Raw genomic sequence first — 56172 nt, 5'->3', positions numbered from 1 at the left:
GGCCGAGGGACACCGCAAGATCGCCTTTATCGGCGATTCCCGCACCCGCCTCGCCTACAGCCGCCGCCGGCAGGGTTATGACGCCGGCCTCGACGCAGCCGGTGTCCCCAAGGACATGCGTATCGTGCTGGAGGGCGACGGCACAATCGAGAGCGGCCGCCATGCTGTGGAGCAGCTCTTCATGCGCGACACGCTGCCGACCGCCTTCATGTGCGTCAACGACCAGACTGCAATCGGCGTCATGATCGGCCTCAACGCCCGCGGCTACAACATCCCGCAGGATTTCTCCGTCACCGGCTTCGATGACGTGCCGCAAGCCGTCTTCATGAGCCCGTCGCTGACGACCATTCGCCAGCCGCGCACCGCAATCGGCAAGCAGGCCATGGCGCTGCTTCTGGAGCTCCTCTCCGATGGCCGTCCTGCCGAGACGGAAATCCTGCTGCGGCCGGATCTTGTGGTGCGCAATTCGGTCTCCGCACCGCCGCGTAACTGGCAGAAGCGGTAGCCTCGAAACCTCGACCAACCATCTGCCATTGCCTGATCTCCGCCCCGTTCTAGTTTGCCGACAGACTCCTTTGCGAAGACGAGGCGACCGAAATGACACAGCTGGCCGATAGATACCGAGGCTACATCGCTTGCTTGAACGAACAGGACTGGGCAAACCTGGGAAATTTCGTCCACGAAGAGGTTCGCTACAATGGCAAGCACATCGGCCTGTCCGGCTATCGGGAAATGCTGGAAGGTGATTTTCGCGCCATCCCCGATCTCTTCTTCGACATCCAGCTCCTGATCTGCGAGCCGCCACGTGTGGCGAGCCGTTTGCAGTTCGACTGCATACCGAAGGGCGAACTTTTCGGTCTTCCCGTCAACGGCAGGAGAGTGCAGTTCGCCGAAAACGTATTCTACGAGTTTCTGGATGGAAAGATCGAGAGCGTCTGGTCGGTCATAGACAGGGCAGCCATCGAAGCCCAGCTTTGAAACACGGAGCTTCCCCTCCGATTACGCGATCCGCTTGAACGTACTGAACTGAAACCTCTGCACGCTACCCCAGGGTGTCGAATGATCGTGGCGGCGGCTGTCGATCAGCTCGAAACCTGGTCCGATTAGCTCTCCCAGACTCTCGGAACTATGACGCGCCACAGGCAGGCCGCTGCACTTTTCCGGCCCATCGAGGGCAAAAGTCCCCATGACTAGATGTCCGCCCATTTTCAACGCGCGTTTCAGCCGCTCGATATAGGCTGCTTGCTGGGCCGCATCGGTCAAGAAATGAAAGGCTGCTCGGTCGTGCCAGATATCATAGGTCCGCGGCGGCTCCCAAAGGGTCGCGTCAACGGCAATCCACATCACCTCGTTGCCTTTGGCACCAAGGCGCTTTCGCACCGTATCGAGGGCTGCCGCCGAGAGATCGAGCACCGTCACATCGCCGAACCCATCGACGAGAAGGCTGTCGACCAGCCTTGAAGCTCCGCCGCCCACATCGACAATGGCGTCCGATTGTTTTGCTTGCGCGAGATGGATCAGTTCGAGGGAAGGTGCTGGATTTTCCTGAAACCAGCTGACATCATTCTCGCCCTTGGTCGAATAGACATTTTCCCAGTGCAGCTTGCGATCGTCAGTCATGAAACGCTCCAAACGTTTCTCCACCGCCACTGATGGCATGCCAGATTTCCGTCTGCCCGACCAGCACAACTGGCCATCTCCCGTCTCCGTAAACGAAAAAGCCGGGAAGCTTCGCTCCCCGGCTCTTCCAGTAAAATCCAACCGGCAATCAAACGTAGCGGTTGACGATGTTTTCGAGCAGTTCCTGCTTACCGGATTTCGGCTGCGGGTTGACGTCCTTGCTCTCGACCCAATGGGTGATCTCTTCCAGCGAATATTCGCCGCGGAAGAGCTTCTGTCCCTCAGCCGAATTCCAGCCGGCATAGCGGTCTGCGAGCGGCTGGGAGAGCGCCTTGTCCTCGATCATCTTGGCAGCGGCCTTCAGGCCGCGGGCGCAGCAATCCATGCCGCCGATATGGCCGATCAGCAGGTCTGCCGGGTCGAGCGACTGACGGCGCAGCTTCGAATCGAAATTGGTGCCGCCGGTCTTGAAGCCGCCGCCTGCCAGAACGTGGTAATAGGCAAGCGCCATTTCCGGAACATTGTTCGGGAACTGGTCGGTATCCCAGCCGGACTGGTAGTCGTTGCGGTTCATGTCGATCGAGCCGAAGATGCCGAGCGCGTTGGCGAGTGCCAGCTCGTGCTCGAAGGAGTGGCCGGCGAGGATCGCGTGGCCTTGCTCGATATTGAGCTTCACTTCGTTTTCGAGGCCATGCTTCTTCAGGAAGCCATAGACGGTCGCGACGTCGTAGTCGTACTGGTGCTTGGTCGGCTCCTGCGGCTTCGGCTCGATGAGGATCGTGCCCTTGAAGCCGATCTTGTGCTTGTACTCGACAACAAGGTTGAGGAAGCGGCCGAGCTGGTCGAGCTCGCGGCCGATATCGGTGTTGAGCAGGGTTTCATAGCCTTCGCGGCCACCCCACAGAACATAGTTTTCTCCGCCGAGCTTCTGCGTGGCGTCTATGCAGGTCTTGACCGTCGCAGCGGCGAAAGCGAAGACATCCGGATCCGGGTTGGTTGCAGCACCCGACATGTAGCGGCGGTTCGAGAAAAGGTTCGCCGTGCCCCAGAGCAGTTTCGTGCCGGAAGCAGCCTGCTTTTCGGCGAAGTAGTCGACGATCTCGTTCAGGTTCTTGGTGTTTTCGGCAAAGTTCTTGCCTTCCGGGCGCACGTCGGCGTCGTGGAAGCAGTAATAGGGCGCGCCGAGCAGAGAGAAGAATTCGAAGGCTACGTCAGCCTTGAGCTTGGCAGCCTTCATCGTGTCTTCAAACCACGGACGCAGGAAGGTCTGACCGCCGAAGGGGTCGCCGCCAGGCCAGGTAAACGTGTGCCAGTAGGCGACTGCGAAGCGCAGATGATCTTCCATCCGCTTGCCGAGAACGATTTCGTCCGGCTGGTAGTAACGGAAGGCCAGCGGGTTGGTGCTGTCAGGGCCTTCGTACTTCACTTTCTGGATGTCGCCGAAAAATCCGGTGCTCATTTGGGTTCTCCTTGGGTTCAGTTCTTATGGATGGATCAATGGGCCAGCGACTTGATCGCCGGGTAGACGGAGCGGTAGCGCTTGTAGGCATCTTCATAGGCGCCGCTGAGCGCGGCGACCGGCTCGATCGTGCCGGCCGTGACCGGCGGTGTGCAGACGGCAACCGGATCGGCGCCCGTTGCCGCAATCAGGCCGAGGCGGGCAGCACCGAAGGCAGCACCGAAATCGCCGTCCGCAGGCAAGTCGACGGGAACGCCGAGCGCGGTGGCGATAGAGGCCAGCCAGTAGCGTGAACGCGAGCCACCGCCGATCGCCGTGACACGGGAAATATCCGTGCCGGCAGAACGCAGCGCTTCCAGATTGTCTCGGATCGCGAAGGAGACGCCTTCGAGCACTGCCTGCGTCAGCACGACGCGGCTGCTTTCATGTTCGAGGCCGATGAAGGCGCCGCGGATGACCGCATCATTATGCGGCGTGCGCTCGCCCGAGAGATAAGGAAGGAAGGTGACGCCGGTCGGCGCCTTCAGGCTTTCGCCGAGTTCGCCGGTGAGATCAGCGGCCGACTTGCCGGTAACCGACGAATGCCAGTTCAGGGCATCGGTCGCCGAGAGGATGACGCCCATCTGGTGCCAGGTATTCGGCAGCGCATGGCAGAAGGCATGAACAGCGCTTTCGGGCTTCGGCAGATAGGCAGCGTTGGCGGCAAAGAGAACGCCCGACGTGCCGAGCGAAACGAAAGCAGCCCCATCGCTGACCGTACCCATGCCGCAGGCGGAAGCCGCATTGTCGCCAGCGCCGCCGGCAACGACGACGTCGCCGGAAATGCCCCAGGCCGAAGCGAGCTCACCGCGTAGCTTGCCGCCTTGCTCGGTGCCTTCGACAAGCGTCGGCATCTGCTTCTCGTCGAGATTGGTCGCAGCCAGCAGTTCGGGCGACCAGGCGCGCTTGCCGGTATCGAGCCAGGACGTACCGGCCGAGTCGGACATCTCAGAGATATGTTCGCCAGTCAGCCAGAGGCGCAAATAGTCCTTCGGTAACAGAACCTTAGCAACCTTGGCGAAGATCTCGGGCTCGTTCTTGGCGACCCAGGCAAGCTTCGGTGCGGTGAAGCCTGGAAAAACGATATTGCCGGTCAGCTTGCGGAAACGCGGATCGGCGTCGAGGGCCGCAGCCTCGATATAGGAACGCGTATCGTTCCAGAGGATGCAGGGACGCAGCACCTTATCGGAAGCGTCGAGCAGAGTAGCGCCGTGCATCTGGCCGGAGAGGCCGATACCCTTGACGGCTGCAAGCTCCTTCGGATGTTTGGCCTTGAGGCCGGCAACAGCCTCTTCCGTGGCGCGTACCCAATGGGCCGGCTCCTGTTCGGACCAGCCGGAATGCGGACGCGAGACGTCGAGCGAACCATTGGCGGAGCCGATGATCTTCTGATCGTCGTCGATCAGCATCGCCTTGACGCCCGAAGTTCCGAGATCGAGACCCAGATACATGTGGTATTTCTCCCTTTGCCGTTACGGCAGATTGTCTTTCAGGAATATGTCGAGGCGAATGCGCTCCTGCGCGTCGATGACCGAAAGCCCGTCCGCCTTTGCCTTGAGAACACGGATCGCGCTGCGCACCTCATGGCCGGCATCCTGATTGAGGATTGCGTCGATAGTGCCGTCGAGAAGGGCAGCGCGCGTATGTGCCGTCAATTCATGCGCAATCACCGTCAGCGACCTGTCTGCTGCCTTTTCCTTGAGCGCTCGGATCAGACCACGATTACCGGCACCGAGACTGTAAATGCCGATGATGCCGTCGTTCTTCCCAAGCGCATCGGCAATCAGCATGTGGGCAACTTCAGGGTCGTCCCGGCCTTCGAGAACCGATAATAGATGCAGCGCCGGAAACTCCTGAGCCATGACGGCGGCGAAGCCCTCTAGGCGTTCGCGATGGTCGCGTACCAGCATGGAGCCGGCCAGAATGGCAATCTCGCCCTTGGCGCCGCCAAGGAAACGTCCGAGCAGACGCGCAGCGGTGCGCCCTGCGGCAATATTGTCGACGCCGGCATAGTGGTGGCGCAGCGAACCCGTCAGATCGGAAACGAGCGTGACGACCGGAATGCCATCTTTCACCAGCCGGTCGACAGCGGCGCGCACATCGGGTGCGTCGGTGGCCACGAGCGCGACGCCGGAGGGCTTTTCGGCCGCGAGCATTTCCAACTCACGCACCAGCGCCTGCGGATCGAAGGCGGGCACCTCGACGATGCGGATATCCGTACGCTCGGCGACCGAGCGCGCGATCGCTGTGCGGATTTCGGCATTCAGGCCATGCATGAAGGAGTTGTCGCTGGCGGGCAAGATGAAGGTCAGCGGATAGACGCGACCTTTGGCAAGGTTTGCAGCGGCCACGTCGCGCACATAGCCGAGATCTCGGATCGCGGTTTCGACCTTCTCCCGCGTCACATGGCGCACGCCCGGACGCTGGTTCAGAACCCGGTCCACGGTCGCAAGACTGACGCCCGCCGCAGCGGCGATATCATGAACGGTTGGCCTCATCACTCCTCCTGGACGAGACCATTAGCGCCAAATTTGATGTACGTAAATCAAAAAGTGCGCGAGGTGGCAAACACCCTGTTGAAGGGGAACTGAAGCGACCCGTGCAGAAAAACAAAAAGGCCCTCCGAAGAGGGCCTTTCTCGCAATGACGGCCGGAGGTCAGTGGCCGCCACCGCCTCCCCCGCCGCCTTGCGGCGCGGGTTTCTTGATCATGAAGACGCCAAGGACCATCGCCAGGAAAAGCACAGTCAGCATCAGGAAAATGTCGCCGAACGAAAGGATCATCGCCTGTTTGGTGGCCAAACCGACCATCTGCTTGACTGCAACATTCGCACCATCCAGACCCCAATTATTGAAGTTGTTGGTCATGTTGTTCATCTGGTCGATCGCAGCGGTGTTGCCCCAGTGCACGTTTTCACGCAGGCGTTCGTAGTGCACGTCCTGTCGGGTGGTCAGCACCGTGTTGATAACAGCAAGGCCAACGGCGCCGCCGAGGTTACGCGTCAGGTTGAAGAGGCCGGATGCGCCACGGATACGCTGCGGCGGCAGGGTGCCGAGCGCAATGTTGTTGATCGGCACCATGCACATCATCAGGCCGAAACCGCGCAGGATCTGCGGGATGAAGAGCTCGTAGAAGTCCCAGTCCTGCGTCAAATGCGTCATGATATACGTGCCGGCCGCAAAGCTCACGAAACCGATCGCCATCATGAAACGCAGGTCGAGTTTCGTCGAGAGCCGGCCAGCAATCGGCGCGGTGAAGAACATCGCAAGGCCCGACACGAACATCGTCTCGCCGATCATCTGCGAATCGTAACCGCGGATGCGGCCGAGATAGACCGGATAGATATAAGTGAGCCCGTAAAGGCCGATGCCCATGACGAAGGAGAACACCGAACCAAAGGAGAAATTGCGGTTGGCAAAGGCCGTGAGATCGACGACCGGAAATTCCACCGTGAAGGCCCGGTAGAAAAAGACGACACAGGCGACGGCGGAGGCAACGGCGCCGATGACGATGTAGCTGTCGTTGAACCAGTCGTTCGAATTGCCTTCTTCCAGCACATATTCCAGTGCGCCAAGGAAAACACCCATAGACAGCAGGCCGTACCAGTCGAACTTCTTGAAGAGCGACAGTTCCGGCTTGTCGAAATCGATGAAATTCCAGGTGACGATCGTGACGATGATACCGGGCACGATATTGACCAGGAACAGCCAGTGCCAGGAGAAGGCATGGCTCAGGTAACCGCCGACCGTCGGGCCTATGGTCGGCGCCAGCGTCGCGATGAGGCCAATGATCGGCGAGACAATCGCACGCTTCGACGGCGGGAAGATCGTGAAGGCGGCCGCGAAGACCGAGGGGATCATGCCGCCGCCGATGAAGCCCTGAATGACACGGTAGACGATCATCTGGTCGATATTCGTCGCCGTTGCGGCCAGGGCGCTCGCCATGGTGAAACCGGCAGCCGAGATTGCGAAGAGATACCGTGTCGAGATGATACGAGCCAGCGTGCCCGACAGCGGGATCATGATGACTTCGGCGATCAGATAAGCAGTTTGCACCCAGCCGATTTCGTCCGTGCCGGCAGATAGGCCTGCCTGGATTTCGGCGAGCGAAGCGGAGACGATCTGAATGTCGAGGATCGACATGAACATGCCAAGCACCATCGCGAAGAAAGCGATGAGCCTTTTGGGATCCATGCGATCGGCGGCAAGCGCAGGCGCTGCCGGGATCGAACCTGCCGTTGCTGTCGCGCTCCCGGCCATGGGATTACCTCCGCCCTGGCGCTTACTTCACCGGCGCCGTGCGGGTATCGACGTCGACGACGACGCTGAGACCGGCGCGCAGGCGGCCGCTATCAAGCGCATCCTGCGGCAAGGCGATGCGAACCGGCACGCGCTGGATGATCTTGGTGAAATTACCAGTCGCATTTTCCGGCGGTAGCATCGAGAAGACCGAGCCGGAGGCCGGCGCGATCGATTCAACGGTGCCGACAACAGGATAATCGCTATAGGCATCGACATGCACGTTCACCTTCGAGCCGGCAACGAGATGTTGGATCTGCGTTTCCTTGAAGTTGGCGTCGATATAGAGCTGGCGGGTCGGCACGAGCGCCATCAGCCGCTGGCCGGGCGAGACGAGATCGCCTTCCTGAACCGCACGATTGCCGACGACGCCATCATAGGGTGCCTTCAGCACCGTGAAGGAAAGGTCGCGGGCGGCTTTGTCGCGCTGGATTTCCAGCGTACGGACGGAACCCTCCGCTTCCTTGCGCTGGGCTTCGAGGATGGCAATATTGGCCTGGGCAGCAACGATATTGGCATCGCCGCCGGCAAGATTTGCCTTCGCCTGATCAAGAGCCGTATTCGCATCATCGAGATCTGCGGTGGTGCCGACCGACTTCGCCTGCAGGTCGCTCTGACGCTTCTGCTTGATCTCCGCGCCGCGCACGGTGGCCTCGAGGGCAGTCTTCTGGGCCTGGGCTTGCACGAGGCTCGCCTTGGCGCCTTCGATCTGCGCATCGATGCGGCTGAGCGACAGCTGCTCGGTTTCGATCTGAGCGTTGGCCTGGTCGAGGGCGTTCTGGTAGTCGCCGTTATCAAGGGTAGCGAGAACGTCGCCTGCCTTGACTTCCTGGTTGGCGACAACATTCACCTTCGCGACATAGCCGGTGACCTTCGGCGATATCGTCGCGATATCGCCCTCGATGTATGCGTCGTCGGTCGACACCATGAAGCGGCCATTGGTCCACCAGTCGTAGCCATACCAGCCGGCACCGGCGAGAAAAGCGAGCACGATGACGGGCAGTACGAGGCTACGGCGCTTCTTCGGGGCAGACGGAGCCGGTGCGACAGCAGGCGCGGACTGCGCGGGAGCCGTCTGCGGTGCCTCGGCCTTCGGGGCTTCAACGGGAACTGCGGTTTCCGCTTTTGCCTCTTCGGCGTCGGCATTTTCGCTGACGATGCGCGCGACGTTGCTTTTCTGGTTTGTCGACATAGACAGGCTACCGATCTGGAGTAAAATAATCGAACTGAACGGTTCGGTTCAGTTGACATAAATGGTTTTTGACTTCATATCAAGATGCATAGAACCAATCGGTTCGATTTCTTTAAAAGAAAACACGAATTCGCCAAGACGGTTAAGGAGACATGACACTGAAGCCCGAGGAGACCGCCGTATTCAGCCCACCCGTTCCGGGAGGCCGCTTTGCTGCGGGTGAGGATCCTGCCAAGCGCCAGCAGATCCTTGATGGTGCCAGGCGCGTATTCCTGAAGATGGGCTTCGACGCGGCCAGCATGAATGACGTGACCCGCGAGGCCGGCGTTTCCAAAGGAACGCTTTATGTCTACTTCGCCAACAAGGAAGAACTCTTCCACGCCATGGTCGAGACCGAGCGCGCCGCCTTCGTCGCAGCCGTGCGCATGGTCCTTGCGGAGCACGACGATGTCGAGGCCGGTCTACACGAATTCGGGATAACCTTCGTCACCCATATGACCGAAGACAAGGTCATCGACGCCATGCGCACCGTGCTCGGTGTGCGTGAGCGCATGCCCCTTCTCTGTCAGCGCTTCTTCAAGGGGCCGCAGAACCTGCGCACCATCATGCACGACTTCCTGGAGCGGCATGTGCAAGCCGGCACCCTGAAGATCGACGATATCGATCTCGCCGCCGGCCAGTTTCTCGACCTTGCAAGCGGCAGCTTCTTCAAGCTGCGCCTCTTCGGCAACATGGAAGGCCCGCCGCCGCGCAACGAGATTGAGCGCGTCATCCGCGGCGCGATCTTTGTCTTCATGGCCGCCTATGGCGTGCGCAAATACGAGCCCGCCTGATCCCCATCCCGACCCTGATTGGTTTTCTGCCGGATTTGCGCAATAGCGATCAAATCCGGCCGCCGCATTTCATCTAGGAATGAAGCGGCAACCAGGGGAGAAGAGATGAGCGCCATCGGACGGGCGATATGGTTCATCGAGAGCCATTTCGAAACCGATATAAGCCTCGATGAGATCGCAGAAGCCGCCGGATTGTCGCGCTACCATCTTTCGCGCGTCTTTGGTCTGGTAACCGGCCATTCGATCAGCGGCTATATCCGCGCACGGCGTCTGAGCGGCGCCGCGCTGTCTCTCATCTCAGGCTCATCCAGCATTCTCGAGGTTGCCCTCGACGCAGGCTACGGCTCGCACGAGGCTTTCACCCGTGCCTTCCGCGACCAATTCGGCATGACACCGGAAGCGGTGCGCCGACAGGGGCACATTCGCAATCTCGCTTTGATGGAGCCTATCAGGATGAAAACCGCAAGCCTTACCGATCTGGAACCGCCGCGTTTCGAAACCCTTCAGCCGATGCTTTTTGCCGGCCTGCAGGAAACCTACGCCTATGGCGGTAATGCCGCGATCCCCTCGCTCTGGCAGAAGTTCAACCAGCATTTCGGCCATATCCCCAACCAGAAGGGTAATGTCGCCTACGGGATCTGCACCCATATCGATGGAGAAGTAGAGAAATTCCGTTACATGGCGGCCGTCGAGGTATCCGATGCGGACGATCTGCCGGATGGCTTTGCCACACTGAAGCTGCCGACCCAGCGCTACGCCGTCTTCTCTCACCGCGGTCATGTTTCCGGTATACCGGCCACGATGGACCTGATCTTCGGCAACTGGTGGCCGACTTCAGGCCTCGAACACGGCAGCATGCCCGACATGTTCGAACGCTACGATGAGCGCTTCGATCCCCACACGGGGATGGGCGGAACGGAAATCTGGCTGCCGATCAAGGAATAAAAGCCTGACCGTTTTCGTATACCCCCTTGCGGCGCTTGCCCGGCAGGGCCGCAACGATACATTGTCCGCGTCCATATGCGACGCAAGGGGGAAATACGCCGATGCAGGATATCATGACGCTCATTCAGGACCCGGCTGCCTGGGTGGCGCTTGTCACGCTCGTGGTGATGGAAGTGGTTCTCGGGATCGACAACCTCATCTTCATCTCCATCCTCACCAACAAACTGCCGCCCGAGCATCGGGAAAGAGCCCGCAAGACTGGTATCGCCCTTGCTCTCGTCATGCGTCTTGCCCTGCTCGGCACCATCGCCTGGATCGTCCAGCTCACCGAACCTCTTTTCGAGCTTTTCGGCCACGGCTTCTCCTGGAAGGATCTCATCCTGATCGCCGGCGGTCTCTTCCTCGTCTGGAAGGCCACCAAGGAAATCCATCACAATGTCGATCCGGAGGATCAGCACGAGAATTTCATTGCAGGCGCGACAGGTACAAGCTTCGCCTCGGCGATCGGCCAGATCCTGCTGCTCGATCTCGTCTTCTCAGTGGACAGCATCATCACCGCCGTCGGCATGACCCCGCATCTGCCGATCATGATCATCGCCGTCATCGCTGCCGTCACGGTCATGCTCGTCGCCGCAACGCCGCTGGCCAATTTCATCGAGCGCAATCCGACGATCGTCATGCTGGCGCTCGCCTTCCTGCTGATGATCGGCACGACGCTGATTGCCGATGGCATGGGCTTCCACGTGCCGAAGGGCTACGTCTACGCCGCCATGGCCTTCTCGGCCCTCGTGGAGATGCTGAACATGCTGGCGAGGAACGCGCGCCGGCGAAAGCGTGAGGGCGGCCACTAAGGCGGTCCATCCATCTGAGACCCAATTGTTGCCTCCGCCTTACTCGGTAAGGCGGAGGTTCCTCTGTGCATGGTGGCCGTGGTGAAAAGCACAGACATCGCCTGTTTCATGTCGTCGCCGGGTTTCACTTCGAAGAACAGATCATTCGAAACGGTCGCCCGGAGGGGCCGGAAGAGGCCCGCTGGAAGCGGTTTTTCTTGACGCGCCCTTTTGAATATGGCCTAAGCGCAGCCACACGGATAATCGGCGGATTATGCGGGCAGACGCCTTGCTCCAGCCGATTTCTGGTTGATATCTGCATTCTCCAGGCCGGACGTCGCTTTCAGTGAAAAGCCGCTCGGCATTCATTGACGGGCACATAAAATGACAGCTTCCGGCGTCCGCGTCCGCATCGCTCCCTCGCCGACCGGCGAGCCGCATGTCGGCACCGCTTACATCGCTCTCTTCAACTATCTCTTTGCCAAGAAGCACGGCGGCGAGTTCATCTTGCGCATCGAGGATACCGATGCGACGCGCTCGACCCCGGAATTCGAGACCAAAGTGCTGGATGCGCTGAGATGGTGCGGGCTGGAATGGAAGGAAGGCCCCGATATCGGCGGCCCCTACGGCCCCTATCGCCAGTCCGACCGCAAGGACATGTATCAGCCCTACGCCCAGGAACTGCTCGACAAGGGCCATGCCTTCCGCTGTTTCTGCACGCCCGAGCGGCTGGAGCAGATGCGCGAAAGCCAGCGCGCCGCCGGCAAGCCACCGAAATATGATGGTCTCTGCCTGACGCTCAAGGCCGAGGAAGTCACCTCGCGCATGGCAGCCGGCGAAACCACCGTCATCCGCATGAAGATCCCGACCGAAGGCTCGTGCGACTTCACCGACGGCGTCTATGGCGATGTGTCGATCCCGTGGGATTCCGTCGACATGCAGGTGTTGATCAAGGCCGACGGCATGCCGACCTATCATATGGCAAACGTCATCGACGACCATCTGATGAAGATCACCCACGTCGCGCGTGGCGAAGAGTGGCTGGCATCCGTGCCAAAGCACATTCTGCTCTATCGCTATTTCGGCTGGGACCAGCCAGTGTTCATGCATCTGTCGTTGATGCGCAACGCCGACAAGTCGAAGCTGTCGAAGCGCAAGAACCCGACCTCGATCTCCTATTATTCCGCCCTCGGCTACATCCCCGAAGCGCTGATGAACTTCCTCGGCCTGTTCTTCATCCAGATTTCCGAAGGCGAAGAACTTCTGACCATGGAAGAGCTGTCCGAAAAGTTCGATCCGGAAAACCTCTCCAAGGCCGGCGCGATCTTCGACATCCAGAAGCTCGACTGGCTGAATGGACGCTGGATCCGCGAAAAGCTGTCCGAAGAGGACTTCCGCGACCGCGTGCTCAACTGGGCGATGGAAAACGATCGCCTGATGGCGGGCATGCGCCTGTCGCAGACGCGCATCTCCAAGCTCGGCGAACTGCCCGATCTCGCAGGCTTTCTGCTGAAGTCCGATCTCGGCCTGCAGCCGTCCGACTTCGCCAAGATCAAGTCGCCGCCGGAAGAGATCCTGGAAATCCTCAACACCGTCCAGCCCGATCTCGAAAAGATCCTGGAATGGAATGTCGAGACGATCGAAGCCGAACTGCGTGCCATCGCCGACCGCATGGGCAAGAAACTGAAGGTCGTGGTAGCGCCGCTCTTCGTTGCCGTTTCCGGCTCGTCGCGCTCGCTTCCGCTCTTCGATTCCATGGCGATCCTCGGCCGCTCGGTCGTTCGCCAGCGCCTGAAGCTCGCATCGCAGGCCGTCGCCGCCCTCGTTGGCTCGAAGTAAGAACAGTCAGAGGATTTCGACAATGGCTGACAACAAGACCGAAAACACCCTTTCTTCCGACGCAACGGAAGTGCGCGCCCAGAAGCTGAAGCTGCTGCGCGAGCAGATCGGCGACGTCTATCCGGCGCATTTCCACCGCACGCTGACCAATGCCGAATTGGCCGCGAAATACGAGGGCCTGGAACCTGACGTCGAGACACAGGATGTCGTGACCGTCGCTGGCCGCGTTTACTCGTCGCGCAACTCCGGCATGTTCATGGATATCCACGACGCCGGCGGCAAGATCCAGATTTTCAGTCACAAGGACACGACCCCGGAAGAAGCTCGTGCGCTTCTGCCGATGATCGACATCGGCGACATCATCGGCGTCACCGGTGTCGTGCGCCGCACCAAGCGCGGCGAGCTGACGATCAACGCTCAGAAGATCGAGATGCTCACCAAGTCGCTGCTTCCGATGCCCGAAAAGTGGCACGGCCTCTCCGACATCGAGCTGCGTTACCGCAAGCGCCATCTCGACATCATGACCAATGAGGAATCGAAGCTGCGCTTCCAGCAGCGCTCGAAGATCCTCTCCGGCATCCGCCGCTTCATGGAAAATGACGGCTTTATGGAAGTCGAAACGCCGATGCTGCATTCGGTCTATGGCGGCGCCACCGCCGAGCCGTTCAAGACGCATCACAACACGCTGAAGCTCGACATGTACCTGCGCATCGCGCCGGAACTGTTCCTGAAGCGCACGCTGGTGTCGGGCCTCACCGACAAGGTCTTCGAGATCAACCGCAATTTCCGCAACGAAGGCGTCTCCACCCGGCACAATCCGGAATTCACCATGATGGAGTGCTACTGGGCCTATGCAGATTACGAGGACATCATGGACCTCGTCGAGCGGCTGTTCGAGAGCCTGGCGCTCGCCATCCACGACACGACGGAATTCCCCTTCGGCGACAAGACCATGTCCTTCAAGGGGCCGTTCAAGCGCGTCCCAATGCCTGATGCCGTCAAGGAAGCGACCGGTATCGACTTCCTGGCGATCAAGACCGACGAGGAAGCCCGCGCTGCCGCCAAGGCAGCCGGCTTCGAGGTTGAGAAGGACTGGACCTGGGGCGAATGCCTCGCCTTCATCTTCGAAGAGAAGGTCGAGCAAACGCTGATCCAGCCTTCGCACGTTACCCATTTCCCGAAGGACATATCACCCTTCGCCAAGGAAGTGCCGGGCGAACCGCGCCTCGTAGAACGTTTCGAGACCTATTGCAACGCCTGGGAACTCGGCAACGCCTTCTCCGAACTCAACGATCCGGAAGAGCAGCGCCGCCGCATGGTCGAGCAGCTCGAGCAGGCCCATGCCCGCGGTGAAAAGGAAAAGCAGCTCGACGAGGAATTCCTCGATGCGATCGACCAGGGCATGCCGCCCGCAGGTGGTCTCGGCATCGGCGTCGACCGCCTGATCATGCTGCTCACCAACGCGCCGTCGATCCGCGACGTGATCCTCTTCCCGGCCCGCCGCAACAAGGCCGACTAAGAAACGGATTGTTTGAATGAAAAACGGAGCGCCCGAAAGGACGCTCCGTTTTCTTTTGTCCGAGAGACCATGCCTCAGATCATGTAACCGCCGGCGACCTCGATCGTCTGCGCATTGATCCAGGCGCCGTCCTCAGAGGCGAGCATGGCGATGACACGGCCGACATCCTCGGCTTCGCCGATGCGGCCAAGCGCTGTTTGTGAAGCAAGCAGTGCGGCAAATTCCGGGTTCTTATCCAGCGCAGCATCGGCAAGATTGGTGCGGATGGGACCCGGCGAGATGGCATTTGCGCGGATCTTACGATTGCCGAATTCCTTCGCCTGATAGCGGGTCAAGGTCTCAAGTCCGGACTTGAGAGCCGCGTAAGGCGCAACGCCGGCCGTTGCGACACGCACCGAGGCGCTCGTCACATTGAGGATCACACCACCATCCGCCATCAGCGGCAACAGCGCCTGTGTCAGGAAGAACGGGCCCTTCAGGTGCACGTTCATGAGCGCGTCGAACTGGTCCATCGTTACCGTTTCCATCAGATTGAACATGCCGAACCCGGCATTATTGACCAGGCAATCGAAATCGCTACGGCCCCAATAGGTAGAGAGCAACCGCTTGACCTCGTCCACGAAGGACGGAAAACCTGCGGCATCGCCGACATCAAGAGCGAGCGCAACCGCGTGACCGCCTGCCGCTTTGATCTCAGCCACGGCTTCATCGGCGCCTGGCTTATGGCTGTTGTAGGTGATGATGACTCCCATGCCCCGCCTTGCGCATTCCTGTGCGGCCGATTGACCAATGCCCCGGCTGCCACCAGTAATGATTGCGATTTTCATTTCTGTCTCCTTGCTTTCGATGGCCGGAAGCTATGGGAAACAGCGGGCCGCTACTCCGCCGGAAACTGCCTCGTTCTTGCCTATTCCTGCTTTTGTCTTGCGCGCGATGACGAGCTGGGTCAGGATTTCCTTATGCAGACAATGCTCGAAGAAATGCGCCGCCTGACGGCCCACGCAGAAAACCGCCCGACGGAAACCGGCATACCCGGCATATTGATGGTCAAGGGAGAGATTCCCGAACACAGGCTCGGGGCCGTCTACGAACCCATGATCAACCTGATCCTCGATGGCAGCAAGACGCTGACGATCGCCGGTCAGGACTACTATTACGATCCCACGACCTATTTCGTAATCTCCATCGACATACCCGCAACCGGAATGGTCCAGCAGGCCGGTCCCGACAGACCCTATATCGGTGTCAGCCTGTCACTCGATCCGGCAAGGGTCGCAGCCTTGCTCATGGACCTTCCGCCACAGGCCTATCAGGAAGGGCAAGGCAGTGGCTATTCGGTCTGCCGCATGACACCGGAGCTTCTGAGCGCCTGGTTAAGAATGCTGCAGCTCATGGAGAGGCCTCAGGATATCCCTGCCCTTGCCCCGGCCTATGAGCGCGAAATTCTCTATCGCGTGCTGCAGGGGCCACAGGGCTGGATATTACGCGACATTGCAGCACCCGACAGTGCCCTGTCGCGGATAAGGCTCGCCATTCGCTGGGTGCGTGAACACTATGCCGAGGCGATCGAGGTCGAGAAATTAGCCGGTCTCGCCTCCATGAGCCTGTCAGCATTTCATCGGCATTTCAAGGCCGTGACGGCGATGAGCCCAATCCAGTTCCAGAAGCATATCAGGCTGCTGCAGGCCCGCCAGCTTCTGATTGCCCGATCCGGAAATGCATCCTCGGTCGCCTATGCCGTGGGCTATGAAAGCGCCTCGCAATTCACCAGGGAATATGCGCGCTTCTTCGGTCAGCCGCCAGCGCGCGACGTCTCATTGATAAGGGAAATTATCAAGCCCGCCGCCTGATCATTTTCGGAATTAGTGCCCGCTCTTGACAGGCGGCTCCTCTGCGGGAGCGTCTCCTGCAGGGGTGGCAGCATCCTTGGCAGCCTGCTCTTCAGCAGACGGTTCCTCGGCATCCTTGGGCGCGGCGCCCTTTTCGCCGGTTGCCGGCTTGCTCTCCTTCTTGGTGGAGGCAACAGCAACGGGATCGATGCAATCGGCAGGATCCTTGAGGCTCGCATTCAGCACCGCGATCCGATCGTCCGGCAATTCGATGCGTTCGCCATAAAAGAGGCCCTGCTCGCTCGCCTTGCCGTCATAATAACGGGCCGTATAGGGCTTGTCGTCGAGCCCTTCGACCATCTTGTCGGGATGCGCAATATAGACCACATCGGCACCGATCGCCCGGCCGCGAATATCCGAGCGCAAGGTCGGACCATTCTCGTCGAGGACGACGACCTGCACGAGGTCGGGCTTCTGTGCTTCATAGACCGCCTGAGCGACACGCAATGCCGTCTTGATGCGCGTCATGCCGTCAACAGGTTCGGTCTTGATGTATTTGCGTACCCAGACGTGATCCTGCTTCTTGATCGTCACCAGATTGACGTCGGTGCAGGCCACGCCATCGGCCGATTCCTCATCACCGAGCAGCCTGTCTTTACCGACATAAACCGCAGCACCGCCGGAAACGCCCGCTAACAGGGCGCTACCACCGATGATCAAAGCCAATTTCCGGGAAGGCCGGAATATGCGCAGTAAGGCCTTCACGCCAACTGCTCCGCCATCTGAAAACTCCAACGCAATACAAGTGACTGTGAAGCTAAGGAAATGACGTTTCCGAATCTTTAAGTGGACCGTCCGACTTTGTCTCGAATTGAATAAATACCAAAAAAGGTCCAGCCATTCGCAAGCTTGCCAGATCGCTCAAGCACGTGCTCTAAAATGCCATGGCCTTCACGCTTCGCCAGATTCAATATTTCGTCGCCGTTGCCGAACAGGGTTCGGTCACGCGCGCCGCGCAGAACCTGTCGATCTCCCAATCCTCGATAACGGAGGCGCTGAAGGAACTCGAAAACGACCTTGGCGTCGTGCTGTTCGAGCGTCACCCGCGCGGGCTGTCAGTCACCCACAACGGCCATCAGTTCCTGCGGCACGCCACGAAGATCCTGGCAACGGTCTCCGACGCCCGCACCAGCTTTTCCGGCCAGGAGAACATACCCTCCGGCACGCTCAATATCGGCGTCACCTCGCTCGTTGCGGGCTATGTGCTCTCGGACCTGCTGGCACGCTATCGCCGCGCCTGTCCAGGTGTGGAGGTCAGCGCCATCGAGGACAATGGCAGCTACGTTGAGCATCTGCTGGTCGGTGGCGAACTGGATGTCGCCGTCATGGTGATTTCAAATCTGCGTGATCGCATGGCCCTGCAGGCGGAAATCCTTGAAACCTCACCCTATCGCCTCTGGTTGCCGATGGGGCATCCGCTGGTTTCGGCGGATATAATTTCCATCGCCGATATCGCCCGCGAGCCTCTGATCATGCTGACGGTGGATGAAATCGAGGAGAATACCGGCAAGCTGCTGACCGCACTCGGCGCCCGCCCGCATGTCGCCTTCCGCACCCGCTCGGTCGAAGCCGTGCGCAGCCTGGTTGCGACCGGCGCCGGGGTCGCGCTGCTGCCCGATCTCGTCTACCGCCCCTGGTCGCTGGAAGGCGACCGTATCGAGAGCCGCGATGTCTCCGGCGCTCTGCCCGTTGTGCAGGTCGGCATGGTCTGGCGCAAGGGCTCCAGCCTACCGCAGGCCGCACGCGATTTCGTGGCCATCGCCGAGAACATGCGATCGGGAAGATCCCGCTAGATATCGGAATTTCCGATATCGCCTTTCTGATAAATGAATTTGCGAAACCGGCCTTTCCGCGTCACCCTTTCTTCTGGGAACAAAACGCCGCAAAAGCGGCACCGAACCGGGAGACAGACGATGAATCTTCTGAAATCGTGCACTGCTGCGCTCGCGAGCCTGAGTTTCGCGACACAGGTTGTCGCTGCCGAACCGCTGAAGACACTGGGCAAGGGGGAAGGCGCCGTCAGCATCGTCGCCTGGGCCGGTTATATCGAGCGCGGCGAGACCGACAAGAATTACGACTGGGTCACCGACTTCGAGAAGGAAACCGGCTGCAAGGTTTCCGTAAAGACCGCCGCCACCTCGGATGAGATGGTGGCGCTGATGAACGAAGGCGGCTTCGACCTCGTCACCGCATCAGGCGATGCGTCATTGCGCCTCGTCGCCGGAAAACGCGTCCAGCCGATCAACACCGATCTCATCCCGAGCTTCAAGACTGTCGATGAGCGCCTGCAGAATGCGCCCTGGAATACGGTGGGCGACGTCCACTATGGCGTGCCCTATCTCTGGGGGCCGAACGTGCTGATGTACAATACCGACGCCTTCAAGGATAAGGCGCCGACGAGCTGGAATATCGTCTTCGACGAACAGAAGCTGCCGGATGGTAAGTCCAATAAGGGCCGCGTGCAGGCCTATGACGGCCCGATCTACATCGCCGATGCCGCTCTATATCTGATGGCGCACAAGCCCGATCTCGGCATCAAGGACCCCTATGAGCTCAACGAGGACCAGTACAAGGCTGCTCTCGACCTGCTGCGCGGCCAGCGCAAGATCGTCTCGCGCTACTGGCACGATGCGATGATCCAGGTCGACGACTTCAAGAATGAAGGTGTTGTCGCCTCCGGTTCCTGGCCGTTCCAGGTCAACCTGCTGCAGGCCGACAAACAGAAGATCGCCTCCACCTTCCCTGAGGAGGGTGTGACCGGTTGGGCCGACACGACCATGCTGCACGCCGACAGCGAACATCCAAACTGCGCATATATGTGGATGGAACATTCGCTGAAGGCCAAGGTCCAGGGTGATGCCGCCGCCTGGTTCGGCGCCGTGCCATCCGTTCCGGCTGCCTGCAAGGGCAATGAACTTCTGACCGATGCCGGCTGCAACACCAACGGCTATGATCACTTCGACAAGATCAAGTTCTGGAAGACGCCGGTCGCCAAATGCGCAAGCGAGAGCGAATGCGTACCCTATCATCGCTGGGTATCGGATTATATCGGTGTGATCGGCGGGCGGTAACGCCAAGCCGGTTCACGTAAACGAAGTCCCCTTCCCAACCCCTCCCCGCAAGGGAGGGCCCAGAGTGGCGCCGCCGCATTCCTGCCGAAACGCCGAAAGGTTTGAGCGTGGGCGCGGCAGATTAAGCCCCTCCCCCTCGTGGGGAGGGGTTTGGGGCGGGGTCTTTTGAAGATCAAAGCCTCTCTCAGATAATACAGCTCCGGAGCCCCCATGACGTCCGCCGTCCGTTTCCAGAAGGTCTCTCGCCATTTCGGCGCGGTGCGCGCCGTCGATGGCGTCGATCTCGAAATCGTACCCGGCGAGTTCTTCGCCATGCTCGGCCCGTCCGGTTCCGGCAAGACCACCTGCCTGCGGCTGGTTGCAGGCTTCGAACAGCCTACATCGGGACATATCGAAATCTTCGGCGAAACCGCCGAAGGCATCCCGCCCTATCGCCGAAACGTGAACACCGTCTTTCAGGATTACGCGCTCTTTCCGCATCTCGATATCCTCGACAACGTCGCCTACGGACTGATGGTCAAAGGCGTCGGCAAGGCGGAGCGGATCAAAGAGGCTGAAAAGACGCTGGAACTGGTGAAACTGCCGGGCTATGGCAGCCGCCGCCCCGGCCAGCTTTCCGGCGGCCAGCGGCAGCGCGTAGCGCTCGCCCGCGCACTCGTCAACAAGCCCCAGGTGCTCCTGCTCGATGAGCCCCTAGGCGCTCTGGATCTGAAGCTGCGCGAGCAGATGCAGGAAGAGCTGAAGAGCCTGCAGCGCGCCCTCGGCATCACCTTCATCTTCGTCACCCACGATCAGGGGGAGGCGCTCTCCATGGCTGACCGTGTTGCGGTCTTCAACAATGGCGGCATCGTCCAGCAGGGCACGCCGCAGGATATCTACCGCCGTCCGAAGACCCGCTTCGTCGCCGATTTCGTCGGCTCGTCGAATGTCATTTCCCCTAACGTCATGACGGCTCTTGGCGGCGAGAAGCGCTGGGCGAGCCTGCGTCCCGAGGCAATTCACCTCGCCACTGACGGCGTCGAAGCCAGGGTCGAGAATGCCAGCTTCCTCGGCGCGGCGACCCGGCTTACCGTCGATATCAGGGGAACGTGCCTGCATGTCATGCTGCCGGCCGGCAGCGACATCCCCGATATCGGCACCGCCATCCGCCTCGTGTGGCAGCAGGGCGACGTGCATTACATGGATGATGCGGCATGACTGCTCTGGCGATGATCAAGGCGGAAACCTCGATCCTGCCGCGCCGCGGCGGTTTCTTCGGCGGCCTGTCGGATAGCTTCTGGCGTCACCCGAAACTGCTTCTCTTCCTGATGCTGACGCCGCCGTTGCTCTGGCTCGGCATCATCTATATCGGCTCGTTGATCGCGCTGCTGCTGCAGAGTTTCTTCTCGATCGATGATTTCTCGGGGATGGTGAACCACGAATTCACCCTCGATACCTATGCCCAGCTCCTGAACCCCGGCAATTTCGACATCATCGTCAGAACCATCCTGATGGCGGCGCTGGTGACGGTGGCCTCCGCCGTCATCGCCTTCCCGATCGCCTATTACGCCGCCCGCTATGCGCAAGGAAAATGGAAGGCCCTGTTTTACCTTGGTGTCATGCTGCCGCTCTGGTCGAGCTATCTCGTCAAGATCTACGCCTGGAAGCTGATCCTCGCCAAGGAAGGCATCCTCACCTGGCTCTTCGACAAGCTCTATCTCTCCTGGCTGCTCGACGGCGTCCTCGCTTTGCCTGTTGTCGGCGGTAATTCGCTCTCCGTCAGCTATCTCGGCACTTTCATCGTCTTCGTCTATATCTGGCTGCCCTATATGATACTGCCGACGCAGGCAGCACTCGAACGTGTGCCCGGCAATCTGATCGAAGCGTCCGCCGATCTCGGCGCCACCCCGCGCCAGACATTCCGCACTGTGCTTTTCCCGCTGGCGCTGCCCGGCATCGTCGCCGGTTCGATCTTCACATTCTCGCTGACCCTGGGTGACTACATCATCCCGCAGATCATCGGCTCCTCACGCCTCTTCATCGGTCAGGCCGTCTATACGCAGCAGGGAACGGCCGGCAACGTCCCGCTCGCCGCCGCCTTCTCCGTCGTACCCATCGTCATCATGGCGATCTATCTCTGGCTCGCTAAACGCATGGGGGCCTTCGATGCGCTCTGACCGCGGACAGAAATCACCCCTCGTCCTGAAGATCGCCGCGGCCGGCGGCCTGCTCTTCCTGCATCTGCCGATCCTGCTCATCTTCGTCTATGCCTTCACGACCGAGGAGAAGAGCTATCAGTGGCCGCCACCCGGCCTGACGCTGCAATGGTTCGGCATCGCCTGGAACCGGCCGGATGTCTGGTCGGCACTTGGCCTCTCCCTGCAGGTTGCCTGCATTGCAACGGCAATCGCGCTGGTCCTCGGTACGCTTTGCGCGGCCGCCGTCAGCCAGACGAAATTCTTCGGCCGCGAGGCGATCTCACTGCTCGTCATCCTGCCGATCGCCCTTCCCGGCATCATCACCGGCATCGCGCTGCGCTCCGCCTTCAGCCTGTTCGACATACCCTTCTCGGTTTGGACGATCGTGCTTGGCCATGCCACCTTCTGCGTGGTTGTCGTCTACAACAACGCCGTCGCCCGCTTCCGGCGCACGTCAGGCTCGCTGATCGAAGCCTCCATGGATCTCGGCGCCGACGGCTTCCAGACCTTCCGCCATGTCATCCTGCCGAATATCGGCACGGCGCTTCTGGCCGGCGGCATGCTCGCCTTTGCTCTGTCCTTCGACGAAGTCATCGTCACCACCTTCACCGGTGGCCAGCAATCCACCCTGCCGATCTGGATGCTCGAAGAGCTGATCCGCCCGCGCCAGCGCCCGGTCACCAATGTGGTCGCGATGGTCGTCGTGCTGGTCACCTTCCTGCCGATCCTGGCAGCCTATTACCTTACGCGCGACGGCGACCAGATCGCCGGCGCCGGCAAATAACCGGAATGGGACGCGGAGCCCCTTCCGCATTCCACTCGATCAACCACAAGGGAGAACGCCCATGGACACTCAAATGCTGATCGGTTCCCGCTTCGAGACCGGCACGGAAACGGAAGAGCACATCCTGAACCCGAAGACGGGCGAAACCGTGCTGAACCTTGCCGAAGCCTCGCTCGGCCAGATCGATGCCGCCGTGGATGCGGCGGAGAAGGCCTTTGTCGCCTGGTCGCAGACGACACCATCCGAACGCTCCGCCTATCTATTGAAAATCGCCGATGCCATCGAAAAGGACGCGCAGGGCTTTGCCACGCTCGAAGCGCTGAACTGCGGCAAACCGATCAATGCCGTGCTGAATGACGAGATCCCAGCCATTGTCGATTGCTACCGCTTCTTTGCCGGTGCGGTGCGTAATCTGCACGGACCGGTCGCCGGCGAATATCTTCCCGGACACACCTCGATGATCCGCCGTGACCCGATCGGCATCGTCGGCTCGATTGCGCCGTGGAACTATCCATTGATGATGATGGCCTGGAAGTTGGCGCCCGCAATCGCCGGCGGCAACACCGTCGTCTTCAAGCCGTCTGAACAAACACCGCTGACGGCGCTCAAGATGGCAAAGCTGCTTTCCGATATTCTCCCCGAGGGCGTGGTCAATGTCATCCTCGGGCGCGGCGAGAGCGTCGGCAACACGCTGATCAACCATCCGAAAATCAACATGGTGTCGATCACCGGCGACATCGCGACCGGCAAGAAAGTGCTGCAGGCTGCCGCCAAGACCGTCAAGCGCACCCATCTGGAACTTGGCGGCAAGGCGCCGGTCATTGTCTTCGACGACGCCGATATCGATGCCGTCGTCGCGGGTATCCGCACCTTCGGCTACTACAATGCCGGCCAGGACTGCACGGCCGCCTGCCGCATTTATGCCGACGCGAAGGTCTACGACAATTTCGTCGCCGACCTGACATCTGCCGTCTCCAGCATCCGCTTCAACCAGGCCGACGACACCGAGAACGAAATCGGCCCGCTGATTTCCAAGCGCCAGCGTGATCGCGTCGAAAGCTTCGTCACCCGCGCCTCCGAACACAAGCACATGGAAATTACCACCGGCGGCAAGGTCTCTGGCGACAAGGGCTTCTTCTTCGCGCCGACGGTCGTTGCAGGCGCCACGCAGGAAGATGAAATCGTCCGCCGAGAAGTTTTCGGCCCCGTCGTCTCGGTCACCCGCTTCACCAATGTCGACGATGCGGTGAGCTGGGCAAACGACAGCGATTACGGCCTCGCCTCCTCCGTCTGGACTAAGGATATCGGCCGCGGCATGAAGACGGCCGCCCGCCTGCAATATGGCTGCACCTGGATCAACACGCATTTCATGCTGGTCAATGAGATGCCGCACGGTGGCCTGAAACAATCAGGCTATGGCAAAGACATGTCTGTCTACGCCCTGGAAGACTATACGGCTGTCCGCCATGTGATGATCAATCACGGATAGTTGAACAAAAGCTTCTTGATCTCTTTCAAAAGTCACTGCCGCCGTCAGTGACTTTTGTCACTTTGTCATAATACAACTGCAGATACTATTTCTAAACGCGGAATTGCCGGTTCACCCCATATGGCGCTTCGCGATAAGTGTGATTCTTCATCGGATCAAAGAAATCGGTTGGGCATTACTTACTCATGGCGACGCGCATCGATATCTCCGAGCTCGAAACGGCCCTGGACGGATTGATGGAATCCGCTCTGGTGCCGGCAAGCTGGGAGCGCACGCTGGAACAGATCAGCCGCGCCACCGGTTCTACCGGTACGCATATCATGCCGGTGCGCGGTAAATTCCCCTCCGGCTTCCTGAGCACACCGAATCTGCTGGAGGCCTTCCAGGTCTATTTTGACGAAGAATGGTACAAGCGCGACTTCCGCGAACGCGGCCTGGCGGTTGCGATGGCCAAGGGGGTCATCATCGAACACGACATCGCCGGCGATGAGGAGTTCAACCATCATATCTTCTATACGGAGTTCCTGGCCCGCTTCAGCTTCCGTTATTCCGCCATGGTGGGCTTCACCTCCGGCGATACGATGCTGAGCCTCAACCTGCAGCGCCGCATTCAAGACCAGCCTTTCGATCGCGATGACGAGCGCTTGCTCGTAAAGATGCAGTCGAAACTGACCGCCGCAGCCGAGATCATACGCGCGCTGCATGTCGCCAAGATCGACAGCATGAGCGAGGCATTTGAGCTCGCCGGCACTGCCGTGGTCTTCTTCGATCGTTTTGGCCGCATCACCCGGCTGAACCAGCGCGCGGAGATGCTGCTCGATGGCAATATCCGGGTTCTCGATCGGGAGCTCGTTGCTCTCAGTCAGGAGGAGACGGGGCTCCTGCGCCGCCATCTGCAGGCAATCCTTTCGAAGGAGCCTTTCACCAATCCGGCCGTCTCCACGCCGGTTCTGTTTTCCCGCCCGGGAAAGGCGCCGCTGATAATCCGTGCCCAGCGGCTGAACGGAGTACCGGCCGAACTCTTCTCGCATTCCGCCGCCGTCGCCATCATCACGGATCTCTCCGAACGCGCGGCCCCGAGCCGCGATCTGCTGCGCCGGCTCTTTTCGCTCACTCCTCAGGAAACGACGGTAGCGCGCCTGCTGATGGATGGTTCGTCGCCGCGCCAGATCGCCGAAATATCCGGCCTGACTTATGAGACAACGCGCGGCTACGTGAAGAAGGTTCTCGCCAAGACTGGCACACAGCGCCAGTCCCAGCTTATCTCCCTGCTCTCAAGCCTGAAAATCTAGACCCGGTTATTAGGCCTGACCGTAGAGCGCAAGCAGCTCAATGCCGCCTTCCCATATCATGTCGAACGCCACATAGACGATGATGGCAAGGCCGATCCAGCCGATCCAGCGGAAGCGGTTGAGCAGCTTTGCCACGAAATTGGATGCGACACCCATGAGGATGACGGAAAGGATGAGGCCGAAGATCAAGGCATTCATGTTCGACTTCGTAGCACCGGCAACGGCCAGGACGTTGTCGAGCGACATGGAAAGATCCGCAAAAATGATCTGGCCGATCGCCTGTCGGAAAAGTTTCGGCTTGTGAGCGTGGTGACCGGCTTCCTGCCCGGCCTCCTCTTCATCCGCCTCACGCAACTCCCTAAACATCGTCCAGCAGATCCACAGAAGTAGCAGACCGCCGACGAGATTGATGCCTTTGATGACGAGCAACTGCGCGGCGATGACGGCGAAAACGATGCGGATGACGGCGGCTGCGGCAATGCCGGTGACGATCGCCTTGCCGCGCAGCTCGGTGGAAAGGCCTGCAGCTGCCATACCGATAACGACCACATTATCCCCTGACAGGATGATGTTGATCATGATGACTTCGAGGTAGGCGGAAATGACCTGGGGGTCCAGAAAAGCGCGCATGGAGGGTGGCTTTCGTCGATGGGGCAAATCGATGATGATCCCTTCAAACAGATCGAGACACCTTTGAAAAGCCCTTGCAGGCCGGAGCAGCACGCCTTTAAGGAATGCCGTTCCATTCTAACCGATCTGGAACAAAATCAGTTTTGGCGCGTCTTCTTCCGGCAATCACGGAAGGAAGATATCCATGTTAAAATGGGCTCTTATATTTCTGGTAATTTCTATAGTCGCCGGCTTTTTCGGCTTCTCCGGCATCTCCGCGGCGACCGCGACGATCGCCCGCGTGCTCTTCGGCATATTCCTCGTCGTCTTCCTGATCTTCCTCATCCTGGCCTTGATGGCAGGACAGGCGATCTTCTAGCCACGGGGCTATGAACGACGACAACGACGGCAGCAGCTTCAAGACAAGTTCGCTACAGCACCGCCGTCAGCCAGGGATGCATTCCCTTCATCCGCCTTTTCATGAAATTGTCGATAGACACCGATCCTGCACCCGAAACCGCAAGCACGAACATGCCGCCGGCAATAGCGAGATCCTTCTCGAAATGCAGCAGCTCGTTCTGGTTCGCGAAGTTGGTGTGGAACATAAAAGCCGTCGCGAGGCAGAACAGCCCCAGGGCCACCGCACCGAGCCGGCTAAGGAAACCGGCAGCAATAGAAAGGCCGGCACCGAGCTGCAGAGCAATGACGGCAAACGTCACCAGCGCCGGCAGGCCAAGCTTTTCGAAGGTAGCAAGCGTCGCGGTGATGTCGGCGATGAGCGACGAACCCTCATGCAGGAAGATCAGGGATAAGAGAAGCCTACCCAGAAGAAGAATGAGATCGGCCAGCCGAGGCCGGCTTGCAACGTTTTCCATCATATCCTCCACTTTATCAGGAGCAGGCGGCGAACCACCTGCTCCTGCCGTTGATGTGTCGGTCACTTATCGCCCTTTGCGGAGATGGCTTCCTGAAGGTCTTCGAGTTCCTCGCAGCCAACGGGGCAAAGCTGTTTAAGGACCGACACCTGCTCCTCAGCCTTCGCCATATCGCCGGTCTCGACGTAGAGTTCACCGAGATATTCGCGTGCCGCCTTATGATCGGGCTGAAGCTCCAGCGCCTTGGTATAATAGGTCAGCGACGTCAGGTAATCGCCTGTCTTGCGCAGCGTGAACCCCATCAGATTGTAAACGTCCGCCTGCTGATTGTCTTCGGCAAGATCGCGAAGCTCTGCAAGCGCGCCGGCATAGTCCTTCGCGTCGATCTTGGCCCGCACCGAAGTCAGGTCCGGAGCGTCAGTCGATTCCATGTTGTCGACGGCAAAGGCTGGAAATGCGGTAACCGCGGAAAAGCCGGCGGAAATGGCGCAAACCCAGATGAATCCCAGAATTGCATATTTCATCATTGTAACGTCCTTCGGCCTTTCAGGCCTGTATTGTTGGGGTGAAGGCATAGGCGCTTCCGTCCTTGAGGAAGGTGCCTGAGCCGGGGAACGGGAAGTGCGAGCCGCAGATCGCGATATTGTCGGCAATGACGCGATCGATGAGACGGCGGCGTGTGTCGATTGCCGTCGGCCCGTCCTGGTCATAGCTGCCCTGCCATTCGGGATGCGGGGCGAGCAGCGCCGGCACATACATGATGTCGGCGGAAACGAGCAGTTGCTTGTTGCCCGAGGTCACGAGATAGGTTGAATGACCGGGCGTATGGCCAGGCGCTGAAAGCAGCCTGATGCCGGGTGCAACTTCGGCCCCGTCATCCACCAGCTTCCAGTTCTTCCATGTCGGGAAAACGGCGGCGATGCGCTTGCCGGCCGGCTTGCGGCCTTCGGCAAGCTTCTCGACACGACCCGGTGCCGTCCACCAGTTATATTCGGCAGCATTAACGATGAGCTCGGCATTCGGGAAGACCGGGTTATTTGTCCCCTTTTCCATCAGACCCCAAACGTGGTCCGGATGGAAATGCGAGATCATGATCGTATCGATCTTCTTATAATCGATACCGGCTGCCGCCATATTCGCCGGCAGATGCGTGGCATTTTCCTGCCATTGACCGACGCCGGAACCTGCGTCCATCATGATCAGCCGACTGCCGACTTTCAAAACGACCACCGTCAGCGGGATCGGCATGAATTCGGTCGTCAGCCCTGCCTTGGAAAGCGCCTCTTTGGTATCCTCGATCGAAGCGTTCTTGATGAAGGTGGGATCATGCGGCTTCTTCCAGATGCCGTCATAGATCGCCGTAACCTCGATATCGCCGACCTTGTATTTATAAAAGCCGACCGTCGGCTCCAACGGCGTCGCGGCAAGTGCCGGCATGACGAATTCGAGCTTCGATGACAGGCCGAATGCAGCCGCAGCAGTGGCCGATCCCAGGACAGCGCGACGTGACATGGTAAACATGAATATGCCTCCTCTTGTTGATGGCATTTCGACTGGCGAAGGCCGCAATTCATCTGAAGCCCTCGCTGACGAACTAGATCGTCGGCGGCACGCCGTTATTCCCAGCTCGAACGAGATTTTCGACAAGCCATTGAAAATGATTGATTATTTTAACGGCACTCATCTTTCGTACCACTGCGCGCAAATAAACCGGCGCTATTTGGAATAAAATCGTGCGCCGATCGGTCTAGACTGCAGGAGACCGCATCTGATGCCCGCGGATCTCACGTCCAAATCGGCTGCTGTTGAGGCAGGGAGGATGATGACAAACGCTCAGATCACCTATCCGGTCGGATCGATCGACTGGATGCTGCTGCTCGTCGGGCAAGCGCCGCGAGCCCGTATTCGACCATCACCGCTGATGATGCTTCTCGCCGGAGCGAGGCGGCTGTTCCATCTTATGGTCAAGAAATCCGGCAGCGAACGGATCGCCCCAACGACCGACGCCGCGCAGCATGAGTTCATGCAGCATTTTCAGGACGTGATTATTCCGCACCTGGATGCGGCCTATAATTTTGCCCGCTTCCTCAGCCGCGACGCCGAGGCTGCGCAGGATATCGTCCAGGAAGCATTCCTGCGCGCCTACCGCAATTTCGAAACCTATCGCGGTGGCGATCCGCGCTCCTGGCTCTTTGCCATCGTCAGGAACTGCTGCCACGTCTGGCGCCAGCAGGATCGCCGAAAGGCACATTTCGAGCGGCATCTGGACGATAACGGCAGCACCGATCCCGATGAAGATGAGGGCTACCAGATCGCCTCGGAGGAGGATTCTCCTGAGACGGCGATAATCCGGGCAAGCGAGCAACAGCGCGTGCGATCCGTCATCAACAAACTTCCGGAAACGATGCGGGAAATCCTCGTCCTTCGTGAACTCGAAGACCTCTCCTACCGGCAGATCGCCGAAATCATCGATGCACCGATCGGCACCGTCATGTCACGCCTTGCGAGAGCACGGCGCGAATTCGCCGACATCTGGGATGCATGCAGTAAAAGCGAGGCGGCAGGATGAGTGACGCCCATCAGAAAGGCTGCCCCGAATGGCGCATCATGCTGCACGGTTTTGTCGACCGCGAACTCGACTCCGTCCATGCAGCGCAGTTCGAGGATCATCTGGCGACCTGCGAAAATTGCCGGGCGGAGATGGAAAGGGTCGCTGCTGTGAGAAAGATCATCGATCAGGATGGCGTGCGATGGAGGCCGCCGGAGGCTCTGCGTTCACAGGTACTTTCCATGCTGTCTTTCGAACAGACGGCGGCGAGCTCCAGCCTGCCGGTGCCACGCCAAGCGCCTTTCTGGCGCCGCACTTTCGACTTCATCCGGCAATGGAGCTTCGTACCGTCCTTGGCGGTGCTCGCGGCAAGTGCTTTTCTGTTCGTCAATGCGCCGTCGCAGACCCTGATCCTGCAGGACGAGATCATGGCAAGCCATGTTCGATCCATGATGGCGGATCATCTGACCGACGTCCTGACCTCGGATCAGCACACGGTAAAGCCCTGGTTCAATGGCAGGATCGATTTTTCGCCGCCCGTCAGCGATCTCGCCAAGGATGGTTTCCCGCTGGTCGGCGGACGTGTCGATTATATCGGCGGCCGTGCCGTCGCCGCTCTCGTGTACAGACGCCATGGCCATGTCATCAACCTGTTCATTTGGCCCGCGGCTTCAGGTGCCCAAACGACAACGGAGCACGACGGCTACAACATGGTGCAATGGTCGGATGGCGGACTGACGTTCTGGGCGATTTCGGATGTCGCCTCTGGTGACCTTGCGGAGTTCGAGAGCTTCTTCCGGTCTGCAGCAAGGCTCTAAAGCAGGCTTGCGCCAACATTGATCGCAAGTGCCAGAATGGTGGTGTTGAACAGGAACGACAGAAGCGCATGCAGCAGGGTGAACTTGCGCATCCTCGTCGAGGTCACTGCTACATCGGCCGTCTGCGCCGCGACACCGATTGTGAAGGAGAAATAGAGGAAGTCCCAATAAGCGGGCTCCTCGATTCCATCAGGGAATTTAAGCCCTTCGCACTTATCCGAGCCGCCATAGAAATAATGGGCATAATGGATCGTGAAAAGCGTGTGCAGGAAAAACCAGGAGATCAGGATAGTCAGGATCGCCGCAGCCGCACGCCACAGCGCGACATCTGCCGGTGCATCCTTGATCGAATGGAGCTCGATACCGATTCCGGCAATACTGGCGAGAGCCGCTGCGATTGATAGGAAGAGCAGGAAAGTATCGGAAAAATCGAGATCTTCCGATCGCTTCTTGATGCTCTCAACGGTCGCGCGAAGCATCTTGCGCCAGCTCAGCCCGATGAAGAAGATCGCCGAGGCATTCCAGCCGAACAGGATGTTGCTGGCGCTGACCTCCCGCGAGGTCAGCAGTAGAAACACGATGAAACCGCCGAGCACCGAAAGGAAGAAGCTTGCATGCTTGTAGACAATCGAGACCAGCGAATTTCCGTCATCCTCGTCAGCCACCACGATACCCCTGCCTCTATGCCCTTGATATCAAAATGAAAAAGGCGCGGATGCCAGCGGCACCCGCGCCTTTCATCAAAGTGCGGCTTGCGCGGCCTTACGCAGCAGCGAGCTGCAGTTCCTTGCGGACCTGACTGCGCAGCGTGCCGAGATCCTTTGCGAATGCGCGAATGCCTTCTGCGAGCTTTTCGGTCGCCATGGCATCTTCGTTCATCATCCAGCGGAAGGTCTTCTCGTCGACCGTGATCTTTGGCTCGGCCTTCTTGGTTTCCGGCGACAGCTTGCGCTCAAGCTTGCCCTGATCGTTGGAGAGTTCGTCGAGCAGGTTCGGAGCGATCGTCAGGCGATCGCAACCGGCCAGCGCTTCGATTTCGCCGGTGTTGCGGAAAGAGGCGCCCATGACGACCGTCTTGATGTCATTGGCCTTGTAGTAGTTGTAGATGTCGCGGACGGACAGAACGCCCGGATCTTCCTCGGCGGTGAAATCCTTGCCGGTCGACTTCTTGTACCAGTCGAGGATACGGCCGACGAAGGGCGAGATCAGGAATACGCCGGCGTCAGCGCAGGCAATTGCCTGAGCCTTCGAGAAGAGCAGCGTCAGATTGCAATCAATGCCTTCCTTCTGCAGGACTTCCGCTGCGCGAATGCCTTCCCAGGTGGAAGCGAGCTTGATGAGGATGCGGTCCTTCTCGATACCGCGCTCCTTGTAGGCCGCGATGATGCTGCGTGCCTTCTTCAGCGACGCTTCCGTATCGAAGGAGAGATCGGCATCGACTTCGGTCGAAACGCGACCGGGGACGAGCTTTACGAGGGCTGCGCCAACGGAGATCGCGAGGCGATCGGCAACGGCTGCGGCCGCAGCATCGGCATTACCGCCGAGCTTCTTGCCCCAGGCGATCGCTTCCTTCATGTCGTCGGCAAACATGTCGGTGCCGAGCGCCTTGAGAACGATGGAAGGGTTGGTCGTGCAATCAACCGGCTTCAGGCGAGCGACAGCCTGGATATCGCCGGTGTCGGCGACGACGGTTGTGATCTCGCGGAGTTGGTCAAGCTTGGATGTCATGGTCAAATTCCTTTGTGAACTTGGGCTGCGGACCGGCGCGAGTTCCGCCCGGCAAAGAGGTGATCTAAGGACAGATGGTTTGCATACAGCAGGCGAATAGTCGCGCGTCCGTCACGGGTGAGTCGTAAACGTGAGAGACACTGGCGGTGTTCCCGGGGGCGGGGCTCCCAACGCCGGAATACGACGAGCACATCGCAAGCGATGCCGCCTGCGGCTTAAAGGCCGGTCGAGACTTTCCGCATGCCCGCACATTGTCCTCCTCGGACGGACAAGAACGATGTTGTCGACCCTGACTATCGCCGCTCCGGCAACGAAAAGTCAAGGACATTTGTGCATTTCAATTGACATAAGTGTCACACCCGGCATTATCGCGGGAACAAAGCCGATGCCACAACCTTATGCTATCGATAGCAAAGATCTAGGGCGAAATCGGCGCGGGAGGAGATGTGGTCAAGCTGAAACGCGGCACGCATACTGCTTATTCCGAAGCCTCCTCGCTTCGGCTGCGGGCTGCATGGCTCTATTACAATGAAGGCCTGACCCAGAAAGATGTTGCCGAACAGCTCGGCATCAGCCGCACGACCGTCATCCGCCTACTCGACGAGGCGATGAAGCGCAGCGAAGTTCAGATATGGATCAACGACTCGATCGGCGACTGCGTGGAGCTTTCGGTCAAGCTGGAACGCGCCTATGGCCTCGATGAGGCGATCGTCGTGCCGGAACCCGCCAATTGTGACGTGAATTCACTGGCAAAGAATGTCGGTCTGGCGCTCGGCCAGTTCCTGTCGGAAGCCATTCCGGACGATTATACGATCGGCGTCGGCTGGGGCCGCACCATGACGGCCTCTCTCGCAAGCTTCCGGCCGCCACGACGCGACAATTGCAAGATCGTCTCCCTGCTCGGCGGCATCGTCGCCGTCCACCAGACAAACCCAATCGACTACACCTGGCGCCTTGCCAATCAGCTCGGAGCGGAATGTTACATGTTCCTGGCCCCGCTGCTCGTCGATTCCACCGAGACCAAGCGCAACCTCATCGAAAAATGCGGGCTCGATACGATCTATCGGCTGGCGGAAAACCTTGATCTCGCGATCGTCAGCTGCGGCGATATCGGCCCGCATTCGACGTCGCTGTCCGAGGGATGGATTTCGAAGGCCGAACTGCAGCAGCTGATCGATGCCGGCTGTGTCTGCGACACCATGTTCAACTTTCTGGACAAGGACGGCAATTCCGTCGACCACTCGATCAATCAGCGGGTGATGTCGGTGGATCTCGATACGCTGAAGGAGGCGAAACACATCGTACTGTCCTCCGGCGGCGCGCATCGTGCGGTCGCGATCCGCGCAACGATAAAGCGCATCGGCTGTAATACGTTGATCACCGACGAGAGCGCGGCAAAGGCATTGCTGGAACTCGCCGAAGCCGCCTGAACGGTTTCGGCTGATCCCAATCGCTCAGGCGTGCGCCGATTCCCAGCCAAGCATGGCCCGTTTGCGGGTCAGACCCCAATGGTAACCGGTCAATGCTCCGTTTTTCCCGAGCGCGCGGTGGCAGGGCACGACGAAGGAAATCGGATTGGCTCCGACTGCCGCACCGACCGCGCGCATGGCAGTCGGCCGGCCGATGTCCTTGGCAATATCGCTGTAGGTCACGGCTTTGCCGAAGGGGATTTTCAGAAGGCTCTGCCAGACACTGACCTGGAAATCCGTTCCGATCAGCACGACCCGCAACGGCTGGTCCGACGTCCAACGGCCCGGCTGGAAGATACGCTCGGCATAAGGCGCCGTCGCTTGACGGTCTTCCACATATTCCGCATTCGGCCAACGGCAGGTCATATCCTCAAGGCAGGCCTTCTCATCACCGGAATCGCTGAAGGCGAGGCCTGCGAGGCCGCGGTCTGTCACCATGACGAGGGCCGTCCCGAAGGGGCAGGTGTGGAACCCGTAGCGGATCGTCAGCCCGCCGCCCTTCGCCTTCCATTCGCCCGGAGACATTGCCTCATGTGTCACGAACAGGTCGTGCAGGCGGCTGGGACCGGAAAGACCCACCTCGATGGAGGTTTCGAGCAGCGGCATTTCTTCCTTGCGCAGCAGCCGCTTGGCGTGGTCGAGCGTCACGGCTTGCAGGAAGGCTTTCGGCGAAAGGCCGGCCCAGCGGGTAAAGGTCTTCTGGAGCTGCGTCGGCGACTGGTGCAGCCGAGCGGCAATCGCTTCCAGCGACGGCTGATCGCGATATTCCTCGCTGATGAGTTCGATGACCTGACGGACGATATCGTAATCAGGGCCATCAGGAGTGATATCTGTGTCGAGCTTCGCGATCATGTTCATCGTCTTTCTCCTTTACAAAGGAGATAATCAAGGGCGGGCAGCCAAACCACCCGTTTCTTGCGCCCCGATTCTTACGCAATGCCTCAGATACGCTGTTTTACCGTTGCCAGCGCGCGCTTGAAAGCCTTGGCGAAGCTCTCCCGATCGTCGGGATTGAGGAAGGAGCCGACATCCGTACGTTTGCCCTCCCCGAAAATATGCATGGAGAGAATGCCGATTTCCTGATGCCGCCGCACGAGGAAGCGCGTCCAGAATGGATTGAAGTGGTGCTCGATCATACGGCCGGACGGAGAGAACTTGCGCACGGACACATCTGTGCGCGAAACCGTCACCTCTTCCCGCACCCTGCCGGATCGGTAGCTCAGCCAGAAGGCGCCGTAGAGCAGCAGGAAATCCAGCCCGAAAAAGAAGCCGATCGGCCAAGCACCGGTGACGATGAAAAACATGCTGTACACGAAGCAGATGGCGCCGGAAACACTGAGCAACACCTTGAAGCCCTTCCGGCCGAGCGAGCGGTAGGGAAAGAGTTCGGCTGCGAAAACAGGCTGATCGTTACGGCTGTCGGCGTTGCTTTCCATCATGGCCAGTGAGTATAGATTTTCCATGGCGAATCCGAAACTCAAATCCGTTACCAAATCGTCGCAAAACTCGAATGTGATCGTCCGCCGCAAGCCAGCGGCGGCGGTGAAAACCGCCTATTCATTGGCCGAGCGCGAGGAAATCTTCCGGCGTTTCTCCATCCAGCGTCCCGAGCCGCGAGGTGAGCTGGAACACACCAATCCCTTCACCCTCGTCGTGGCAGTGGCACTCTCTGCGCAAGCGACGGATGCCGGCGTCAACAAGGCGACTCGCGCGCTCTTCAAGATCGCCGATACGCCGCAGAAAATGCTCGATCTTGGCGAGGAGAAGGTTCGCGAATACATCAAGACGATCGGCCTATACCGCAACAAGGCGAAGAACGTCATCGCGCTTTCGCAGATGCTGGTCGATGAATTCGGCGGCAAGGTGCCGGAGACGCGCGAGGAACTGGTTCGCCTGCCGGGCGTCGGCCGCAAGACCGCCAATGTCGTGCTCTCCATGGCCTTCGGCCAGGCGACGATGGCGGTTGACACCCATATCTTTCGCATCGCCAACCGCATCAGGCTGGCACCCGGCAAAACGCCGGACGAGGTTGAAGATCGGCTGATGAAGGTGGTGCCGAAGCAATACCTCTATCACGCCCATCACTGGCTCATCCTGCATGGCCGCTATACCTGCAAGGCCCGTCGCCCGGAATGCGAACGCTGCGTGATCGCCGATATCTGCAAGTCGCCGGAGAAGAGCGGCGATATCCCCGCACCGCTGGTCGAGCTACCGCCGCAGGTGATCGGCGAGGCCGTCGAGTAGGGCAGCGATCCCCCGCTCGTAATCCTCACGACTGCCGCCTGCTTCGATGGCGATCGCCGCGCGATCGAAAGCCGCTGACAGCATCGTCGTCAGTGGTCCGAGCAAAGCACTGGCCTGCGGCAGCAAGGCTTCGAGCCCTACCCGCAATGTCGCCTCTGCATTCTCGCCATCGATCTGCGCAGTCGCGGGCAAGCCGATGACCGCCGGCGCCTCGAGCAGAAGCAGCCGCGTCCGCCCTTCCACTTCCATTGCATCGAAATAGGCGGCCGCGCCTTCAAGCAGCGCGTCACGCGGTTCGGTTTGCCGCTTTGTGCGCCGCTCGATCTCGTCGGCGACATCAGTCGCCTCCCTTTCAATCACGGCCCGGAAGAGCGCTTTCTTGTCTTCGAAGTGATGATAGAGCGCACCGCGCGTGACACCGGCCTGTGCCACGATATCGAGCGTGGCCGTCTCTGCATATCCCTTCTCGACGAAAAGCCGGCGCGCGGCATCCATCAGGGCCTGCCTGGTCTGTTCGGTTCTTTCGCGATTGCTGCGGCTCATCACTCCTCTTTACATACAATCTGCCTGTATGTTAAATACAAAAACATACAGAGTGTACGTAAAATCAAAGGAGGAAAGACGATGAAATCGACGAGCTATTATCCCGTCATCATGACGGACGATGTTGCCGGCACTGCGGCCTTCTATTGCTGTCATTTCCGCTTTCAGCCGCTGTTCGAAAGCGACTGGTATGTCCATCTGCAATCGACGGAGGATGAGCATGTGACGCTTGCCGTGCTCGACGGCAGCCACGAAACCATCCCAGCCGCCGGCCGCGGCAAGGTTTCCGGCCTTCTCCTGAATTTCGAGGTTGAGGATGTGGACGCGATCTACGCCGTCTGCACAGAGGCGGGGTTGCCGATCCTGCGCGAGATCCGCGACGAGGATTTCGGCCAGCGCCACTTCATTACCGCCGATCCCAACGGCGTCTTGATCGACATTATCAAGCCGATCCCGCCGAGCGCCGAATATGCGGCTATGTATGAGACGACAGCGCTGCCCGGCTAAAGCAATTCCAGCAAAAGTGTCGCGCGGTTTTGCGTTCGGAATTGCGTGAAAAACTAAGCTCGGAAATCGGGATCACGCGCCGAGATCAGCTTATGCAGATGCACCATCATGCCGGCGGCAAAGAGCGGCGTGAGCAGATTGACGATCGGGATCGCCAGGAAAAGCGCAATCACCAGACCGCCAAGAAAGACGGTCGGGCCATGCTTGGCGCGAAACAGCCGCGCCTCCGGCGGCGAACGGAAGCGCATCGCCGCGAATTCGAAGAATTCCCGCCCGAGCAGATAGCCGTTCACCAGGAAGAAGGCCACGATATTGACGCCGGGAATGAAGAGCAGGAAGAGCGCGATAATATTGCCGATGATCACGACGCCGAGGAATTTGATCGAGCTCGCCATCGCAGGGCCGAGCGGCATGGCCTTGCCCAGCGCATCCTGTGGATAGTCCCTTTTTTCGATCACCTCGGCGACATCGTCGAGAAAGAGGCCGGCAATCAGCGCCGTGACCGGCGACAACAGCAGCGCCAGCCCGAGCGCAAGGCCGATCCCGGCGGCAATCAGGAAAACGAAGCTGAGCCAGCCGGCCCAGTCGGGCATCTCGGGAAAGAACCCGACCACCCAGGGAAATATAAAACTGATGAACAGGCCGCGCAGCGCAAACCACAAGCCGATCAACACCAGCACCGTCAGTCCCAGAACCTTCCAGAAAGCCGACCGGGTCTCCGACGCAAACAGGTTGGCAAGCGAAAGGCGAGCGGCGTCAAGGATCATTCTCTGGCGTCTCCGTTACGCAGCGTGATGTAGGGAGCCGGTGCCCTCCCGGCAAGTCAGTTGAAAATTACATGCTTGAATAGAAAACTTGTCGAAAATTACATGCTAATATATAGTTCGTAATGTTGGAAATACGTGTGGGCCTAAGAAGAGCTTCCGGAAAATATTAAGAAACAAGGATTCGGCTCTGCATGAATCCGCGGAAGGCCTCTGAGGAAATGGGGGAGGCTGCGACGTGGAAGACTTTGTAGAGAAGCTTAGGCAATACGCGAAATCCGGCACGCCTGCCGAACGACGCATCGCGAAATATTTCACCGAACATTTGAACGATCTGCCGTTCGAAACCGCTGCGTCGGTTGCCGACCGGCTTGATCTTTCGCCGATGACGGTCGGCCGTTTCCTGCGAGCGCTCGGCTACCAGGGGCTGGACAGCGTCAAGGTGGAGATCCGCGAGACGGCAACGACCTCACCCGTCCAGTTCCAGAGCGCGATGACCGAGCTGCAGACGGATGCATCGGAAGGCAAGCCGCTCGCCGTTCTCGTGGCGGAGCAGATACAAGCGCTGCATCACATCTATCATCTGACCGCACAGCCGCATTGGGGTGAAGCCGTCGCGATGATCGGCGCCTCCAGAGAGGTTTTCGTCGCCACCCATGCCAGACTTGCCGGCTTCTCCAATCATTTCTGCCAGCGACTGACGCTGGCCCGCGACAGCGTGCGTGCGATCGACGGCGCGGGTAACCGCTTTACGGAGCTTTTCGCCCGTTCCTTCGTCGAGGACGCCGTGCTCGTCATCATCGATTGCCGGCGCTTCGCCAGGTCACGACTGCTTGCGCGCACTGCCCGGCGTTACGGCTACAAGGTGATCCTGATTTCCGCTCAGCATGCGGACTGGCTGCCAGAACAATCAAACGTCGTCCTGCCTTTGCCGCCTGCCCGTGCGCCCGACATGGATAACCTGCCGCCGCTGATCGCCTTGCTCGACTGTCTGTCCGAGGCGGTCATTTTGGGCGCCGGCGAAGAGGCGAGCCAGCGGCGCCGACGCATGGTGGAATTTGCAGCCATCCTCGGCGAAACGGCAAATCGCTGAACTATTCCACCGCTTCCAGTTCCGCCCGATGGCGATACATGGCAAGAAACCGGCGATAGTCGCGGTCGTAAAGCGCCTGCTTGCTCCTGTCGGGAAGCCGCACAGAGCCGCCAGGATACATCGCCTTGCCAGCCGTCGCCAAATCCTTGTGTAAGCCGCAGGCAACCGATGAGGCGATCGCGGTGCCGAGCAGTACCGCCTCGTTCATGTCAGGTACGATGACCTTGCAGCCCGTCACATCCGAATAGAGCTCCATCAGAACGGGGTTCTTCACATGCCCGCCGGCCACATGCAGCGTATCCGGCACGTAGCCGTGATCTCTCATCTTTTCGAGGATGTGGCGGATGCCGAGCGCAATCCCGACCGCGGTTCGCCAATAGAGCGCGCAGAGCCCGTCAAAGGACGTGTCAAGCGTCAGGCCGCTGATGACGCCGACAGCATGCGGGTCGGCCAGTGGTGACCGATTGCCGTGAAAATCCGGGAGAACGAAGATCCGCGCACCAAGCGCGTCACCCTCTTCTGTTCTGAGTTCAGCGATGCGGGCGACGATCCTTTGATGCAGCGCAGCGGTCGGCTCACCGCCGGCCGCGTGCATGCGCACGATATGATCGAGCAGCGCACCGGCGGCCGATTGGCCAGCCTCGACGAGCCACGATTGCGGAAAAACCGCCTCGTAATAGGGCCCCCACATTCCCTCGCTCGGCTTTCGCTCGAGGGAAAAGGCGACGATGCAGCTCGATGTTCCTGCAATCAATGCAAGCTGCTGCTCGAGCTTCGCCGGATTGCCAGCATAGCCGCTGAGTGTACCAAGGGCGCCGGCATAGGCATCGATCATCCCGGCCGAAACATGGCAATCGGTGGTCAGGCCCAACGCCTCGGCGGCCTGCGGCGTCAGTTTAGCGATGCTCTCCCCAACTGCCACCGTCTCCTCCGGCAGCCTGCCGCGCGGCAATAAATCCTCAAGACCGATCTGCTGCAGGAAATCCTCCTGCCAGCCCCTCTCCTGATGAGCTAGGTAATTCCATTTGGCCGTCAGCGTGCAGCGGGATCGGGCAGGCGAACCAGTTGCCTTCCAGGTCAGGAAATCGGCAAGGTCGAAGAAGTATCCGGCTTTCTCCCAGGTCGCCGGCAGCTTCTTCTTCAGCCAGATCAGCTTGGGCATTTCCATTTCCGGCGACATGACATTGCCGGAATGTTCCAGCACTTCATGCTTCGTCGCCGTACAGAAATCGGCTTCCTTCAGCGCCCGATGATCGAGCCAGACGATCGTATCGAACCGCGTTTCGCCGCCGGTGGAAACGCTGATCTGTCTTCCTTCGGTATCGCGCACCACAAGCGAACAGGTGGCGTCGAAACCGATCGCGCCGATAGCGGCAGCACCGATGCCGGACTGGCCCATAGCCCTACGCACGGCAGTGCAAACGGCCGACCATATATCCTCGGAATCATGTTCGGCATGGTTCTCGCGCGGCCGGTTCATGACGATCGGATGTTCAGCCTTGGCAAGCAGGCGGCCATGCGTATCGAAGACACCGGCGCGTGCGCTGCTCGTGCCGATATCCACCGCAACCACATGATCACGCATCAATGCTGAGTCCCGTCCAGCTTTTGTTTGCGGACAAGGTGTATCAATTCCGGCATGGCGTCAAACACGACTTCCGGTGAAAGACGGTCGAGTTCTTCACGGTAGCCGGCAAAGTTTGCATGCGAGCCGCCGGTAAAGGCAAAGACCGTCATGCCCGCCGCTTTGGCTGCAGCAATACCCGCCGGACTGTCCTCGATGACGATGCAGTCACGAGGCTCCACATGCATCTGGTCGGCCGCATAGAGGAAGAGATCAGGCGCTGGCTTGCCGCGCTTGACCATGCTGGCGCTGAAGATGTTCGGCAGCTTCGGCAGCAGCCCGGTGACAGAGAGCGACAATTTGATCCGCTCGACCTGGCTGGACGAGGCAACACAACAGGGAAGGCCAAGCGCATCGATCGCATCGCCAATACCTGGCATGGCCTTCAGCTCGGTGCGGAAACGGGCATAGAGATTGGTGCGGATGCTTTCCAGGAATTCCTCGTTGGCATGCACGTTGAATTCCGTCTCCAATATGGAGATGAGGGTTGCGAGGCTCTTGCCGAGGAAGCGTTCATAGGCCTGGTCCTCGGTAATCGTCACGCCGAGATCGGCCATCGCCTTGACGAGAACGCTGATCGAAATCGGTTCGCTGTCGACGAGCACGCCGTCGCAATCGAAGATGACCAGCCGTGGTTCAGCATCAGCCATGAAAGACCCAACCTGAGTTCAGTTCGGACGCAACCGTCCTGCTTTGTCCGCAAGGCCGGGATGGCGGCAGAAATGCCGCCATCGTAATTCCTTACACTGCGAGCTTGCCGTCGAGATAGAGCTGCAAGGTTTCCTTCGTGCCCTTTTCCCACAAGGTTTTCAGCGCATGGGCGAAACGCTTGCGGAAAAGATCTGATTTCGCCACGTCGCCGAAAATATCGTCAAAGACGAGGAAGGCCGCCGGATCGTCCTTTGCCTTCACCGCTGCCTCATGCAGACGGTCGGCGCTGGCATCGTTGAAGACGATCTCCTTGCCGCTGTCACTCTTGCCGAAGAAGTAGCGGCACCACAGCGCCGAGACGAGCGCGAGGCCGACGACATCCCTGCCCTGACGAAGATTATCGAGCGTCGAGGGCAGGATGAATTTCGGCTGGCGGTTGGAACCGTCCTGCGCCAGCCGCGGGATCGTGTCGGCGATCTTCGGATTGAGGAAGCGGTGCTCGATCAGCTTGAAATAATCGGCGAGCGACGTATCCGGCACCGACGGCACGATGGGGATGATTTCGTCGTTCTCGAGCTTGGCGAGGAAGGCGCGGATCAGATCATTCTCCATCGCCTCATGTACGAAATGAATATCCATCAGCGCCGCCGGATAGGCGATCGTCGCATGGCCGCCATTAAGGATGCGGATCTTCATATGTTCATAGGGCGTGACATCGGGCACGAAGGTAACCCCGACCTTTTCAAGCGCCGGGCGGCCCATCGGGAACTTGTCTTCCAGCACCCACTGCTTGAACTCTTCGCAGTAGACCGGCCAGTTATCCTCAATATCGAAATTCTCCTTGAGGAAATCGATCTCGCGCTGGCTGGTTGCCGGCGTGATGCGGTCCACCATGCCGTTCGGGAAGGAGACATTCGCCTTGATCCAGTCGGCAAAAGCCGGATCGGAAAGCTTCGCCGTGCCGACGACGGCATTCGCAGTGACGACGCCATTATGGGGAATGTTGTCGCAGGACATGACGGTGAAGGGCTCGATGCCCTTGTCTTTACGCGCCTTCAGGCCGGCAACGATCAGACCGAAGACCGTTTTCGGCGTCGCCGGGTTCTGTCCGTCGGCGGCAATCGCCGGATGCGCCGGATTGAACTTGCCCGAGGCATCGATGAAGTAACCGCCTTCGGTGATCGTCATTGAGACGATCCGGATCTCAGGATCGGCAAGCTTGGCGATGACAACAGCGGGTTCACCGACCGGCAGAATATCGATCATCGGCCCAGTCACGCGCGCCGCCGTCTTGTTGTTGTCCTGCTCGACGACGGTCGTCAGGAAATCCTGCGCCGCGAGCTTGTCACGCATGGCCGCATCCGAAGGCAGGACGCCGGCGCCGATGATTGCCCAGTCGTGGTCACTGCCGGCGTTGAAGAGGTCGTCGAGATAGATCGCCTGGTGGGCACGATGGAAATTGCCGACGCCGAAGTGCACGATGCCGGCTTTCAGCGACGCCCGCTCATAGGCCGGAATGGCTGCAGTCTTTGCTGCCTCGGCGAGCGTTGCCAGCGATAATTTGCACGTCATGTTTCAGTCCTCTTGAAGGTCTTGCGAAAGGGCTTTCGCCCTCCCGGTAGCGCGGGCCGGACGAGACCGCCCGGTCCGCATATCTGCCCCCAGCCGGTGGCCGCCTCAGATGGCGAGGCCGCTCTCGTTGAATTTATGGATGCGCGTCTTGTCCGGCGTCAGGTAGACCGTGTCACCGGCCTTGGAAGCAAAATCGCCGTTGCTGCGCGCCGTCACCATCCCGATACCCTCGACATCGACATGCAGGAACGTATCGGAGCCGAGGTGCTCGGCCACCGTGACCCTGCCCTTCCAGTCGCCACTTTCGGTCGACAGCAGCACATGTTCGGGACGGATGCCGATCGTGTGCGCACTCATCTGCGCAGCATTCTGGCCCTTGATGAAGTTCATCTTGGGTGAGCCGATGAAGCCTGCGACGAAGAGGTTTCGCGGGCTGCGATAAAGCTCCAGCGGCGAACCGACCTGCTCGATGTTGCCCCTGTTGAGCACCACGATCTTGTCGGCCATGGTCATGGCTTCCACCTGATCGTGGGTGACGTAGACCATCGTCGTCTTCAGCTGCTGGTGCAGCTCGCTGATTTCGATGCGCATGTTGACGCGCAGCGCCGCATCGAGGTTCGACAGCGGCTCGTCGAAGAGGAAGGCCGAAGGCTGGCGCACGATGGCGCGGCCGATGGCGACGCGCTGACGCTGGCCGCCCGAGAGCTGGCGCGGCTTGCGATCCAGATAATCGCCGAGATTCAGCACGCGCGCGGCATCATCCACCTTGCGGTCGATCTCCGCCTTGTCCATGCCGGCCATCTTCAGCGGGAAGGCAATGTTGTTGCGCACGCTCATATGCGGATAGAGCGCGTAGGACTGGAAGACCATCGCCAGACCCCGCTCGGATGGCGCCTTCTCGGTCGCATCCTTGCCGTCGATGACGATCTTGCCGCCGGAGACATCTTCGAGGCCGGCGATCAGGCGCAGCAGCGTGGACTTGCCGCAGCCCGACGGGCCGACGAAGACGACGAATTCGCCGTCCCGGATATCGAGATCGATCGAAGGGATGACCTTGGCCTCGCCGAAGACCTTCGAAACCTTTTGAAGGGTAATACTGCCCATGTTTCTCTCCCTATGATCTTATTTCACCGCGCCAAAGGTCAGGCCGCGGACAAGTTGTTTCTGGCTGAACCAGCCGAGGATGAGGATCGGCGCAATCGCCATGGTCGAAGCCGCCGAAAGCTTGGCGTAGAACAGACCTTCCGGGCTCGAGTAGGATGCGATGAAGGCGGTGAGCGGTGCGGCCTTGGAAGCCGTCAGGTTCAGCGTCCAGAACGCTTCGTTCCAGGCAAGGATAATGTTGAGCAGCAGCGTTGAGGCAATGCCCGGCACCGCCATCGGCGTCAGCACGTAGATGATTTCCTTGGCGAGCGAGGCGCCGTCCATGCGGGCGGCTTCCAGGATTTCGCCGGGGATTTCCTTGAAGTAGGTGTAGAGCATCCAGACGATGATCGGCAGGTTGATCAGCGTCAGAACGATCACCAGACCGGTGCGCGTATCGAGCAGGCCCGAATTGCGGAACATGAGGTAGATCGGGATGAGCGCGCCGACGGGCGGCATCATCTTTGTCGACAGCATCCACATCAGCACATCCTTCGTCCGCTTGGTCGGCGCAAAGGCCATGGCCCAGGCGGCCGGAATGGCGATGATGAGACCGATCAGCGTCGAGCCGAAGGAGATCACCACGGAATTCATGAAGTGGCTGAGATAGTTTGAGCGGCTCTGCACCTCCGCATAGTTCTCCGTCGTCCAGTGGAAGAACAGGAACTGCGGCGGCGAGGCGATGGCATCCGCCTCCGTCTTGAAGCTCGTCAGGAACGTCCAGAGGATCGGGAAGAAGATCAGGATGCCGAGCGCCCAGGCGATCGCGGTCATGATGACCTTGCGTTGGGTAGTAACCTTCCTAGCCATCTTAAGCCTCCAGATTCTTGCCGACGAGGCGGACGAGGAAGATCGCGACGATATTGGCGAGCACGACGGCAACGATGCCGCCTGCGGATGCCCCGCCGATGTCGAACTGCAGCAGCGCCTGGACATAGACGAGATAGGTGAGGTTCGTGCTCTGCGTGCCCGGACCGCCATTGGTGGTAACCAGGATTTCGGCAAAGACCGACAGCAGGAAGATCGTCTCGATCAGGATGACCACGGTGATCGCTCGGGCCATGTGCGGCAGGATGATGTAGATGAACTTCGAGATCGGGCCGGCGCCATCCATTTCGGCCGCTTCCTTCTGCTCTTCGTCAAGCGACTGCAGCGCGGTAAGTAGGATGAGCGTGGCGAAGGGAAGCCACTGCCAGGCGACGATCAGGATGATGGAGAACAGCGGCACGCTGGCCAGCCAGTCGATCGGCTGCAGGCCGACAGCCTTCGCCATATAGGCGAAGAGGCCGTTGACCGGGTTCATGAACATGTTCTTCCAGACGAGCGCCGCCACCGTCGGCATGACGAAAAAGGGCGCGATGACCAGAATGCGCACGATGCCCTGGCCGTAGATCGGCTGATCGAGCAGAAGCGCGAAGAGAATGCCGCCGACCACGGTGATAACAAGCACGCCTGCAACCAGAACCAGCGTGTTGATGAGCGCGGCAAAGAAGGCCGGGTCGGTGAGGAAGTATTGGTAGTTTAAGAGACCGACGAAATTCTCCATGCCCGGGCTGAGCAGATTGTAGTTCAGCAGGGAGAAGTAAATCGTCATCGCCAGCGGGACGATCATCCACGCGAAGAGCAGCACCACGGAAGGTGCTATCATCAGGCGTGCTGCGGAGCGAGTGTGGAACGTTGCCATAGCAATCACCGGTCTGATCTGAAGCGGAAATGGCTGCGAAACAGCTTTAAAAAAGCGGCCGCCGATGCAGTTCGGGCAATCGGCGGCCCAGAGGTGCGGAATGTCAAGCATTCCGTACGTCTCAGGAGGTTTTTACTTGATGTAACCCGCCTTGGTCATTTCGCGGGTGGTCAGCTGCTGCGCGCTCTGCAGGGCCTGGTCGACCGAGATCTGGCCGGCAAGAGCTGCAGAAAACTGCTGGCCAACGGCCGTGCCGATGCCCTGGAATTCCGGGATCGCCACGAACTGGACACCGACGTAGGGAACCGGCTTCACAGTCGGCTTGGTCGGATCGGCGGAGTTGATGCTGTCGAGCGTCATCTTCGCAAACGAAGCGGCCTTCTGGTAGTCCGCACTGGCATAGAGCGAGGTGCGGGTGCCGGGAGGTGCGTTCAGCCAGCCTTCCTTTTCGGCGACGAGGTTGGTGTAGTCCTTGCTCGTTGCCCAGGCGATGAACTTCTCGGCTGCTTCAGACTTCTGAGAGCCTGCCGGGATGGCGAGGTTCCAGGCCCAGAGCCAGTTGCCGCGCTTGCCGAGGCCCTTGTCCGGAGCCAGCGCAAAGCCGACCTTGTCGGCAACCTGCGACTGCTTCGGATCGGCCACGAAGGAAGCAGCAACCGTTGCGTCGATCCACATGCCGCACTTGCCGGTCTGGAAGAGCGCCAGATTTTCGTTGAAGCCGTTGGAAGAAGCACCGGGAGGACCGGCTTCCTTCATCAGGTTGACGTAGAAGGTCAGCGTGTCCTTCCACTCCGGCTGATCGAACTGCGGCTTCCACTGTTCATCGAACCAGCGGGCGCCGAAGGAGTTCGACATAGCCGTCAGGAAGGCCATGTTTTCGCCCCAGCCAGCCTTGCCGCGCAGGCAGATGCCGTAGATTTCCTTGTCCTTGTTGGTGATCTTCTTCGCAGCATCTGCGATGAAGTCCCAGGTCGGCGCGTCGGGCATCTTCAGGCCGGCAGCGTCGAACAGGTCCTTGCGGTACATGACCATGGAGCTTTCGCCGTAGAACGGAGCTGCATAGAGCTTGCCGTCCTGGCTGATGCCGCTGCGGATTGCCGGCAGCAGATCGTCCACGTCATAGTTGGCGCCGAGGTTGTCGAGCGGCAGGAGCCAGCCTTTCTTCGCCCAGATCGGAACTTCATAGGTGCCGATCGTGAGCACATCGTACTGGCCGCCCTTGGTCGCGATGTCGGTCGTGACCTTCTGGCGCAGAACGTTTTCTTCGAGAGTTACCCATTCAAGGTCGATACCGGGATTCTTCGCCTTGAAGTCGTCCGTCAGCTTCTGCATCCGGATCATGTCGCCGTTGTTCACGGTCGCGATTGTCAGCGTTTCGGCCGAAGCCATGCCGGCAAACGCCATTGCCGAGCAGGCGCCCAGCAGGAGAGTTCTCAATGTCATATCTTCCTCCCAGAAGATGAGTGTGAGCATTCGCTTTGCTCATGGGCAATTACTCATCAACAGAGAAAGTTTGTCAATTGGCAATCGTTGCTGCGATGCCGAACAATTGATTTATGTTATTGATTTAAAATGACAATATTTTTGCTCAACTACCGAGCAAAAACTCAGCCGTCTCTTCGTCGGTAATCAAACCATTCACCTGATGGCCTGTGATGGCAGCTCTGATCGCCTTGAACTTGCGTTTGCCCTTGGCAATTCCGATGACCGTGGACGAATCGCGCGGCGGGATGGGAGCGGAAGCAACACGCTCGTTGATCGGGTTGTCGAGCAGCCTGCCGTCCACGTCGAAAATCCAGCCGCAGATCTCACCTACAGCGCCGCTGCGCATCAGTTCCATCATCTCGTCTTTTTCGAGGAAACCATCGACGCAGAGCGGGCCGTCAATGCCGAGTTCGCCGATACCGACGAAGGTCACATCCGCCTGCGCGCTGATCGCCAGCGTCGAGCGCACGAGTTGCTGACCGTGCAGAAGCTCCCGCTCCTCGGCCGAGGTGACGAGAACCGGCAGCGGCATCGGATAGTGCCGCGCCTTGACGGCATCGGCCATGCTGAAGATGACGTTGTAATAGGCCGCCGAACCGTCCGGCGCGATATTGCCCGTCAGCGAGACGATGCGGTGATTGGGACATTCGATCGCCGGCAGCTGGTCGACAGCCGCTTTCAGCGTTCGCCCGGTGCCGACGGCAAGCACGATCGGATCGGGGCGTTTCAGCCAGCGCTCGATTTCGGAAGCAGCCGCTTCGGCAATGCCAACCGTCGTCGACGATGAGCCGGGATCGCTCGGAACGATCTCGACATGGCGCAGACCGAATTTCTTGCGCAGCTGGTTGCCGAGTTCAAGGCAGGCAGCAATCGGGTGGTCGAGCCGTACCTTGATCAGCCGCTCGGCCACGGCAAGCGAAACGAGCCGCTGCGCCGACTGGCGCGAAATACCCATCGAGGATGCGATTTCATCCTGTGTGCGGCCGGCGACATAATAAAGCCAGCCGGCGCGCGCCGCATCGTCCAGCCGTCCGGAAGTCTCCGCTCTTTTTACCATCTATCGCCGCCGATTAATTTCTTTGAGTCTATCTGGCGCCAGATCAAAACAAAAATCGGGCAAATGTCGAGGGCGTTGAAAAAATGAGCAACCGCTTCCTTATCCAAACCACTGCATGACGATGTAGATAGCCGCCTTGACGAGACCGTAGATCACCCCGCCGGCAACGATGAGCGAGACGGCCGTCATGGCAAAGCCGAGAAGCGAAAACAGCCCGTCTCGGCCAAGAATGGCAAACGCGAAGACCGAAATCGCAATCGCCGGCAGGATATTGCCGAGTGGCACCGGCAGCACGAGAACGATCGCCAGCACCAGACAGCAGAAGCCCGCCAGATATTCCGCCGGCGGCTCGACGAAAATGCTCAATCGTGGCTGCAGCATACGCTCCGCCCAGGCAAGCCAGGGATGAATGCGTCCGACGATCGTCTCGAAATCCTCCCGCCGCATGGAGCGCGCCGCAATCGCCTTCGGCAGCCACGGCTTCAGGCCGAAGGTAAGCTGTGCGGCAAGGAAGATCAACGGTGCTCCGAGCAGCGACGAGGTGCCAGGCGGCGTCGGAAAGGCGTTCGGCAGCGCAAAGATCAGCATCAGCGCGCCGATCGCCCTGTCGCCCATCGTCTGGAACAGGTCGCCGATCGACAGGCGTTCGCGGCTTCGATCCGCCGCCATCTGTCGCAGGATGGACGACAGGCGCTTGCCTTTCGGACGCGGCCTGCGGGCGGTGGTTCTGTGAGTTTCGGTATTTTCGATTGTCATGAATCCGGCGTCGGAAGGGTGAATGATAGGAAGCTTGCCCATGCAATATGCCAATAGCATGACCTTGGCGGATGAAATTATCAGCTCATAACGATCAGGCTTTGTTCATTTATCGAATAATCCTTGTAATTCACCGCCAAGAGTGCGAGCAGACGCCGAGCACAGACAATTGGCAGACATCAGATGATTATTTCATTCGATATCGGAGGCTCCGCCATCAAGGGCGGGATTGCGCGTTCGGAATCCGACATCGTACCGCTTGGCCGCCGCCCGACCCCCAAGGATGACTTCCCGGCTTTCGTCGAGACGCTGAAGAGCATCATCGCCGAGACCGGCGAACAGCCCTCGCGCATTGCGCTCTCGATTGCCGGTGTCGTCGACCCGGACACGCAGCGCCTCATCGTCGCCAATATCCCCTGCATCCACGACCGCAACCTCGCCGCCGACCTGGAGGATGAACTTGGCCTGCCTGTGCTGATCGCCAATGATGCCGATTGTTTCGCCATGGCGGAAGCCGAACTCGGCGCCGGTCGCGGCCATCGTATCGTTTTCGGCGCCATCCTCGGTACTGGCGTCGGCGGCGGCGTCGTCTCAGATGGTCGCCTCATCAATGCGTCGGGCGGCTTTGCCGGCGAGTGGGGCCATGGCCCGATCATCGCATCGCAAGCCGGCACTCCGCCGGTCGCCATCCCTGCCTATGCCTGCGGCTGCGGCCAGAAGGGCTGTGTTGATACCGTCGGCGGCGCGCGTGGTCTGGAACGCCTGCACCAGACGCTGCACGATCTCGACTTCTCCAGCGAGGAAATCATCGCCAACTGGCGCAATGGCGAGGAAAAGGCCAATCGCACGATCGACGTCTATGTCGATCTCGTCGCCTCGCCACTAGCACTCGCCATCAACATCACAGGCGCAACCATCGTGCCCGTCGGCGGCGGTCTTTCGAATGTGGAGCCGCTTCTGGCGGAGCTGGATCAGGCGGTGCGCGCTCGTATCCTGCGGAAATTCGATCGCCCGCTGGTCGTGCGCAGTGAATGCCGTATCGAACCAGGCCTGATCGGCGCGGCACTTCTGGGCCTCAAGGCTGAAGCTGCATAGTGAAATTCCAATAAAACGGTGCGGCGCTTTGCTGGATCGCGTAGAAGCAGAGTTCTAAAGCGTCGGCCACATCCGGACGATCGCGGCAAAGCGCAGCCAGTCCTTCCGCAGACAGGGAGTCCAGGCCGCTTCGGCGATGGCCGGCAGCCGCGGGAAGACCAGCCTGTTGAAATAGGCCCGCGAGACGAAATTCTCGCCCCATATACAGGCCTGGATACCGCGCATCCGCTCTCTCAGCTCCTCCGGCAATTCGCCTTCGGCTTCGTAAGCATAGGTCTTTTCCGGTGGCGTGAAGCCGGCCCAGCTGGCACCCGGCTCTCCCCAGTCTTCTGCCTGCGCCATGTCGAGATAGTAGGCCTGACCCGGCGTCATGACGATATCATAACCCTCACGTGCCAGCTCGATGCCGACTTCAGGTTTTTCCCAGGCCATCAGTAGCGTGCCTTCGCGATCGACGCCGCCGCCCTGAGAAACCTCGTTCCAGCCGGCAAGCTTCTTGCCGCGCTCGGCAAGCATCGCCTTGATCCGTCGGAGGAAATAGGATTGCAGTTCAGCCGTACCCGCAAGCTTCTCACGCTCCATCAACGTTCTGCAAAGCGGCGAGGCAAGCCAGGAGCCATGTGGCACCTCGTCGCCGCCGATATGAATATATTCGGACGGAAAGAGCGGGAGCATTTCGTCGAACACCTTGCCGAGGAACTCATAAGTGAATTCGACCGCTGGACTGAGCGCATTGTTTGGATATCCCTGCACCGACCGGTAGCAGTCCGGCGCCTCCTGTCCATCGACGAGCTGCGGTAGGGAGAAGAGTGCGGCGGAGCTGTGACCGGGTATATCGATCTCCGGCACGACTTCGACACGCAGCATGCCTGCATGAGCAACGATCCCTTTGACATCATCCTGGCTGTAAAATCCTGAACGTGGCTCCGCGCCATCGCCGAGCTGCGGCAATAGAACTTCGTCAGGCCCGCGCTTCGCACCGATCTCCGTAAGCTCGGGATAGGCCTTGATCTCCAACCGCCAGGCTTCATCGTCGGTCAGATGCCAGTGAAAAATATTGAGCTTGTTCCAGGCGAGGATATCGATCAGCCGCTTGATATCAGGGACCGGATAAAACTGTCTGCTGACATCGAGATGACAGCCGCGCCATACGTAGCGGGGTTGATCGGCGATAGTGCCGAAGACCGGAAACTGGAAGGTTTCCGGATCATGGCGCGCGCCATGGAGCAGTTGCACAAGACTGATCAACCCGTAAAGCAACCCGGCCGCATCATCGGTACCAAGAATGATCTCCTGTGCCGTGAAACGCAGCTCATAGGCCGCCTCCATGATCGAGGATTCCCCCTGAAGCGGATCTGTCGGCCCCCCTGAACCGGCTGCAGCGTGAAAGGCACGTTGTCCGCCGGAAAGAGCCGCTGGTAGAGGGCGAGCACCTTCTCCACGGCCCTGATATTCTTGGCACTCGAGCCGGCTGCCGGATAAAGTGCGACGGGCGGCACATCGCCCGGCCGCAGCGACAGGTGTAGGGGCCAGGGCAGCAGCGAATATGGCTCAGTCACCTCGCCCTTCGGCAGAAGCTCCGGCAATTCGCCGCGCTCCGCACCATCGAGCATCAGATCGCCAAAGCTGACGGGCACGTGCCGGCCATCGGCTAGCGTGAGGTAGGCGGATTTGATACCCGACGTGACATGTTTCGGGCCGTTCGTCAGGCCTTCCACCGTAAACTGCCAGCTGCCACCTGGCTTGATGGTGAGCCCCTCGGGCGGAGAATACTCATGAAAATTCGCCACGCGCCGCTTGAGTGTCGCACCCTCGGCGACATGCTTGTCCGCCACGCGGGTTAACGACGTGTAGGCAAGCGTAAAGCCGGACAGCGGCTTGGCGGACAGATTGAATAGCGTGAAGGTGAAACGCCCAAAGCTTCCTTCGACCGGACTCCAGCTCGCTTCCAGACGGTAATCGGCCACGGTCATACCTCCCTCCAGCTTATATAGAGCGATCTTTACTCCCGTTTAGCGCCACCGTCTTCTCGGCCGCTGGAAAATATCAGGCTGTACCGGCTACCTGCCGAACCCTATGGGCCGAAACAAAAATGGCGCGGCCTCGACCGCGCCATTGCCTCATTCGGCTGCCAATGCCGGCGGATGATGGATATCTCCATCCGCCTCTTCCTGGTTGGCATTGGCATGTTCGTTATTCCTGGTCTTCGGCTCGCGACCGAAGAACAGGGCATAGCCGGCCGGCAGCACGAGGATGGTCAGCACGGTGGCGACCAGGATGCCGCCCATCATGGCGTAGGCGAGCGGACCCCAGAAGACGCCGCGCGAGATCGGGATCAGCGCAAGCACGGCCGTCAGCGCCGTCAGCGTGATCGGCCGGAAGCGGTTCACGGCCGCACTAATGATCGCCTCCTGCCTGTGCATGCCCGCCTTGATGTTCTGGTCGATCTGGTCGACGAGGATGATCGAGTTGCGAATGATGATGCCGAGCAGCGCAATGACGCCGAGGATCGCCACGAAGCCGAAGGGTGCGCCACTGATCAGCAGGGCCGAAGCCGCGCCGATAATGCCGAGCGGACCGGTGGCGAAGACCAGCATCGCCTTGCCGAAATGCTGCAGCTGGGCCATCAGCAGGATCATGATGACGACGAGCATGATCGGCGCCTTGGCCGCGATCGAGGCCTGGCTCTCGGCCGAATCCTCCGCGCCGCCCTGGATCTCGATCTTGTAGCCGGCAGGCAGGCTGTCGCGCAGGTCCTGCATGTCGTTATAGAGCTTGGTCACGACGTCGTTCGACTGGACATTGTCGGGCAGGGTTGCACGTACCGATATCGTCGGCAGGCGGTCGCGCCGCCATTCGAGGCCCTGTTCAACGACAGGCACGACCTTGGCGATCTGTGAGACCGGAACGAAGCCACCGAAATCCGTCGGCACATAGACCGAGTTGACGGCCGAGAGCAGCGAACGGTTCGCGTCCGGCTCCCGGGCGACGATCGAGACCGTCTCCTCGCCGTCGCGGAAATCGTCGAGCGGCGCGCCGGACATGGCGGTCTGCAGCATCTGTCGAACGCGCTGCGAGGTGACGCCGAGTGCGCGGGCACGGTCCTGGTCGATGACCAGCTTCATCGCCGGCACCGGTTCCAGCCAGTCGTCATGGACAGCCCCGAGTATCGGATCCCTGGTGAAGCGCTCCTTCACCTGGTCGGCAATCCTGCGTACTTCGGCACGATCCGGACCCATCACGCGCATCTGCACCGGCCAGCCCGTCGGCGGGCCGAGGAAGAGACGATCGACCTTGCCGCGGATGTCGGGGAAATCTTCCGCAAGGATCGTCCTGAGCTTGGTGATCAGCCGCTCGCGGGCCGGCTCGTCATTGGCCATGATCAGGAGCTGGGCATAGTTCGGGTTGCTAAGCTGCTGGTCGAGCGGCAGGAAGAAGCGCGGCGCGCCTTCGCCGATATAGGTGGCGATGAACTTCTTGTCGGGATCCTCCATCATCTTGGCTTCCAGCGCCTTGGCCTCGACTTCCACCTGCTTGATGCTGGTTCCCTCCGGCAGCCAGAGATCGACGAGGATTTCCGGACGGGAGGACTGCGGGAAGAAGTTCTGCGGAATGAACTGGAAGCTCCACAGGCTGGTGGCGAAAGTGGCAAGCGTCAGCGCAAGCACGATGACGCGATGGCGCACCGCCCAGCCGACCGTGCGGCGCAGACCGCGATAGAAGCGGGTGTCGAACACGTCATGATGCTCGCCGGCATGCTTGCGCTGCTTGAGGATCATATAGCCGAGCCAAGGCGTGAAATAGACCGCCACGAACCAGGAGGTCACCAGCGCAATGCCGACGACATAGAAGAGCGAGCGCACATATTCGCCGGCCGTCGATGCCGCAAAGCCGACGGGAATGAAGCCGGCCGTGGTAATCAACGTACCCGTCAGCATCGGGAAGGCGGTCGAGGAATAGGCGAAGCTCGCCGCGTCGATCTTGACGAGACCCTCCTCGAGCTTTCGCTCCATCAGTTCCACGACGATCATCGCATCGTCGACCAGCAGGCCGAGTGCGATGATCAGCGCGCCGAGCGAAATGCGCTGCAGGTCGATGCCGAGTTCGTACATGATGGCAAAGGTCGCAGCCAATACCAGCGGAATGGCGATGGCGATCACCAGACCCGAGCGCCAGCCGATCGACAGGAACGAGACGATGAGCACGATGGCGAGAGCTTCGCCGAGCGCATGCATGAATTCGCTGACCGCATCGGTCACGACGTCAGGCTGGTTGGAAATCTGGTCGACAGAGACGCCATAAGGCAGCGAGTCCTCGAAGCGCTTATAGGTCGCGTCGACGTCCTTGCCGACGTCGGTGACCTTGAAGCCCTTAGCCATGACGACGCCGACCTGCACGCTGTCGTGACCATTATAGCGGTACTTGCGCTGGTAGGGATCTTCGAGGCCGGAGGTGACGGTGGCGATATCGCCGAGGCGTGTCACCTGATTGCCGGAGCGCAGCCGCAGTTCGCGGATATCTTCCACCTTGTGGACATTGCCTTCGACCGAGATGCGCACCGAACGCAGACCGGTATCGACATTGCCCGCAGGATCGACGGCATTCTGGCCCTTGATGGCATTCTGCAGGTCGAGGATCGTCAGACCGCGCTCGGCGAGCGCCTTGGAGGAGACGTCGATATAGATCTTCTCCGGCTGGTCGCCGATGATGACCGCCTTTTCGACACCCGGCGTTGTCAGCAGCATGTCACGCGCCTGGATCGCGTACTTTTTCAGCTCAGGATAGGAATAGCCGTCGCCGCTGATCGAATGCAGCGTGATGAAGGTATCGCCGAATTCGTCGTTGAAATACGGGCCGAGCAGGCCCTGCGGCAGGTCGCCGTTGATATCGCCGACCTTCTTGCGCACCTGGTAGAAGGCATCGGCCACCTGGGCGGAATCCGTATCGCCCTTCACCTGCACGGTGATGATCGTGCTGCCGGCGCGTGTATAGGACTTTACCCAGTCGAGATGCGGCGTTTCCTGCAGCTTGCGCTCGATCTTGTTGGTGACCTGGTCTTCCATGTCCTGAAGGGAAGCGCCCGGCCAGAGCGCCTGGACGACCATGACGCGGAAGGTAAAGTCCGGATCTTCCTTCTGGCCCATGCGCGTCAGGCCGAGCACGCCGGTGATCAGGATCAAACCGAAAAGGAAGCGTGCGATGCCCGGATGGCCGATCGCCCAGCGCGAAAGATTGAAGGGGCGCTTTTCAGTGCTGTTGGCGTCCATGATCCTGTTCCCTCTCCTTGAGCCGTTCAGCGGACGGCTGCGTCCGTTTCGGCCGAAGCCGATTGCTGATCGGGAAGCTTGACCTTCAGGTTTTCGCTCATGAATTGGGTACCAGCGGCAACGACGAGATCGCCATTGTCGAGCCCATTGGTTACGCGCACGCCATCACCAGTGAAATCGGCGACCTCGATGCCACGGGAGTGTACGGTCGCCGTCCCGCGATCGACGGTCCAAACGACCTTCTTGCCGTCCTTTTGCGCCAGCGCGCTGAGCGGAATGGAGACATAGGTATCGCTGTTGCTGACATCCGCCTCGATCGTCGCCGTCATGCCGAGCAGCACACGCGGATCGTTCGGCAGGCTGACACGCACGGCGAAGGTGCGCGACTGCTGGTCAGCACTACCCGCGACCTCGCGAACGGTGCCGTCAAGCACAAGCTTGTCATCGGACCAGAAGCTCGCCTTCACGGTCTTGCCGGGCTTGAACTGGGCGATATCGTTTTCAGGCACCGCGATCTGCACTTCCTTCTCACCATCGACGGCAACGGCAACGACGGGCGTGCCGGATCCCACGACCTGTCCGACATCGGCATTGATGGTGGTGACGATACCGCTATGGTCCGCCTTGAGTTCCGTATAGCTCACCTGGTTCTTCGCCTGGTCGAGCGCGGAAGCGGCAGCATCCCGGCTCGAAATCGCCTGGTCATGGCTGAGCGAAGCCTGCTCGACCTGGGATTTCGGCGCGGCATTCTTGTCGAACAGCTGCTCGGCACGGCGGTTGACGAGATCGGCCGTCTCGACGGCCTTTTCGGCAGCGGCGAGATTGGCATCGGCAGTCTTCACCGCAAGCTGGTAGTCGGTCGAGTCGATCCGTGCGAGAACGTCACCCGGCTTCACCTGTTCGCCGATATCGACGAGACGCTCGGTGATCTTGCCAGCGACGCGGAAGCCGAGGTTCATTTCCGTGCGCGCCCTTACCGATCCGGAATAATCCAGCGTACGGGTATCGCCGGCCTTGGCGATTTCGACCACCTTGACCGGACGGATAACGTCCTTGACCTCTGCCTTTTCTTCCGTGCAGCCGGCGACGCCGAGCCCGACCGCGCTAAGGAGCGCGAGGCTCATGACGGACGGCACGCGGTTGCTGAAGGTCTTGAGCGAAAACATCTTTCGCACTCCTGATCGTTTCGGGTTTTTCTTGACGGTCTTTGCCGCGCTTATTTTCTGAGTGCCCTGATCGCAAATTCGATCAGTTCGTCCACGGTCGCCCGGTTTGTCTTGGCAAGACATTGGGCAACCATTTGCGGGTGACAGAGATTGATGGTCGCCGCTCCGAAGCAGCGGGAGGCGACCTCGGGGTCCTGG

General features: G+C 59.8%; 53 protein-coding genes and 1 pseudogene (2 of these 54 cut by a window edge). 23 read left to right on the top strand and 31 right to left on the bottom strand.

The window, feature by feature from the left end:
• Positions 1-505, top strand: partial view of a LacI family DNA-binding transcriptional regulator gene (locus ACR9ZQ_RS28535; protein WP_113321922.1) — the 3' end only. The gene continues 527 nt to the left of window position 1, outside the view; the window shows 505 of its 1032 coding nt (coding positions 528-1032); its start codon lies off the left edge, out of view; the stop codon is at positions 503-505.
• Between the two features lie 92 nt (positions 506-597).
• Entirely contained in the window at positions 598-978 is a 381-nt protein-coding gene (locus tag ACR9ZQ_RS28530; RefSeq protein ID WP_481429154.1) for an ester cyclase, read from the top strand.
• Positions 979-999: 21 nt separating this feature from the next.
• Here ACR9ZQ_RS28530 and ACR9ZQ_RS28525 read toward each other — a convergent pair whose 3' ends face one another.
• The 6 genes from ACR9ZQ_RS28525 to ACR9ZQ_RS28500 all read right to left on the bottom strand — a co-directional run bounded on the left by ACR9ZQ_RS28525 (position 1000) and on the right by ACR9ZQ_RS28500 (position 8608).
• Complete coding sequence (locus ACR9ZQ_RS28525; RefSeq protein WP_481429153.1) at positions 1000-1620, bottom strand: class I SAM-dependent methyltransferase; 621 nt, start codon at positions 1618-1620, stop codon at positions 1000-1002.
• 148 nt (positions 1621-1768) lie between these two features.
• Positions 1769-3079: a xylose isomerase gene (xylA, locus tag ACR9ZQ_RS28520; protein ID WP_310383812.1), complete on the bottom strand. Its 1311-nt coding sequence runs from the start codon at positions 3077-3079 to the stop codon at positions 1769-1771.
• 35 nt (positions 3080-3114) lie between these two features.
• Entirely contained in the window at positions 3115-4569 is a 1455-nt protein-coding gene (gene xylB, locus ACR9ZQ_RS28515; RefSeq protein WP_481429152.1) for a xylulokinase, read from the bottom strand.
• A 21-nt stretch (positions 4570-4590) separates the two neighbouring features.
• Complete coding sequence (locus ACR9ZQ_RS28510) at positions 4591-5616, bottom strand: LacI family DNA-binding transcriptional regulator (protein WP_310383816.1); 1026 nt, start codon at positions 5614-5616, stop codon at positions 4591-4593.
• Between the two features lie 159 nt (positions 5617-5775).
• Positions 5776-7377 carry a DHA2 family efflux MFS transporter permease subunit gene (locus ACR9ZQ_RS28505; protein ID WP_481429151.1) on the bottom strand — a complete coding sequence of 534 codons (1602 nt, stop codon included), beginning with the start codon at positions 7375-7377 and terminating at the stop codon, positions 5776-5778.
• Positions 7378-7399: 22 nt separating this feature from the next.
• Positions 7400-8608 carry an HlyD family secretion protein gene (locus ACR9ZQ_RS28500; protein WP_113321928.1) on the bottom strand — a complete coding sequence of 403 codons (1209 nt, stop codon included), beginning with the start codon at positions 8606-8608 and terminating at the stop codon, positions 7400-7402.
• Between the two features lie 152 nt (positions 8609-8760).
• On the opposite strand from ACR9ZQ_RS28500, the gene ACR9ZQ_RS28495 reads away from it, so the two are divergent.
• The 5 genes from ACR9ZQ_RS28495 to lysS all read left to right on the top strand — a co-directional run bounded on the left by ACR9ZQ_RS28495 (position 8761) and on the right by lysS (position 14574).
• Complete coding sequence (locus ACR9ZQ_RS28495; protein WP_481429150.1) at positions 8761-9441, top strand: TetR/AcrR family transcriptional regulator; 681 nt, start codon at positions 8761-8763, stop codon at positions 9439-9441.
• A gap of 105 nt (positions 9442-9546) precedes the next feature.
• Positions 9547-10386, top strand: a complete 840-nt coding sequence (locus ACR9ZQ_RS28490; protein ID WP_310383820.1) for an AraC family transcriptional regulator — start codon at positions 9547-9549, stop codon at positions 10384-10386.
• Positions 10387-10487: 101 nt separating this feature from the next.
• A complete protein-coding gene (locus ACR9ZQ_RS28485) occupies positions 10488-11237 on the top strand; it encodes a TerC family protein (RefSeq protein ID WP_113321931.1) in 750 nt (249 codons plus the stop codon).
• A 363-nt stretch (positions 11238-11600) separates the two neighbouring features.
• Positions 11601-13055, top strand: coding sequence for a glutamate--tRNA ligase (gene gltX / locus ACR9ZQ_RS28480; protein ID WP_310383823.1), 1455 nt, complete (start codon positions 11601-11603; stop codon positions 13053-13055).
• A gap of 22 nt (positions 13056-13077) precedes the next feature.
• Positions 13078-14574, top strand: coding sequence for a lysine--tRNA ligase (gene lysS / locus ACR9ZQ_RS28475; RefSeq protein ID WP_310383825.1), 1497 nt, complete (start codon positions 13078-13080; stop codon positions 14572-14574).
• Between the two features lie 74 nt (positions 14575-14648).
• Here lysS and ACR9ZQ_RS28470 read toward each other — a convergent pair whose 3' ends face one another.
• Positions 14649-15401: an SDR family NAD(P)-dependent oxidoreductase gene (locus tag ACR9ZQ_RS28470; RefSeq protein ID WP_310383827.1), complete on the bottom strand. Its 753-nt coding sequence runs from the start codon at positions 15399-15401 to the stop codon at positions 14649-14651.
• Positions 15402-15533: 132 nt separating this feature from the next.
• Here ACR9ZQ_RS28470 and ACR9ZQ_RS28465 point away from each other — a divergent pair, with 132 nt between their 5' ends.
• Entirely contained in the window at positions 15534-16424 is an 891-nt protein-coding gene (locus ACR9ZQ_RS28465; protein WP_310383830.1) for an AraC family transcriptional regulator, read from the top strand.
• A 12-nt stretch (positions 16425-16436) separates the two neighbouring features.
• Here the strand turns inward: ACR9ZQ_RS28465 and ACR9ZQ_RS28460 are convergent, their stop codons facing one another.
• Positions 16437-17168 (bottom strand): hypothetical protein, encoded by a 732-nt coding sequence (locus ACR9ZQ_RS28460; protein ID WP_481429149.1) that lies wholly within the window; start codon positions 17166-17168, stop codon positions 16437-16439.
• A gap of 179 nt (positions 17169-17347) precedes the next feature.
• On the opposite strand from ACR9ZQ_RS28460, the gene ACR9ZQ_RS28455 reads away from it, so the two are divergent.
• The 7 genes from ACR9ZQ_RS28455 (at position 17348) to ACR9ZQ_RS28425 (ending at position 25276) form a co-directional block, all read left to right on the top strand.
• Positions 17348-18256 carry a LysR family transcriptional regulator gene (locus ACR9ZQ_RS28455; RefSeq protein WP_310383834.1) on the top strand — a complete coding sequence of 303 codons (909 nt, stop codon included), beginning with the start codon at positions 17348-17350 and terminating at the stop codon, positions 18254-18256.
• A gap of 120 nt (positions 18257-18376) precedes the next feature.
• The gene (locus ACR9ZQ_RS28450; RefSeq protein WP_310383836.1) at positions 18377-19534 is read left to right on the top strand and encodes an ABC transporter substrate-binding protein; all 1158 of its coding nucleotides are present in this window, start codon (positions 18377-18379) and stop codon (positions 19532-19534) included.
• A 210-nt stretch (positions 19535-19744) separates the two neighbouring features.
• Positions 19745-20731, top strand: a complete 987-nt coding sequence (locus tag ACR9ZQ_RS28445; RefSeq protein WP_481429148.1) for an ABC transporter ATP-binding protein — start codon at positions 19745-19747, stop codon at positions 20729-20731.
• Complete coding sequence (locus ACR9ZQ_RS28440; RefSeq protein WP_113324696.1) at positions 20728-21690, top strand: ABC transporter permease; 963 nt, start codon at positions 20728-20730, stop codon at positions 21688-21690. The genes ACR9ZQ_RS28445 and ACR9ZQ_RS28440 overlap by 4 nt, the downstream gene beginning before the upstream one ends.
• On the top strand, positions 21680-22495 hold the full coding sequence (locus tag ACR9ZQ_RS28435) for an ABC transporter permease (RefSeq protein ID WP_442206470.1): 816 nt from the start codon (positions 21680-21682) through the stop codon (positions 22493-22495). The genes ACR9ZQ_RS28440 and ACR9ZQ_RS28435 overlap by 11 nt, the downstream gene beginning before the upstream one ends.
• Before the next feature lie 61 nt (positions 22496-22556).
• Complete coding sequence (locus ACR9ZQ_RS28430) at positions 22557-23984, top strand: gamma-aminobutyraldehyde dehydrogenase (protein WP_310383843.1); 1428 nt, start codon at positions 22557-22559, stop codon at positions 23982-23984.
• Between the two features lie 185 nt (positions 23985-24169).
• Positions 24170-25276: a helix-turn-helix transcriptional regulator gene (locus tag ACR9ZQ_RS28425; RefSeq protein ID WP_481429147.1), complete on the top strand. Its 1107-nt coding sequence runs from the start codon at positions 24170-24172 to the stop codon at positions 25274-25276.
• Positions 25277-25285: 9 nt separating this feature from the next.
• Here ACR9ZQ_RS28425 and ACR9ZQ_RS28420 read toward each other — a convergent pair whose 3' ends face one another.
• On the bottom strand, positions 25286-25906 hold the full coding sequence (locus ACR9ZQ_RS28420; protein WP_481429146.1) for a TerC family protein: 621 nt from the start codon (positions 25904-25906) through the stop codon (positions 25286-25288).
• A gap of 184 nt (positions 25907-26090) precedes the next feature.
• On the opposite strand from ACR9ZQ_RS28420, the gene ACR9ZQ_RS28415 reads away from it, so the two are divergent.
• Positions 26091-26264: a DUF1328 domain-containing protein gene (locus tag ACR9ZQ_RS28415; protein ID WP_007817547.1), complete on the top strand. Its 174-nt coding sequence runs from the start codon at positions 26091-26093 to the stop codon at positions 26262-26264.
• 52 nt (positions 26265-26316) lie between these two features.
• On the opposite strand, the gene ACR9ZQ_RS28410 is transcribed toward ACR9ZQ_RS28415, so the two are convergent.
• Genes ACR9ZQ_RS28410 through ACR9ZQ_RS28400 form a run of 3 tightly spaced genes read right to left on the bottom strand, consistent with a single transcriptional unit; the run spans position 26317 to position 28281 of the window.
• On the bottom strand, positions 26317-26763 hold the full coding sequence (locus ACR9ZQ_RS28410) for a DoxX family protein (RefSeq protein WP_310383992.1): 447 nt from the start codon (positions 26761-26763) through the stop codon (positions 26317-26319).
• A gap of 59 nt (positions 26764-26822) precedes the next feature.
• A complete protein-coding gene (locus ACR9ZQ_RS28405; RefSeq protein WP_310383850.1) occupies positions 26823-27287 on the bottom strand; it encodes a tetratricopeptide repeat protein in 465 nt (154 codons plus the stop codon).
• Positions 27288-27306: 19 nt separating this feature from the next.
• On the bottom strand, positions 27307-28281 hold the full coding sequence (locus ACR9ZQ_RS28400) for an MBL fold metallo-hydrolase (RefSeq protein WP_310383852.1): 975 nt from the start codon (positions 28279-28281) through the stop codon (positions 27307-27309).
• A 298-nt stretch (positions 28282-28579) separates the two neighbouring features.
• Between ACR9ZQ_RS28400 and ACR9ZQ_RS28395 the strand changes: the two genes are divergently transcribed.
• Together ACR9ZQ_RS28395 and ACR9ZQ_RS28390 are read left to right on the top strand one after the other, a co-directional pair.
• Positions 28580-29329 (top strand): sigma-70 family RNA polymerase sigma factor, encoded by a 750-nt coding sequence (locus ACR9ZQ_RS28395; RefSeq protein ID WP_310383854.1) that lies wholly within the window; start codon positions 28580-28582, stop codon positions 29327-29329.
• Positions 29326-30126, top strand: a complete 801-nt coding sequence (locus ACR9ZQ_RS28390; RefSeq protein WP_310383856.1) for an anti-sigma factor family protein — start codon at positions 29326-29328, stop codon at positions 30124-30126. Before ACR9ZQ_RS28395 ends, ACR9ZQ_RS28390 begins: the two co-directional genes overlap by 4 nt.
• On the opposite strand, the gene ACR9ZQ_RS28385 is transcribed toward ACR9ZQ_RS28390, so the two are convergent.
• Positions 30123-30791, bottom strand: coding sequence for a DUF1345 domain-containing protein (locus tag ACR9ZQ_RS28385; protein WP_113325734.1), 669 nt, complete (start codon positions 30789-30791; stop codon positions 30123-30125). The genes ACR9ZQ_RS28390 and ACR9ZQ_RS28385 overlap by 4 nt on opposite strands.
• Positions 30792-30888: 97 nt before the next feature.
• The gene (gene tal, locus ACR9ZQ_RS28380) at positions 30889-31854 is read right to left on the bottom strand and encodes a transaldolase (protein ID WP_113325733.1); all 966 of its coding nucleotides are present in this window, start codon (positions 31852-31854) and stop codon (positions 30889-30891) included.
• A gap of 446 nt (positions 31855-32300) precedes the next feature.
• Here tal and ACR9ZQ_RS28375 point away from each other — a divergent pair, with 446 nt between their 5' ends.
• Positions 32301-33284, top strand: coding sequence for a sugar-binding transcriptional regulator (locus ACR9ZQ_RS28375; RefSeq protein ID WP_037103335.1), 984 nt, complete (start codon positions 32301-32303; stop codon positions 33282-33284).
• 24 nt (positions 33285-33308) lie between these two features.
• On the opposite strand, the gene ACR9ZQ_RS28370 is transcribed toward ACR9ZQ_RS28375, so the two are convergent.
• Both ACR9ZQ_RS28370 and ACR9ZQ_RS28365 read right to left on the bottom strand, forming a co-directional pair.
• Positions 33309-34181: a methylated-DNA--[protein]-cysteine S-methyltransferase gene (locus tag ACR9ZQ_RS28370; protein WP_113324996.1), complete on the bottom strand. Its 873-nt coding sequence runs from the start codon at positions 34179-34181 to the stop codon at positions 33309-33311.
• An 83-nt stretch (positions 34182-34264) separates the two neighbouring features.
• On the bottom strand, positions 34265-34762 hold the full coding sequence (locus ACR9ZQ_RS28365; protein ID WP_310383994.1) for a DUF2244 domain-containing protein: 498 nt from the start codon (positions 34760-34762) through the stop codon (positions 34265-34267).
• Positions 34763-34784: 22 nt separating this feature from the next.
• Here ACR9ZQ_RS28365 and nth point away from each other — a divergent pair, with 22 nt between their 5' ends.
• Positions 34785-35567, top strand: a complete 783-nt coding sequence (gene nth / locus ACR9ZQ_RS28360) for an endonuclease III (RefSeq protein ID WP_310383862.1) — start codon at positions 34785-34787, stop codon at positions 35565-35567.
• Here the strand turns inward: nth and ACR9ZQ_RS28355 are convergent.
• The gene (locus tag ACR9ZQ_RS28355) at positions 35532-36110 is read right to left on the bottom strand and encodes a TetR family transcriptional regulator (RefSeq protein ID WP_481429145.1); all 579 of its coding nucleotides are present in this window, start codon (positions 36108-36110) and stop codon (positions 35532-35534) included. The genes nth and ACR9ZQ_RS28355 overlap by 36 nt on opposite strands.
• A gap of 81 nt (positions 36111-36191) precedes the next feature.
• Here ACR9ZQ_RS28355 and ACR9ZQ_RS28350 point away from each other — a divergent pair, with 81 nt between their 5' ends.
• Positions 36192-36617: a VOC family protein gene (locus tag ACR9ZQ_RS28350; protein ID WP_310383866.1), complete on the top strand. Its 426-nt coding sequence runs from the start codon at positions 36192-36194 to the stop codon at positions 36615-36617.
• A gap of 53 nt (positions 36618-36670) precedes the next feature.
• On the opposite strand, the gene ACR9ZQ_RS28345 is transcribed toward ACR9ZQ_RS28350, so the two are convergent.
• Entirely contained in the window at positions 36671-37384 is a 714-nt protein-coding gene (locus ACR9ZQ_RS28345; protein WP_310383868.1) for a sulfate transporter family protein, read from the bottom strand.
• A 235-nt stretch (positions 37385-37619) separates the two neighbouring features.
• Between ACR9ZQ_RS28345 and ACR9ZQ_RS28340 the strand changes: the two genes are divergently transcribed.
• On the top strand, positions 37620-38474 hold the full coding sequence (locus tag ACR9ZQ_RS28340; RefSeq protein WP_310383870.1) for a MurR/RpiR family transcriptional regulator: 855 nt from the start codon (positions 37620-37622) through the stop codon (positions 38472-38474).
• A gap of 1 nt (position 38475) precedes the next feature.
• On the opposite strand, the gene ACR9ZQ_RS28335 is transcribed toward ACR9ZQ_RS28340, so the two are convergent.
• The 9 genes from ACR9ZQ_RS28335 to ACR9ZQ_RS28295 form a co-directional block, all read right to left on the bottom strand.
• Positions 38476-40059, bottom strand: a complete 1584-nt coding sequence (locus ACR9ZQ_RS28335) for an FGGY-family carbohydrate kinase (RefSeq protein ID WP_310383872.1) — start codon at positions 40057-40059, stop codon at positions 38476-38478.
• On the bottom strand, positions 40059-40748 hold the full coding sequence (locus tag ACR9ZQ_RS28330) for an HAD family hydrolase (protein ID WP_310383874.1): 690 nt from the start codon (positions 40746-40748) through the stop codon (positions 40059-40061). Before ACR9ZQ_RS28330 ends, ACR9ZQ_RS28335 begins: the two co-directional genes overlap by 1 nt.
• A 91-nt stretch (positions 40749-40839) precedes the next feature.
• Positions 40840-42321 carry a mannitol dehydrogenase family protein gene (locus ACR9ZQ_RS28325; protein WP_481429144.1) on the bottom strand — a complete coding sequence of 494 codons (1482 nt, stop codon included), beginning with the start codon at positions 42319-42321 and terminating at the stop codon, positions 40840-40842.
• A gap of 105 nt (positions 42322-42426) precedes the next feature.
• Entirely contained in the window at positions 42427-43425 is a 999-nt protein-coding gene (locus ACR9ZQ_RS28320; RefSeq protein WP_310383878.1) for an ABC transporter ATP-binding protein, read from the bottom strand.
• 18 nt (positions 43426-43443) lie between these two features.
• Entirely contained in the window at positions 43444-44274 is an 831-nt protein-coding gene (locus ACR9ZQ_RS28315; RefSeq protein WP_113325006.1) for a carbohydrate ABC transporter permease, read from the bottom strand.
• Between the two features lies 1 nt (position 44275).
• On the bottom strand, positions 44276-45148 hold the full coding sequence (locus tag ACR9ZQ_RS28310; protein WP_310383880.1) for a carbohydrate ABC transporter permease: 873 nt from the start codon (positions 45146-45148) through the stop codon (positions 44276-44278).
• A 132-nt stretch (positions 45149-45280) separates the two neighbouring features.
• Complete coding sequence (locus ACR9ZQ_RS28305; RefSeq protein WP_481429143.1) at positions 45281-46591, bottom strand: ABC transporter substrate-binding protein; 1311 nt, start codon at positions 46589-46591, stop codon at positions 45281-45283.
• Between the two features lie 145 nt (positions 46592-46736).
• The gene (locus ACR9ZQ_RS28300; RefSeq protein WP_310383884.1) at positions 46737-47690 is read right to left on the bottom strand and encodes a sugar-binding transcriptional regulator; all 954 of its coding nucleotides are present in this window, start codon (positions 47688-47690) and stop codon (positions 46737-46739) included.
• A gap of 99 nt (positions 47691-47789) precedes the next feature.
• Positions 47790-48368: an exopolysaccharide biosynthesis protein gene (locus ACR9ZQ_RS28295; protein ID WP_310383995.1), complete on the bottom strand. Its 579-nt coding sequence runs from the start codon at positions 48366-48368 to the stop codon at positions 47790-47792.
• Positions 48369-48629: 261 nt separating this feature from the next.
• Here ACR9ZQ_RS28295 and ACR9ZQ_RS28290 point away from each other — a divergent pair, with 261 nt between their 5' ends.
• Entirely contained in the window at positions 48630-49541 is a 912-nt protein-coding gene (locus tag ACR9ZQ_RS28290; protein ID WP_481429142.1) for an ROK family protein, read from the top strand.
• A gap of 54 nt (positions 49542-49595) precedes the next feature.
• Here the strand turns inward: ACR9ZQ_RS28290 and ACR9ZQ_RS28285 are convergent.
• From ACR9ZQ_RS28285 to ACR9ZQ_RS28270, 4 genes and pseudogenes are all read right to left on the bottom strand, one after another.
• A pseudogene (locus ACR9ZQ_RS28285) lies at positions 49596-51508 on the bottom strand (beta-N-acetylhexosaminidase).
• A gap of 153 nt (positions 51509-51661) precedes the next feature.
• Positions 51662-54808 (bottom strand): efflux RND transporter permease subunit, encoded by a 3147-nt coding sequence (locus ACR9ZQ_RS28280; protein WP_481429141.1) that lies wholly within the window; start codon positions 54806-54808, stop codon positions 51662-51664.
• Positions 54809-54834: 26 nt separating this feature from the next.
• Positions 54835-55974, bottom strand: coding sequence for an efflux RND transporter periplasmic adaptor subunit (locus tag ACR9ZQ_RS28275; protein ID WP_481429140.1), 1140 nt, complete (start codon positions 55972-55974; stop codon positions 54835-54837).
• 50 nt (positions 55975-56024) lie between these two features.
• Positions 56025-56172, bottom strand: the 3' portion of a protein-coding gene (locus tag ACR9ZQ_RS28270) for a TetR/AcrR family transcriptional regulator (RefSeq protein ID WP_481429139.1). Its footprint extends 461 nt past the window's final position; the window shows 148 of its 609 coding nt (coding positions 462-609); its start codon lies off the right edge, out of view; its stop codon occupies positions 56025-56027.

Source organism: Rhizobium sp. KNZ14-9A, assembly GCF_056755015.1.
This window is presented reverse-complemented; position numbering and strand designations above follow the sequence as displayed.

Excerpts from the sequence above, each read along its gene's own strand:
- ACR9ZQ_RS28335 (WP_310383872.1), bottom strand. The coding sequence starts at position 40,059 with ATGCGTGATCATGTGGTTGCGGTGGATATCGGCACGAGCAGCGCACGC.
- ACR9ZQ_RS28275 (WP_481429140.1), bottom strand. The coding sequence starts at position 55,974 with ATGTTTTCGCTCAAGACCTTCAGCAACCGCGTGCCGTCCGTCATGAGC.
- ACR9ZQ_RS28420 (WP_481429146.1), bottom strand. The coding sequence starts at position 25,906 with ATGCGCGCTTTTCTGGACCCCCAGGTCATTTCCGCCTACCTCGAAGTC.
- ACR9ZQ_RS28495 (WP_481429150.1), top strand. The coding sequence starts at position 8,761 with ATGACACTGAAGCCCGAGGAGACCGCCGTATTCAGCCCACCCGTTCCG.
- ACR9ZQ_RS28350 (WP_310383866.1), top strand. The coding sequence starts at position 36,192 with ATGAAATCGACGAGCTATTATCCCGTCATCATGACGGACGATGTTGCC.
- ACR9ZQ_RS28405 (WP_310383850.1), bottom strand. The coding sequence starts at position 27,287 with ATGATGAAATATGCAATTCTGGGATTCATCTGGGTTTGCGCCATTTCC.
- xylA (WP_310383812.1), bottom strand. The coding sequence starts at position 3,079 with ATGAGCACCGGATTTTTCGGCGACATCCAGAAAGTGAAGTACGAAGGC.
- ACR9ZQ_RS28310 (WP_310383880.1), bottom strand. The coding sequence starts at position 45,148 with ATGGCAACGTTCCACACTCGCTCCGCAGCACGCCTGATGATAGCACCT.
- ACR9ZQ_RS28305 (WP_481429143.1), bottom strand. The coding sequence starts at position 46,591 with ATGACATTGAGAACTCTCCTGCTGGGCGCCTGCTCGGCAATGGCGTTT.
- ACR9ZQ_RS28440 (WP_113324696.1), top strand. The coding sequence starts at position 20,728 with ATGACTGCTCTGGCGATGATCAAGGCGGAAACCTCGATCCTGCCGCGC.
- ACR9ZQ_RS28415 (WP_007817547.1), top strand. The coding sequence starts at position 26,091 with ATGTTAAAATGGGCTCTTATATTTCTGGTAATTTCTATAGTCGCCGGC.
- xylB (WP_481429152.1), bottom strand. The coding sequence starts at position 4,569 with ATGTATCTGGGTCTCGATCTCGGAACTTCGGGCGTCAAGGCGATGCTG.
- ACR9ZQ_RS28490 (WP_310383820.1), top strand. The coding sequence starts at position 9,547 with ATGAGCGCCATCGGACGGGCGATATGGTTCATCGAGAGCCATTTCGAA.
- ACR9ZQ_RS28465 (WP_310383830.1), top strand. The coding sequence starts at position 15,534 with ATGCAGACAATGCTCGAAGAAATGCGCCGCCTGACGGCCCACGCAGAA.
- ACR9ZQ_RS28390 (WP_310383856.1), top strand. The coding sequence starts at position 29,326 with ATGAGTGACGCCCATCAGAAAGGCTGCCCCGAATGGCGCATCATGCTG.
- ACR9ZQ_RS28450 (WP_310383836.1), top strand. The coding sequence starts at position 18,377 with ATGAATCTTCTGAAATCGTGCACTGCTGCGCTCGCGAGCCTGAGTTTC.
- ACR9ZQ_RS28430 (WP_310383843.1), top strand. The coding sequence starts at position 22,557 with ATGGACACTCAAATGCTGATCGGTTCCCGCTTCGAGACCGGCACGGAA.
- ACR9ZQ_RS28365 (WP_310383994.1), bottom strand. The coding sequence starts at position 34,762 with ATGATGGAAAGCAACGCCGACAGCCGTAACGATCAGCCTGTTTTCGCA.
- ACR9ZQ_RS28455 (WP_310383834.1), top strand. The coding sequence starts at position 17,348 with ATGGCCTTCACGCTTCGCCAGATTCAATATTTCGTCGCCGTTGCCGAA.
- ACR9ZQ_RS28290 (WP_481429142.1), top strand. The coding sequence starts at position 48,630 with ATGATTATTTCATTCGATATCGGAGGCTCCGCCATCAAGGGCGGGATT.
- ACR9ZQ_RS28320 (WP_310383878.1), bottom strand. The coding sequence starts at position 43,425 with ATGGGCAGTATTACCCTTCAAAAGGTTTCGAAGGTCTTCGGCGAGGCC.
- ACR9ZQ_RS28530 (WP_481429154.1), top strand. The coding sequence starts at position 598 with ATGACACAGCTGGCCGATAGATACCGAGGCTACATCGCTTGCTTGAAC.
- ACR9ZQ_RS28485 (WP_113321931.1), top strand. The coding sequence starts at position 10,488 with ATGCAGGATATCATGACGCTCATTCAGGACCCGGCTGCCTGGGTGGCG.
- ACR9ZQ_RS28315 (WP_113325006.1), bottom strand. The coding sequence starts at position 44,274 with ATGGCTAGGAAGGTTACTACCCAACGCAAGGTCATCATGACCGCGATC.
- ACR9ZQ_RS28435 (WP_442206470.1), top strand. The coding sequence starts at position 21,680 with ATGCGCTCTGACCGCGGACAGAAATCACCCCTCGTCCTGAAGATCGCC.
- ACR9ZQ_RS28345 (WP_310383868.1), bottom strand. The coding sequence starts at position 37,384 with ATGATCCTTGACGCCGCTCGCCTTTCGCTTGCCAACCTGTTTGCGTCG.
- ACR9ZQ_RS28325 (WP_481429144.1), bottom strand. The coding sequence starts at position 42,321 with ATGACGTGCAAATTATCGCTGGCAACGCTCGCCGAGGCAGCAAAGACT.
- ACR9ZQ_RS28505 (WP_481429151.1), bottom strand. The coding sequence starts at position 7,377 with ATGGCCGGGAGCGCGACAGCAACGGCAGGTTCGATCCCGGCAGCGCCT.
- ACR9ZQ_RS28470 (WP_310383827.1), bottom strand. The coding sequence starts at position 15,401 with ATGAAAATCGCAATCATTACTGGTGGCAGCCGGGGCATTGGTCAATCG.
- ACR9ZQ_RS28370 (WP_113324996.1), bottom strand. The coding sequence starts at position 34,181 with ATGAACATGATCGCGAAGCTCGACACAGATATCACTCCTGATGGCCCT.
- gltX (WP_310383823.1), top strand. The coding sequence starts at position 11,601 with ATGACAGCTTCCGGCGTCCGCGTCCGCATCGCTCCCTCGCCGACCGGC.
- ACR9ZQ_RS28525 (WP_481429153.1), bottom strand. The coding sequence starts at position 1,620 with ATGACTGACGATCGCAAGCTGCACTGGGAAAATGTCTATTCGACCAAG.
- ACR9ZQ_RS28355 (WP_481429145.1), bottom strand. The coding sequence starts at position 36,110 with ATGAGCCGCAGCAATCGCGAAAGAACCGAACAGACCAGGCAGGCCCTG.
- ACR9ZQ_RS28280 (WP_481429141.1), bottom strand. The coding sequence starts at position 54,808 with ATGGACGCCAACAGCACTGAAAAGCGCCCCTTCAATCTTTCGCGCTGG.
- ACR9ZQ_RS28400 (WP_310383852.1), bottom strand. The coding sequence starts at position 28,281 with ATGTTTACCATGTCACGTCGCGCTGTCCTGGGATCGGCCACTGCTGCG.
- ACR9ZQ_RS28300 (WP_310383884.1), bottom strand. The coding sequence starts at position 47,690 with ATGGTAAAAAGAGCGGAGACTTCCGGACGGCTGGACGATGCGGCGCGC.
- ACR9ZQ_RS28445 (WP_481429148.1), top strand. The coding sequence starts at position 19,745 with ATGACGTCCGCCGTCCGTTTCCAGAAGGTCTCTCGCCATTTCGGCGCG.
- lysS (WP_310383825.1), top strand. The coding sequence starts at position 13,078 with ATGGCTGACAACAAGACCGAAAACACCCTTTCTTCCGACGCAACGGAA.
- ACR9ZQ_RS28410 (WP_310383992.1), bottom strand. The coding sequence starts at position 26,763 with ATGATGGAAAACGTTGCAAGCCGGCCTCGGCTGGCCGATCTCATTCTT.
- ACR9ZQ_RS28500 (WP_113321928.1), bottom strand. The coding sequence starts at position 8,608 with ATGTCGACAAACCAGAAAAGCAACGTCGCGCGCATCGTCAGCGAAAAT.
- ACR9ZQ_RS28330 (WP_310383874.1), bottom strand. The coding sequence starts at position 40,748 with ATGGCTGATGCTGAACCACGGCTGGTCATCTTCGATTGCGACGGCGTG.
- ACR9ZQ_RS28395 (WP_310383854.1), top strand. The coding sequence starts at position 28,580 with ATGATGACAAACGCTCAGATCACCTATCCGGTCGGATCGATCGACTGG.
- nth (WP_310383862.1), top strand. The coding sequence starts at position 34,785 with ATGGCGAATCCGAAACTCAAATCCGTTACCAAATCGTCGCAAAACTCG.
- ACR9ZQ_RS28425 (WP_481429147.1), top strand. The coding sequence starts at position 24,170 with ATGGCGACGCGCATCGATATCTCCGAGCTCGAAACGGCCCTGGACGGA.
- ACR9ZQ_RS28510 (WP_310383816.1), bottom strand. The coding sequence starts at position 5,616 with ATGAGGCCAACCGTTCATGATATCGCCGCTGCGGCGGGCGTCAGTCTT.
- tal (WP_113325733.1), bottom strand. The coding sequence starts at position 31,854 with ATGACATCCAAGCTTGACCAACTCCGCGAGATCACAACCGTCGTCGCC.